The organism is Pseudomonas sp. ERMR1:02 (genome assembly GCF_002277815.1).
Lineage (GTDB): Bacteria > Pseudomonadota > Gammaproteobacteria > Pseudomonadales > Pseudomonadaceae > Aquipseudomonas.
The window spans coordinates 57,672-115,342 of sequence record NZ_NKJI01000022.1; the positions used below are offsets into that span (position 1 = coordinate 57,672).

Here is a 57,671-nt window from a genome sequence, read left to right on the forward strand (position 1 = left end):
CAATCGCGATCGACAGCACCAGCAGCCACAAGGTTATTGCCAGACCGGAAAAGTTACCGCCGTCGGACCACAAATACGCTTGCCAATATTCCTGGATAATAGCTATCACAATTCAGCCTCCCGAATTCCGACAGAGTAATGACGCTTAAGCCATATCAAGACGCCGTTTGAGACAGTGGTAATGACCAGATAAATCAGCGCACCGATCACGGTAAAATAGAACAGTTGCATAGAGCTCTTGCCGGCATCCTGGGTAACCCTGACGATATCGGACAGACCGATGATGGACACCAGTGCGGTCGCCTTGATCATGACCTGCCAGTTGTTGGCAATACCAGGCAAGGCAAAACGCATCATTTGCGGGAATAGAACACGATAGAACCCCTGCCATGGGCTGAGGCCGTAGGCCATGGCCGCCTCTATCTGACCGCGCGGGACTGCCTGGAAAGAACCGCGGAAGGTCTCGGTGAAATAAGCACCGTAGATAAACGCGAGCGTCGCTACACCCGCGACGAAGGGATCAATATCAATTTGATCCATTCCTAGCCTTCGGTGACGTGATTGAGCAGTATCTGAATGCTGTAGAACAGCAACAGCATGGTCACTAGATCAGGAACACTGCGGATCAGCGTGGTATAGAGGGTCGCAATATTGCGCAGCCCCCGGTTAGCTGACAACTTGGAACTGGCGCCTGCCAAACCAATCACTACTGAGGCCAGCAGCGATAATATGGCCAGCTTTAGTGTCATCCAGGTGCCACTCGCGATCAGCGGCCCATAGTCTACCAAGGACATTACATTCTCCTTGAATACGAAAGCTCAGCCGAAGCTGCCTATCTTATTCAGTCTTGTTTTTCTTGTTATTGAATGCCGCAAAAGCATGGATTCGCAAATGACTCGAATACATTCAGGCCGAATGACTGCCTAGAACTTGAGATCCCTTAGTTGTAAACATCAAAGGAGAAATATTTATCGGAGATCGCCTGGTAAGTTCCGTCCTTGATAATCTCGGCGAGCGCCCCATTGATCTGTTCGCGAAGAACATTGTCTTCCTTGCGCAAACCAATCCCCGCACCACACCGAGCGTTTTTGGGTCGCGCAACTCCGGGCCGGCAAAAGCAAAATCACGTCCGTTCTCGGTTTTTAAAAAACCTAGATCGGCCTGGACTGAAGATTGCAGCGATGCATCCAGGCGGCCTGCAATCAAGTCCTGGTAAACCAGGTCCTGGTTCTGGTAGGTCGTGATGGTGACGCCTTTCGACGCCCAATAAGTCTTGGCGTAGGTTTCCTGCGTGGAGCCCTGCTCGATCCCGACACGCTTCCCTTGAAGTGACTCGGCTGTTGGCAGAAGAACGGAGCCTTTTTTCGCAATGAGACGGGGCAGGACATTACTGATCTTGTCGGAGAAGGCTATTTGCGCCTGACGTTTCTCAGTCACACTCATGGAGGAAAGAATGCCGTCGAACTTCTTGGCTTTCAGCGCGGGGATGATTCCGTCGAAGGAGTTCTCGACCCATACACATTTGACCTTCAGCTCTTCGCAGATCGCGTTGCCAAGATCGATATCGAAGCCTACAAGCGTGCCATCGGGCGCCTTCGACTCGAAAGGGGCGTAAGTGGGGTCAACGCCGAAGCGAATGACTTGCAAGTCTTTCGCGTAGACGCCGCTGGCGGCCAAGGCCAGAACAACTGAAACTGCGAGCTTCTTCATATTATTCTCCGTAAGCACGTGGGTATTGTGGGTTTAAAAATGGCTGATCCTGTATGTAACACCGGTCCCTGTAGGAGCGAGCTCGCTCGCGATGTACTTGAGAGCACCGTGTTTAACCAGTAAACACGCGTAATCGTTAACGACCATCGTCGGAACGCCGCCCGGAGCAAGCTTGCTCCTACAAAAGACCTCGGTCCTGCACTGTCTGACATTCATCACACCCCTTGCATGCTGCGTCGGTAAGTCGCCGGGGCGAACTTGACCGTCAGCACCGCCATCGCCGCGAGCACCCCGACGTGCAACCACCAGCCAGTGATGAAGCTTGCGCCGGAGTCGCGCAGCCAGCCGATTAACCAGGGAGCACTCGATGCGAGCAAGAAACCAATACCCTGAACGAAGGCCGCCAAGGCGCCGGCCGCTTGCGCGCCGGACAAGTGATCGAGGCTGACAATCAGGCTGAGCGAGAAGAACCCGCCGAGGCCGAAACCGGCAAGTGCGACCCACAACCACGGCGCTGCGTTGGGGGCAAGCGCGAAGCCGGCGAAGCCCGCTGCCTGCAGTGCTATCGTCAGCCATAAGGCACCGCGCCTGTCAGCGCTACGGCGGGCCAGCATCGGCATCGCGAACGCCGCTGTCGCCTGGAACATTGCCAACCACGCGAGCAAATTGCCCGAGGCCTGCAGGCCCATGTTCTGCTGTTGGTAGAAAGAAGGCAGCCATGCCACCAGGCTTGAGTAGCCGCTATTGGTGAATCCAAAGTATGCGGCCAACTGCCACGCACGCCGATTCTTGAAGAAGCTGCCGGTCAGGACGGGTGCCGGTCCGCAAGTTGCTATCGGCGATGTGCGTGGCGCGCACACCAGCCAAAGCAAAAGCACAGCCAGCGCTGGCAACGCCCATATGGAAAGCCCTAACCTCCAGCCACCATATGAATGGAGCCACATGCTTGCCAGCGAACCAAGCGCCCCGCCGCCGACCAATGCTGCCGAGTAGAGCCCCATCACCATCGCTATCCGTTCAGGAAACCAACGTTTGGCGACACCCGGTATCAAGGCCTGGATCAGGGCCACGCCGGTGCCGGCGATACCGGCGCCGGCGATCAACTGCGCTCCATCCTTGACCATGGCGCGTGACGCGCACCCGAGCATCAAGAGCAACAATGCGCCGGCCAGTGCCTGCCTCTCGCCGAAGCGACGTGCGACACCGATACCAATGAAGGCAATCAGGCCCATCAGCACGAAGGGCAAGGTGGTCAGCATCGCGGCGGCACGAAAATTGAGGCCAATGTCGGCGCGAACCAGATCAAGCACTGGCCCTACCGAAGTCAGGAATGGCCGCAAATTCAAGCCGAGTAGCACCAGGAGCGCCAGTGCAGCCAGTGACACCTCGCCCGTGCGCGACATGCCCGTCGCGACGCAAACCGAACCGCGGTCAGTCATGGCGCGCACTTCTATCCCGCCGGTGCGGCTTCGGGATTGGCAGCATCTCCTGCGCCTGCGTCACGTCACTTGTCATCACATTTACCTTGGGGATTGTGGTCAATAGGCCGCATCAGCGGCTTTCTGCAAGATTAAGAGCCAGTGTTATTATTCGGAAATTAAATGTTCGAATGACAATTAGTGGAGAATGTAATGACTTCGACGCTTATCGATCCGTTGCTGCTCAAGAGTTTCGTCGCGGTAGTAGAGAGCGGTAGCTTCACGCGTGCCGGTGAACGCGTGCATCTGAGCCAGTCGACCATCAGCCAACAGTTGAAGCGACTTGAGGAGCAACTCGGCTGCGAGTTGCTCAACCGCAGCGGGCGCTACGTTGTCACCACCGAGGACGGCGAGCGCTTGCTCGGCTATGCGCGGCGCCTTCTGGGGCTGATGGAAGAGGTGGTGGAAGATTTACGCAAGGGCCACGCACAGGGCGAGGTGCATATCGGCGTGCCAGAAGACTTCGCGTCAGACTTGCTGACACCGACGCTTGCCGCCTTCGCGCGCGCGCACCCGACGATAAGGCTTGAGATCAGCAGTGGGCTGAGCAACACGCTCTGGCAGCAGTTTTGTGCAGGTGACTACGACCTGGTACTGATCAAACAGCGCCCGGGACAGGTTGTGGGGCACGCCGCCTGGCCCGAACCGCTCGCCTGGTTCGACAGCCTCAGCGAGCCGACCTATGAGCGCGACCCGTTGCCACTGGTGGTGTTTCCGGTCGGCGGTTTGTATCGCGATGAAATGATCCACGCGCTCGAGAGCGCCGGCCGACGCTGGCGCATCGGCTACAGCAGCGCGAGCCTGGCGAGTGTCCGCTCGGCAGTCGCCGATGGTCTTGGCGTCAGCGTGCTCCCCTCGCGACTTGCACTGCCCGGTCACCGACGGTTGAGCGTGGCCGAATCCTTCGCCGAATTGTCGGCACTGGAAATCGCGCTACACCTGCGCCCCGATGCACCACGCCGCGTAATCGATCTGGCCGAACAACTGACAAGGCTATGCGCCCAGGTAACCGGCCACGTCGGCTGACGTCCCCAAAAAACACATTGGGGTGCGAGGTGCGGGGGTGCGGTGTTCGTAACACAGGGCGCAAACAAAAGGCCGCTGATTGCTCAGCGGCCTCGTTCAATCCGAAAGGTTACAGACAAGTCCGGCTACAGCCTGGACACGCCATGAAAGCCGTCACTCACAAATCAGTAATTTCCTTGTGACGCGGCACCAACATCTTCATCACGCTCCACGCCAGCAGATACGCCACTGCGCAGATAGCGAACATGATCATGTAGCCGGTGCGGATTTCGCCGACCGCTTTGTAGTAGTCAAACACCCAGCCCCCGAGCTTGGTCAGCAGCACGCCGCCCAATCCGCCGGCCATACCGCCGATGCCGACCACGGAAGCGACGCTTTTTTGCGGGAACATGTCCGATACGGTGGTGAAGATGTTGCATGACCAGGCCTGATGCGCCGACGCGCCGATCCCGATCAGCAATACCGGTACCCAGTAGCTGATGTGGCCCAATGGCTGCGCCAACAGCACCAGTAGCGGGAATACCGCGATCACCAGCATGGCTTTCATGCGACCGTCATACGGTGCGTCGCCACGTGCCATGAAGTAGCTGGGGAACCAGCCGCCGCCGATGCTACCCACCATGGTCATGCTGTACAGAACGGTCAGTGGCAGGACGATGGCTGCGCCTTTCAGGCCGTACTGCTCCGACAGGTAAGTCGGCAGCCAGAACAGAAAGAACCACCACACACCATCGGTCATGAATTTACCGAAGGCGAACGCCCAGGTCTGACGGTATTTGAGCAGTTTGAACCACGATACCTTTTTGCCAACACCGGTCGACACGGCGGCGCTGGCGTCCAGATCACTGCGGATGTGCGCCAGTTCGCTTGCCGACAGGCGTTTCTGCCGTTCCGGCTTTTCGTACAACGCAAGCCATACACCCATCCAGATGAAGCCCAGCATGCCGATCACGATGAATGCAGCTTGCCAGCCCCACATGGCAGCGATCAGGGGCACGGAAATCGGCGCCAGGATCGCCCCGACGTTGGCGCCGGAGTTGAAGATACCGGTGGCGAAGGAGCGCTCCTTCTTCGGGAAATACTCAGCGGTGACCTTGATCGCGGTCGGGAAGTTAGCCGACTCACCCACCGCCAGCACGGCGCGCGCCAGCATGAAGCCGGCGATCGAGACCGGGATGACCGCGATGCCGAGCGCGCCGGATATGGCCGCAATGCCCTCGCCCATGGGTTCGGCAAAAGCGTGCATTACCGCGCCGGTCGACCAGATGCAGATCGCCGCCACAAATGCTGCCTTGGTGCCGATCTTGTCGACTACCCGGCCAGCGAACAGCATGGAAATCGCGTACGTGAACTGGAAGACCGCGGCGATGTTGGCGTAGTCGGTATTGCTCCAGCCAAATTGCCTCGACAGATCCGGCGCCAACAGGCTGAGTACCTGGCGGTCCAGGTAGTTGACGGTGGTCGCAAAAAACAACAACGCACAAATGGTCCATCGATATTTACCGACAGACTGGCCGACGCGTTGCGCGGTGATGGGCTCGTTCAGATTCATGGTGGGGTCGACGCTCTTTTTATTTTTAGAAGTTCAATCTCTTTCGTCATACGTCGTCATATGACTTGTTGAATTTATAGCTATCTCCGTACGGCACGTCAATAAAAAACCCTTTTTACCTGATCAGCTTTACCGCTCGAAAAATGCGGGATCTCGTTGAATAACGTAACCAACAGGCAAAAATTCAAGAAAATTTGCCTAATTACGCTTATTTGCCAGCGCTTGAAACTGAGTGATGAGCAAAAAATAGTCGTACGACAACTAGCAAAATCAGCAACAACATCGCTCCACTACGTCAATCAGGCACAGATGCAAAGGATTTTGGCAGCAATTCCAATGCAGCCATTCACCGGCTGTAGCAAAGTGCGGGTATGCCAGTCACCGGCTTTTCGAAGGAACCCAGAATGTCCACCTCCCCTGCATCAACAAACAGAAAGGCACGTTACAGAAAACCCCTTGCCCGGCTCGCGCTGGCCATCACCCTGGGCACACTCGGCCTGCCTTACTGGGCGGGCAATGCCCAGGCCCACGGCGGTCACGCCGAGATGGTGCCGCTGCAAGCGGGCCTTGAGGAGTTTGGCGCCACGGTGAAATGGGACGACTACGCCAACCTGTTTACCATCGCCAAGGACGGGGTCTACCTCAAGGTCAAGCCGAACAGCAAAGTGGCCATGCTCAACGGCAAGCGCATGGAGCTGACGGTGCCGGTGGTGTTCAAGGGCCAGACGGCATTCATGTCCAAGGACTTCATCAACCAGGTGTTCCAGTCCGGCCTGGACACGACCTTTGTCGTGGAAACCCGGCCTAACCCGCTCAACCCGTTGAGCGCGGACGAAATCACTGCCGCGGTGGACATCGTCAAGAAGTCCGAGCACTACAAACCCGATTTCCGTTTCACCGAAGTCTCGGTCAAGGAACCGCCGAAGGACCAGGTCTGGAACTTCGTCTACACCGGGCAAAACGTCGCTCAGCCTCGCCAGGCCAGTATCGTGGTGCTGGACGGCAAGCATGTGATCGAAGCGCTGGTGGATCTGGACAGCAAACAACTCACGTCGTGGGCGCCGATTGAAGGCGCCCACGGCATGGTCCTGCTGGACGACTTCGCCACCGTGCAAACTGCCGTCGAGACCAGCCCGGAGTACGCACAGGCCCTGGCCAAGCGCGGCATCAACGACGTGAAAAAAGTCGTGGCCACGCCGTTGACTGTCGGCTACTTCGACGGCAAGGACGGCCTGGCGCAGGACAAACGCCTGCTGAAAATTGTCAGCTATCTCAATGTCGATGACGGCAACTACTGGGCTCACCCGATCGAAGGCCTGGTGGCGATTGTCGATCTGGAACAGAAGAAGCTGATCAAGATCGAAGACGAAGCGCTGATTCCGGTGCCGATGAAGCCGACGCCGTATGACGGGCGCGGCCGCAAGGGCGTGGCGGTCAAGCCGCTGGAGATCACCGAGCCCGAGGGCAAGAACTACACCATCACCGGCAACAGCATTCACTGGCAGAACTGGGACTTCCACGTCCGTCTCGATTCGCGGGTCGGTCCGATCCTGTCCACCGTCACCTATGACGACAAGGGCAAGAAACGCAAAATCATGTACGAGGGCTCGCTGGGCGGCATGATTGTGCCTTACGGCGATCCCGATGTCGGCTGGTACTTCAAGGCTTACCTCGATTCCGGCGACTACGGCATGGGCACCTTGACCTCACCCATCGCCCGCGGCAAAGACGCCCCGCAAAACGCCGTCCTGCTGGACGCCACCATCGCCGACTACACCGGCGCACCGACTGCGATTCCACGCGCCATGGCAGTGTTCGAGCGCTATGCGGGACCTGAGTACAAACACCAGGAAATGGGCCAGCCCAACCTCAGCACCGAGCGACGTGAACTGGTGGTGCGCTGGATCAGCACCGTCGGCAACTACGACTACATCTTCGATTGGGTCTTCCAGCAGAACGGCACCATCGGCATCGACGCCGGCGCCACCGGTATCGAAGCGGTCAAAGGCGTGAAGTCGAAAACCATGCATGAAGAAACCGCCAAGGAAGACACACGCTACGGCACCCTGCTCGATCACAACATCGTCGGCACCACGCACCAGCACATCTACAACTTCCGTCTGGACATGGATGTGGACGGCGAAAGCAACTCACTGGTGGAAGTGAACCCGGTGATCGCCCCGAACGACCGTGGCGGGCCCCGCACCAGCACCATGCAGACCGAAACCAAAGTGGTCAGTACCGAACAACAGGCCGCGCAGAAATTTGACCCGTCGACCGTGCGCCTGCTGACCAACTTCAGCAAGGAAAACAAGGTCGGCAACCCGGTTTCCTATCAGTTGATTCCGTATGCCGGCGGCACGCACCCGGTGGCCAAGGGCGCCAACTTCGGCAAGGACGAATGGCTCTACCACCGCCTGAGTTTCATGGACAAGCAACTGTGGGTGACGCAATACAACCCCGAAGAGAAGTACCCGGAAGGCAAATACCCGAATCGCTCGGACAAAGACTCGGGCCTGGGGCAGTTCACTCAGGATAACCACTCCATCGAAAATACCGACGATGTGGTCTGGCTGACCACCGGTACCACCCACATCGCCCGGGCTGAAGAGTGGCCGATCATGCCGACCGAGTGGGTGCATGTGCTGTTGAAACCGTGGAACTTCTTCGATGAAACGCCGACGTTGAACCTCAATTCACCAAAATAATGTATTGGAACGCAACGCAACAATGTAGGAGCCAGGCTTGCCGGCGAAGGCGATCTCACGGACGCCTTCGCCGGCAAGCCTGGCTCCTACAGGGGTTAGCCGGTTTTCGGTTTATTGAGTGACCACAATCTTCCCGATCATCTGCGGATGCAGCGCACAAAAGTACTCAAACTCCCCCGGCGTGTTGAACACCCAGGAATAGCTGTCACCCGTATCCAGCGCCCCCGAGCGAAACACCTTGTGGGTTTCCGCCACCGTGTGCGGGATCTGGTCGTCGTTCACCCACGTCACCTTGGTGCCCACGGCCACGGTCATATCCTTGGGCCCGAACATGAATTCCTTGATATCGATTTTCACTTCCTGAGCCCACACCGGCATCGACAGCATCAGGCAAATCACGGCCAACAGTCGCGTTTTCATCAGGTCCCCTCCCCTAAACCAGTGTCGAATCAATCAACGCCAGCGGATGATCACCTTGCGTCGCCCGTACATCGGTGATCCCCAGATAATTGCGCAGTTGATCCGCCGCCACCGTCATCGGCCCCGGTGCCGGCGCCGTACCCGGTGCGGGTTGTGGATAAGCCGTGCCTCGGGCGGTGTGGAAGGTGATATTGCCTTCGACCTTTTGGATGACCTGATGGATATGCCCGTTCAACACCGTCACCGAACCGTAGTTGCGCAGCATGGCAATGGCCTGGTCGCCATCCTCGGTGCCCCACCCCCACGGCTGGTAAATCGTCCACAACGGAATATGGGTAAACACAACGATTGGCGTACTGCTCGTCACCGCACGCAAATCATCGGCCAGCCACGCCAGTTGATCGGCGCCCAGAGTCGCTTCATGGCCAGCCTGGAAGTTGAAGACATTCACCAGTGCAATGAAATGCACGCCGTGGTCGTCGAAGCTGTACCAGCCATTGCCTTTGGTGCCCTTGCCGTAACGTTCCAGGTAGAGCTTGCCGCCGCCCTCGTCGAGGGTGTCGTGCTCGCCCGGCACGTAGTGCACCGTGGACGGCAGGCCTTTGAGCATCTGTGCGGCTGTGTCGAACTCCGCAGGCTTGGACAGGTGGGTGATATCGCCGGTGTGCAGGATCAGCGACGGCCGTTTCGGCAGCGCAATGACCTTGTCGATGGCCACCTGCAAGGTCTTCAGCGGCTCCGGGTTGGCCTCTTTATTGAACCCGATGTGCGAGTCGCTGATCTGCACGAAGTGGAAGGTGCTGGCCAATGCCTTGGGGTCGGTCACATTACCCGCGTCATCCAGCGCGAAAGCGCGGGGAATGCCGCCAGACAAGGCCCAGATCACCCCCGCACCGGCCCACGCCGAACATTTCAGGAGTGTGCGGCGGTCCGGGTTCAAGGGGCCATCGACGCGTCGTTGGTGTTTTGCATGAATGTCCATCGGTTTGTCCTCGCAGGCGAACTACAGTGATGCAGCTGACATGAGATAAAACCGGGTGAGGCGGGTCTTTATTCCCTGTCGAAAAAATATTTTTTCCAGGGAATAAAAGGCAACTCGCAACGGTTATAGAGGTGGGACAGTGCGGGAACCACTATGAAGCGATTTGAGGAACTGTTTGCGCCCCACCTGGACGCCGCCTACAACCTCGCGCGCTGGCTCACTGGCAACGACAGTGCAGCGCACGATGTCGTGCAGGAAAGCGCCTTGCGCGCCTTCAGGTTTTCGCAGCGCTTCGCCGACGGCAATGCCAAAGCCTGGTTTCTCACGATCGTGCGCAACGAAAGCTTCACCTGGCTCAAGGCTTCGGCGGGCCGTCACTGGGTCGCTTTAGGCGATGAATATTTGGAAGACAACGGGGCGCCGAGCCACAGCCAGACCCCGGAACTGCTGGCCATTCACACGGAAAATGCGGCATTGATCCAGCAAGCCCTGCGCGCCCTGCCTCCGGTGTTTCGCGAGGTGATTGTTCTGAAGGAGCTCGAAGACATGCCCTACAAGGACATCGCCCTGGTGGTCGACATCCCCATCGGTACCGTCATGTCGAGACTGGCCAGGGCTCGCGCCATGCTCAAGCTCGAACTACTGAAGTTGCACGATCATGAATGAACTCGACTGCACGGTTTGCCAGACGCTGATGCATGGCTATCTGGACAAGGAACTCGATCCTGCGACGGCGGCGGATGTGGCCGGGCATTTGGACGGGTGCGCCGAGTGCGCGCGGCTGCATGATCAGGCGCGACTGCTTATGATCGGTGTGAAGCAGAGGGCGCCGTATTACGCGGCGCCGGCGTCGTTGACTGCCAGTGTGTTCCCCGCTGAAGCCCCAGCGCCCCGTGCCGTCGAACGTTGGCGAAAATGGTTCGCACCGGTGTTCTCAGCGACGGCGATGGCCTTGGCAGTGGTACTTTTTGTGGTAACGCCGGCCAGCGAACAGCCGTTGATGGATGAGGCGGTTTCCAGCCATGTCCGCTCGTTGATGGGCGAGCACTTGAACGATGTGGTTTCGTCCGACCGCCATACCGTGAAACCCTGGTTCACCGGCAAACTCGACTTCTCGCCACCGGTATTCGATTACACGGCGCAGGGCTTTCCCCTGTTGGGCGGGCGCCTGGATTATCTGCAACACCAGACCACGGCAGCCCTGAGTTACGGCCGGGCCAAGCACATTATCAATGTGTTTATCCTGCCCACGCCGGAGGCCGACAAACCGCGGCAGAGTCAATCGATCCGAGGCTTTAACGTGGTGTCCTGGCAAGAAAACCACATGCGCTTCGTGCTGGTTTCGGACCTGGAGAAAAGTGAGCTGGAGGCGTTCAGCCAATTGCTCAAAAACGGTGCCTGAAATTTATGGATGAACACACAACCCCTGTAGGAGCGAGCTTGCTCGCGATGGTCGTAAACGATAACGCGTAGAACCAGATACCCAGCGGTGCCATTGGTTTTTTCGCGAGCAGGCTCGCTCCCACAGGGTGATTTATTGTGTATGCAAAATCTCAGGCATGCTGCTTGCGGTACTCCCCCGGCGCAATGCCGAAGCGCGTTTTGAACGCTGTGGAAAAGTAGCTCGAATCGGAAAACCCCCACGAATATCCCAGCACCGACAGTTTCTGTTCCTTGCCCGATTGGCGCAGGGATTCGGCGCACAGGTCCAGGCGACGATTCTTGATGTAGCGCGCCACCACCAGGCCTTTCCTGGCAAACATCCGGTACAGGCCACGGGTGGACATGCCGACTTCCCGCGCCAGCCATTCCGGGCACAGCTCTTCGGAGCGAATATGCTGGTCGATGAAGCTCAGGGTCTTGCGGAAGGTGCGCTCGTGCAGATCCGTGCAATCGTCGGTCGGGCTGATCGCCGGACGCAGCAGGCTGACAATCGCCTCTAGAGTCGCTTCGCTTTCCTGCCGGCTCAGGTCTGGCTGACGTGTGGCATCGAGGACCAGGCGGTGCGAAAGCATGGCGATGGGCGATGTCGCGGCGATCCGGTGGCCGCACTTGACCTGGTTGAAGCGCAGAGTCTGCTCCACCAGTTGATACGGCAGGATCAGCGACAATTGCCGGGAGTTTTCGCTATAGGTGAAGTCACTGGGCCGCGAGGCATCGATCAGCGTGATGTCACCGGCCGACAGCAACACCCTGTCGTCACCCTGGGCCATGCCCGCCGTGCCATCGAGCTGGAACACCGCGAAGTACTTGCCGCCCTCGCCTGCCGCGACTTCCTGCGGCGTGCGGTACAGCCGCGCCTGGCAGACATCGACGAAGCTGAGCTTGAGCGCATCGCTGCGATATTCGCGGATCTGCCCGGCAAATCCCGCGCCCAGGGGTTGTGCGTTGAAGGCGCCACAGATCTGATTGATCTGATGGATCCACTGATCGAACCCATCCTGGCGCTGTGCGTTTGTAGAAATCATGGCAGGCCTCACGCAGGCTTATTTTTATTGTCTACGTCAATCCAACGGTTCTCCTGAACAGTAATTCTCCTGGTACGACTGCGGGTTATTTCAACCCGCCAAAGCGTCGATAAAAACTCTCGCCCACGTCCGGCAACGGTCCGTCTGCGGTTTCCAGTGCACTGTTCAGCCATTCCTCGGCCTTGGCGTAGATCAACCGGTAAATATTGCGGCATAACTGGCGGGCGGCTCGACCTTCCCAATCGCCGGGCAACAATTCGTCCGGCAGTTGCGGGTCGCGCAACAGCAGTTTGCGGTATTCGTGAATCAGCAAAATCCGCGCCAGGAAGCAATCGGCAGGCTGCAGGTTTTCCTGCTCGCGAAGCGCTTGCCAGAGCGGTCGGAACAATTGAATGAATTCGCTGTAATGGGTCGCCAGCTCCTCGATGTTCCAGCTTTCGCGCACTTGCAGACGCAGGGCCTTTGAGGCCAGTACGTCCTGGGCGGTGGTTTCGAAGACGATGGTTTCTTCCTGGGCGCCGAGATCGAGCAAGGTCGCGTTGACATCGGTACGGTCGCTGCGCGGGCAGGCCAGCACCATCGGCGAAATTGCACCAAAACCTTGCCACTCCAGTTCTTCGCGCACTTGCTTGCGCTTGTCCTGGTTCAACTGCGAGAGCATCACCAGGCACCAGGAACCATCCCAGGCCGGCATGCTGGTGCTGTAGACCCGCTTGAATGCCTTGTCGAAACGCCGGCGACCGGTGCCGGTCAGGCTGTAGTAACTGCGACGGCCGACTTTCTCGGCGGTCAGCCAGCCTTCCTTGGTGAGGCGGAAAATCGAGGTGCGGATCAGCCGCTCGTTGATGCCGATCGGTTCGAGCAATTGAATCAGGCTGCCGAGCCAGACCGTCCCGCCGTGGGGCTCGATGGCATCACCGTACAAGGTGATGATCAGGGAGCTGGCGCGGATCGGCGTCTGCTCCTGGAAACGTGTGATCAGATGGTTCAAGGGTGTCAGGGACGACATGGGCGTACCGGGCTAAAAAAAGAAAAGGAATATACCGAAACTCTGCCTGTTAATCGCATCCACCTGTAGGAGCGAGCCTGCTCGCGATGGACGATTGGGCACCGCTGGGTATCAGACAGCACGCGTCATCGTTGACGTCCATCGCGAGCAGGCTCGCTCCTACAGGGGATCGATGTTCACAGGGTATTGCCCTTGGGCCGCAAACCTCTGTCATTCATACGCGGCCGATCAATCTCCGGCTCGGTCAACGGCTCACAAACCTGCATCTGCGTGAGGCAACGCTTGGCCAGCTCCTGATACTCACGGGTGCCCGCCTGTTTCCACGCCACTTCCTGATCACTGAGGCTGCGTTTGACGCTGGCCGGCGCGCCCATGACCAGCGACTGCTCTGGGCATTCGAAACCTGCTTTTACGAAGGCTGCTGCAGAAACAAATGAACGCGGGCCGATGCGTGCGTTGTCCATCACCACGGCATTCATGCCCACCAGCGCATCGGCGCCGATGCGGCAACCGTGCAACACCGCGCCATGGCCGATGTGGCCGTTGCGTTCAACCACGGTGTCGCTGTCCGGAAAGCCGTGCATCACGCAGGTGTCCTGCAGGTTGGCGCCCTCCTCCAGCACGATCCGGCCGAAGTCACCGCGCAGGCTCGCCAATGGCCCCACATAGCAATGTGGACCGATGATCACGTCACCGATCAGGACGGCTGACGGATGCACATAAGCGGTGGGGTCGATCACCGGGGTCAGGCCATCGAGGCAGTAACAGGTCATGGGCAGGTTCCTTCACAAAGCGATGCCGATATTGACTCATTTTGTATCACATCGTTTTTATCATTACAAAGACAAAAAAGCGTATCACTTGATAGACGCGTTCCAAGGGGATCTTTTTCACGTACTTAAACTGTCATTCACGCCAGTAAAATCAGTACTCACAGCCTAAACACCCATCTCACGCAGCCTATCTCGAAAAATCCGAAACCGGACAATAGGACACATTAAATCGTTTTTTATGTTGATTTTACGTATCATGTTGTAGGTATACTCCGGCAAAACCGGCCCTGCGGCCGATCCAATAACAAGCCGGCATCACCGCCGAGCGTGCACCGTGAGGGCATCCGCCATGCCTCTAACCCTTGCCGTCGAGATGATCGAGTCTGGCGTGCGCCTGATTACCCTGCAGCGCCCGCAAGCGTTGAATGCCTTGAACACCCAATTGCTGGATGAACTGGCGGACGAATTGAGCGCCGCCCAAGCCGATCCCGACACCCGCGTCGTAGTCATCACCGGCAGCCGCAAGGCCTTCGCCGCCGGTGCCGACATCAAGGAAATGGCCGAACGCGACCTGGTCGGCATCCTCGATGACCCGCGTCAGGCTTCGTGGCAAGCGATCACCCGCTTCAGCAAACCGCTGATCGCCGCCGTCAACGGCTTCGCCCTGGGCGGTGGCTGCGAACTGGCGATGCACGCCGACATCATCATCGCCGGTGAAGACGCGCGCTTCGGCCAGCCGGAAATCAACCTCGGGATCATGCCCGGCGCCGGTGGCACCCAGCGCCTGTTGCGCGCCGTCGGCAAATCCATGGCCATGCAGATGGTCTTGACCGGCGAGCCGATCGATGCCCGCCAGGCGCAACGCGCCGGCCTGGTCAGCGAAGTCACACAACCGGAATTCACCGTCGAACGCGCCCTGCAGGTCGCCCGCAACATTGCCGCCAAGGCCCCGCTGGCGGTACGTCTGGCCAAGGAAGCGCTGCTCAAAGCCATGGACACCGACCTGGCCAGCGGCCTGCGTTTCGAGCGCCACGCCTTCACCGTGCTGGCCGGCACCCGCGACCGCAATGAAGGCATCGCGGCGTTTCAGGAAAAGCGTACGCCAACCTTCGTCGGCCAGTAATCCGGCTCCCGAACACCGAACTCGAACGACCTCTCAGAGAGCGCCAAGACCATGAACTTCGAACACATCCTGTTTTCCATCGAGGCCGGGGTCGCCCTGCTGAGCCTCAATCGCCCGGACCAGCTCAACAGCTTCAACACCCAAATGCATGGCGAAGTGAAGGAAGCGCTGAAACAGGTGCGCCAGAACCCGGACGTTCGCGTACTGCTGCTGACCGGTGAGGGCCGTGGCTTTTGCGCCGGGCAAGACCTCAGCGACCGCAATGTCGCGCCGGGCAGTGCCGTGCCGGATCTGGGTGAGTCCATCGAGAAGTTCTACAACCCGCTGATCCGCCAACTGCGCGACCTGCCGATGCCGGTGATTTGCGCGGTCAACGGCGTGGCGGCGGGTGCAGGCGCGAATATTCCGCTGGCTTGCGACCTGGTGCTGGCGGCGCGTTCGGCCAGCTTCATTCAGGCCTTCTGCAAGATCGGCCTGATCCCCGATTCCGGTGGCACCTGGACCCTGCCGCGTCTGGTCGGCATGGCCCGCGCCAAGGCTTTGGCCTTGCTCGGCAATCGCCTGACCGCTGAACAGGCCGAGCAATGGGGCCTGATCTATCGCTGCGTGGAAGATGCCGAACTGCGCGACGAAGCGCTGAAGCTCGCGCAACACCTGGCCACCCAACCGACCTACGGCCTGGCGCTGATCAAACGCAGCCTCAACGCCAGCATGAGCAACAGCTTCGACGAACAGCTGGAGCTGGAGCGCGACCTGCAACGCCTGGCCGGGCGCAGCGAGGATTACCGTGAAGGCGTCGGCGCCTTCATGGAAAAACGCACCCCAAGCTTCAAGGGACGCTGAGTCATGACCGCACTGAATATTTCTGCGCGCATTGCCGTGATTGGCGCCGGCGCCATGGGCGCTGGCATTGCCCAGGTCGCAGCACAGGCCGGGCATCCGGTGTTGCTGCTGGACAATCGCCCCGGCGCTGCTGCCCAGGCCATCGAGGGCATTGACCGGCAACTGGGCAAACGGGTCGAGAACGGCAAACTGTCCGCCGAGGCGCGCAGCGCAACGATTGCACGCCTGCAAGCCGTGGAAGCCATCGAAGCCCTGGCCGACTGCGAACTGATCATCGAAGCCATCGTCGAGAACCTCGAAGTCAAACGCGCGCTGTTCCGCCAGCTGGAAGGGATCTGCGGCGCGCAGTGCATTCTGGCGAGCAACACCTCGTCGCTGTCGATTACCAGCATCGCCGCGCAGCTGGATCGTCCACAACGCCTGCTCGGCCTGCACTTCTTCAACCCGGCGCCGGTCATGGCGCTGGTGGAAATCGTCTCGGGTCTGGCCAGCGATCCGGCATTGGCTGAATGCCTGTACGACACCGCCAAGGCCTGGGGCAAAAAACCGGTGCACACCCGCTCCACCCCCGGTTTTATCGTCAACCGCGTGGCCCGGCCGTTCTACGCCGAGAGCCTGCGCCTGTTGCAAGAAGGCGCCGCCGATTGCCCGACCCTGGATGCGCTGATGCGCGATGCCGGCGGTTTTGCCATGGGCGCCTTCGAGCTGACCGACCTGATCGGCCATGACGTCAACTATGCCGTGACCTGCTCGGTGTTCGACGCTTACTACCAGGACACTCGTTTCCAGCCGTCGCTGATTCAGAAAGAACTGGTGGACGGTGGGCGTCTGGGGCGCAAAAGCGGACAGGGTTTCTATTCTTACGCCCAAGGTGCCGAGCGTCCGCAAGCGGCTGAAACCAGCAGTACGGCGAATGTAGATGTTTGCGTTGCCGAAGGTGATTTGGGCATCGCCCAAGGCCTGCTTGGGCGCCTGCACGAGCAAGGCGTCGAAGTCCTTGAGCGTGATGGACGCGGTTTGCTGCGGGTCGGCGACGCGGTGCTGGCTTTGAGCGACGGACGCATGGCCTGTCAGCGGGCTCGGGAAGATGGACTGCGCAACCTGATTCTGCTGGATCTGGCGTTCGATTACGGCAAGGCCCAACGCATTGCCATCAGCTACGCGGCAGGCATTGATCCACTGGCCCTCGACCAAGGTATCGCCCTGCTGCAAAGGGTTGGACTCAAGGTCAGCCTGCTCAGCGACAGCCCGGCGCTCGCCGTACTGCGTACCGTGGCGATGCTTGCCAACGAAGCGGCGGACGCTCTGCTGCAAGGCGTGGCCTCGGCCGCCGACATCGATCTGGCGATGCGCGCCGGGGTCAATTACCCACAAGGCCCGCTGGCCTGGGCCGATGCCGTTGGCCTGCCACACATCCTCAATGTACTGGGCAACCTGCAAGCCGCTTACGGCGAAGAACGCTACCGGCCATCGCTGCTGTTGCGTCGCCGCGTGGCCGAAGGGAGAACTTTCCATGACTAATCACGAAGCGATGAACCTGGCCAGCGACTGCGCGCAAGCGTTGTTCCAGCGCGACACTGCCAGCCAGGCGATGGGCATGCGCCTGCTGTCTGCCGGCCCAGGCTGTGCCCGCGTCGGCATGACCGTGCGCGCCGACATGCTGCAGGGCCACGGCACCTGCCACGGCGGTTACCTGTTCGCCCTCGCCGACTCGGCGTTCGCCTTTGCCTGCAACAGTTACAACGAAGCCACCGTGGCCATCGGTTGCAGCATCGACTACATCGCCCCGGCGCGCCTGGGCGACACGCTGAATGCCGACTGCATCGAGCAAAGCCGCTCCGGCCGCACCGGCAACTACGACGTACGCATTGAAAACCAGCAGGGCCAGTTGATCGCCCTGTTCCACGGCAAATCCTACAAAGTGCGCGGCCCGGTGCTGACGCAGGAGACCCCGAATGAATGACGCCCTGATTATCGACGCGGTCCGCACCCCGATCGGCCGCTACGCCGGAGTATTGAGCGGCGTGCGCGCCGACGACCTCGGCGCGGTGCCGCTGCGTGAACTGCTGCGCCGTCACCCGAACGTGGACTGGAGCAGCGTTGACGATGTGATCTACGGCTGTGCCAACCAGGCCGGCGAAGACAACCGCAACGTTGCGCGCATGTCGGCGCTGTTGGCCGGATTACCGGTGAGCGTGCCGGGGACCACGCTCAATCGCCTGTGCGGTTCCGGGCTGGATGCGGTGGGCACGGCAGCGCGGGCGATTCGCAGCGGCGAGGCCGGGCTGATGCTGGTCGGCGGCGTGGAATCGATGTCCCGCGCGCCACTGGTGATGGGCAAGGCCGAGCAGGCGTTTTCCCGTCAGGCCGAGATTTTTGATACCACCATCGGCTGGCGCTTCGTCAATCCGCTGATGAAAAAAGCCTTCGGCATCGATTCCATGCCGGAAACTGCGGAGAACGTCGCTGAACAGTTCAACATTTCCCGCGCCGATCAGGACGCCTTCGCCCTGCGCAGTCAGCAACGCGCTGCGGCCGCCCAGGCCAACGGACGCCTGGCCAAGGAAATCGTCGCAGTGCAAATCCCGCAGCGCAAAGGCCCGGCCAAGGTCGTTGAGCACGATGAACACCCGCGCGGCGACACTACTCTTGAGCAGCTTGCCAAACTGGGCACGCCGTTCCGCGAAGGCGGCAGCATCACCGCCGGCAACGCTTCCGGCGTCAACGACGGTGCCTGCGCGCTGTTGCTCGCCAGCCCGGACGTCGCGAAACGTCATGGCCTGACCGCCCGTGGCCGCGTCGTGGCGATGGCCACTGCCGGCGTCGAGCCGCGAATCATGGGCATCGGCCCGGTGCCGGCCACCCGCAAGGTGCTGGAACTGGCCAACCTGAGCCTGGCGGACATGGACGTGATCGAACTCAACGAAGCCTTTGCCGCACAAGGCCTGGCGGTGTTGCGTGAACTGGGCTTGAGCGACACCGATCCACGGGTCAACCCCAACGGCGGCGCCATTGCCCTGGGCCATCCGCTGGGCATGAGCGGCGCACGACTGGTGACCACCGCCCTGCATGAGCTTGAGGAACGCAATGGCCGCTACGCCCTGTGCACCATGTGCATCGGCGTTGGCCAGGGGATCGCGCTGATCATCGAGCGTCTATCCCGTTAAAGAACCGCGATTCCCGAGGAGCCGAGAGGTATCCTTGGGTCATGCACTCAAAGCCCTTGCGCAAAAGGGCTGGAACACAAAAACAATTCGAGTGAAGTCATGAACATGCCAATTGCCCAATCCGTGCTTGATCCCGTGCTGGACCCGCTGGAGACCGCCAGCGTCGACGAGCTCCGTCAGCACCAGCTGGAACGCCTGCGCTGGAGCCTCAAACACGCTTACCAGAACGTGCCGTTGTACCGTCAGCGTTTCGATGCGCTGGGCGTGCACCCGGACGACATCAAGTCCCTCGACGACCTGGCGAAATTCCCGTTCACCACCAAGTCCGACCTGCGTGACAACTACCCCTACGGCATGTTTGCCGTACCGATGCACGACGTAGTGCGCCTGCATGCCTCCAGCGGCACCACCGGCAAACCGACCGTCGTCGGCTACACCCAGAACGACATCGATACCTGGGCCAACGTCGTGGCCCGTTCGATCCGCGCCGCTGGCGGCCGTCGTGGCGACAAGGTGCATATTTCCTATGGCTACGGCCTGTTCACCGGCGGTCTGGGCGCGCATTACGGCGCCGAACGCCTGGGTTGCACGGTGATCCCGATGTCCGGCGGCCAGACCGAAAAGCAAGTGCAACTGATCAAGGATTTCCAGCCGGACATCATCATGGTCACGCCGTCCTACATGCTCAACATCGCCGATGAAATCGAGCGCCAAGGCATCGACCCGCACAAACTGGCCCTGCGCCTGGGTATCTTCGGCGCCGAACCGTGGACCGCCGAACTGCGCAGCGCCATCGAGGCGCGCATGGGCATCACTGCCCTCGACATCTACGGCCTCTCGGAAATCATGGGCCCGGGCGTCGCCATGGAATGCGCCGAAACCAAGGACGGTCCGACCATCTGGGAAGACCACTTCTACCCGGAAATCATCGACCCGGTCACGGGCGAAGTGCTGCCGGACGGGCAGATGGGCGAACTGGTGTTCACCTCCCTGAGCAAAGAAGCCCTGCCGATGATCCGCTACCGCACCCGTGACCTGACGCGCCTGCTACCGGGCACCGCACGGCCGATGCGGCGCATCGACAAAATCACCGGACGCAGCGATGACATGCTGATCATTCGCGGGGTCAACGTGTTCCCGACGCAGATCGAGGAGCAAGTGCTGAAAGTCAAACAACTTGCCGAGTGCTATGAGATTCATCTGTATCGCAATGGCAACCTGGACAGCGTTGATGTGCATGTGGAGTTGAGGGCTGAGCATCAGCACCTGAGCGATGAACAGCAGAAGGCTGTTTGTGGCGAGTTGAGCAAACACATCAAGACGTATATCGGGATCAGTTCGCGGATCGTTTTGCAGCCTTTCCATTCGATCAAGCGGTCCGAGGGCAAGGCTTGCCACGTGGTGGATAAACGTCCGAAAGCATGACTGCTGCACCCCTTTGAGCCCCGCTGATGCGGGGTTTTTTTTGGGTTTTGCGCAGACCGTACCCTGTAGGAGCGAGCCTGCTCGCGATGGTCGTCAACGATGACGCTGGATGCCTGATACCCCGCAGCGATCTCAGGTTAATCGCGAGCAGGCTCGCTCCTACAGTGGATTGGGTGCACCTGCGAATATCAGGTCGGCTTTCAGGACGCCATCGCTGGCAAGCCAGCTCCCACAGGAAACGGTGTCTCCCCTGTAGGAGCGAGCCCTGCTCGCGATGGACGTCAATGATGACGCGGGGTGCCTGAATGAACGCATTGTCCGGGGATTTTTCGCGAGCAGGGCTCGCTCCTACAGGGGAACGTGCCCGCCGCAAACCCCGAAGCGATACAAAAAACAAATACGACACGTCATTTTATGTTTGATAATAATTTCTGTATCGCTTATAAAGTTCTCCATGCCCTCGAATAGCTTCAAGGCCGGAGACCCGAAATGTACGCACAGCTCGTAGAAACAGGCGTAAAGCGCATAAAAGACCTGTCGGAAATGTCCGAACAGGAACGCGCCTTCCAGGAAAAAATCGATTCAGAAATCAAGATCGAAGCCAAGAACTGGATGCCAGATGCCTACCGGCAAACCCTGATCCGGCAGATTTCCCAGCACGCCCACTCCGAAATCGTCGGCATGCTGCCCGAAGGCAACTGGGTCACCCGCGCGCCATCGCTCAAACGCAAACTGCAATTGATGGCCAAGATCCAGGACGAAGCCGGCCACGGCCTGTACCTGTACAGCGCCATGGAAACCCTGGGCGCCGACCGCGATGAAGAGATCGCCAAGCTGCACAGCGGCAAGGCCAAGTATTCGAGCATCTTCAATTACCCGACCCTGAACTGGGCCGACATGGGCGCGGTGGGCTGGCTGGTAGATGGTGCGGCAATCGTCAATCAGGTGGTGCTGCAGCGCACTTCCTACGGCCCGTACTCGCGGGCGATGGTGCGCATCTGCAAGGAAGAAAGCTTCCACCAGCGCCAGGGCTACGAAATCCTTTTGACCATGATGCGCCACGGTAATCAGGCGCAAAAAGACATGGTCCAGGACGCGATCAACCGCCTGTGGTGGCCGTCGCTGATGATGTTCGGCCCGAGCGACGAACACTCGCCGAACAGCGCGCAATCCATGGCCTGGAAGATCAAGCGCCAGAGCAACGACGAACTGCGCCAGCGCTTCATCGACCAGACCATCCCGCAGCTTGAGCTGCTGGGCTGCACCTGCCCCGATCCGGACCTGAAGTGGAACGCCGAAAGCGGCCATTACGACTTCGGCGAGATCCAGTGGAGCGAATTCTACGAAGTGCTCAAGGGCAACGGCCCGTGCAACCAGGAACGCGTTGCCACCCGCCGCAAGGCGATTGAAGACGGTGCCTGGGTCCGTGAAGCCGCCGTCGCCCACGCCCGCAAAAAACAAAACAAGAACGCCGCCTGATCCGGCCCAACAAACCCTGTGTAGGAGCTGTGGAGTGAATGTCATGTCCGAGTGGACCCTTTTTGAAGTCTTCGTGCGCAGCAAGCACGGCCTCAACCACAAGCACGTCGGCAGCGTGCATGCCGCCGACACCACCATGGCCATCGAGAACGCACGCGAGCTCTATACCCGTCGCAGCGAAGGCGTGAGCCTGTGGGTCGTGCCATCAAAGCTGATCACCGCCTCGTCGCCGGATGAAAAAGACCCGCTGTTCGATCCGTCGGACGACAAGGTTTACCGCCACGCCAGCTTCTACGAGCTGCCCGCCGAAGTCGGGCACATGTGAGGTCGACCATGGACAACAAGACTGATCTGATCGAATACCTGCTGCGCCTGGGCGACAGCGCCCTGATCCAGGGCCAGCGCCTGTGCCAATGGTGCGGCAAGGCCCCGGCACTGGAAGAAGAGCTGGCACTGATGAACGTCGGCCTCGACCTCGTCGGACAGGCGCGCAACTGGCTGGAATACGCCGCCGAACTGCTGGACGACGGCCGCGATGCCGATGCCCTGGCGTTCCGCCGCGATGAGCGCGCCTATCGCAATCTGCTGCTGGTGGAACAACCCAACGGCGACTACGCGGTGACCATCCTCAAGCAGTTCCTGTATGACGCCTGGCACCTGCAAGTTCTCAGCGGCCTGAGCCAGTCCAGCAATGAGCGCATCGCCGGAATCGCCGCCAAAGCGGTGAAAGAAGTCACCTATCACCTGCGCCGCTCCGGCGAGTGGGTCGAGCGTCTGGGCGACGGCACCGAGGAAAGCCACAAGCGCATGCTCGCGGCGATCCCCGAGGTCTGGCGCTTCACCGTCGAACTGACTAGCGCCGACGACAGCGAACAGCGCCTGTGCGCCGCTGGCATTACCCCGGACACCGCGCAAGTCGCCGCCGCCTGGCAAGCCAAGGTCAACCAAATTTTCGCCAGCGCCACCCTGCCCGTGCCCGCCGCGCCGAGCTATTTCTACCTGAATGCACGCAAAGGCCTGCACACCGAACACTTGGGAATTCTGCTGGCCGAAATGCAGTTCCTGCCACGAGCGTACCCCGATGCAACCTGGTGAGCTGATCGCCAGCGACGTCGGCGCCCGGCCGGCACAACCGTCGGACCTTGCCGCCGCGTGGGCGATCCTGGCCGAGGTCATGGACCCGGAAGTGCCGGTGGTCAGCGTCGTCGATCTGGGCATCGTCCGTGATCTCGACTGGCAGGCCGGCCACTTGCATGTGGTGGTGACGCCGACTTACTCCGGCTGCCCCGCCACCGAAGTGATCGAGGGCGATATCCGTGCCGCCCTGGAACACGCCGGCTTCAGCGCCCCACGCCTGGAGCGCAAGTTGACCCCGGCCTGGACCACCGACTGGATCACTGACAGCGGCCGCGAACGTCTGCGCGCCTACGGCATCGCGCCGCCCGAGGGCAGCACCAGCAAACGTAGCCTGCTCGGTGAAAGCCCAGTGATCGTCTGCCCGCAATGCGGCAGCGCCCACACCGAGGTGCTCAGCGAGTTCGGCTCCACCGCGTGCAAGGCGCTGTATCGCTGCGTCGATTGCCGGGAACCGTTCGACTATTTCAAGTGCATCTGAGCGGCGTCGGCCGTCCAGCTGGAGAACAAAAATGAGCAAATTTCACAGCCTGACCATCAAGGACGTGCGCACCGAGACCCGTGACGCGGTGTCCATCGCCTTCGAGATTCCGCAGGATCTGCAAGACAGTTTTCACTTCACCCAGGGCCAGCATCTGGTGATGCGCACGCAACTGGATGGCGAAGAAGTACGTCGCTCCTATTCGATCTGCACCGGGGTCAACGACGGTGAACTGCGCATCGCGGTCAAGCGCGTGGCGGGCGGGCGTTTTTCTGCGTTCGCCAACGAACAGCTCAAGGCTGGGCACCGCCTGGAAGTCATGCCGCCCGCCGGGCATTTCAGCGTTGAGCTCGACCCGACTCGCCATGGCAACTATCTGGCCGTCGCAGCCGGCAGCGGCATCACACCGATTCTGTCGATCATCAAGACCACCCTGGAAACCGAGCCGCACAGCCGCGTCACCCTGCTGTACGGCAACCGTTCCAGCTCCGGCGCGCTGTTTCGCGAGCAGCTGGAAGATCTGAAAAACCGCTACCTGCAACGCCTGAACCTGATCTTCGTGTTCAGCCGCGAGCAGCAGGATGTCGATCTGTACAACGGTCGGATCAACGCCGAGAAATGCGAACAGCTGTTCAGCCGCTGGCTCGATGTGAAAGCCCTCGACGCCGCCTTCATCTGCGGTCCGCAGGAAATGACCGAGACCGTGCGCGACAGCCTCAAGGCCAAGGGCATGGCGTCGGATCGCATTCACTTCGAACTGTTCGCCGCCGCTGGCAGCCAGCAAAAGCGCGAGGCCCGCGAGGCTGCCCGCCAGGTGGATGCCGCCGTCAGCCAGATCACCGTCATCAGCGACGGTCGTGCCCTGGCCTTCGACCTGCCGCGCAACAGCCAGAGCATCCTCGACGCCGGCAACGCCCAGGGCGCCGAACTGCCCTACTCGTGCAAGGCCGGCGTGTGCTCGACGTGCAAATGCAAAGTCATCGAAGGCGAAGTGGAAATGGACAGCAACCACGCCCTGGAAGACTACGAAGTGGCCGCCGGCTACGTGCTGTCGTGCCAGGCCTTCCCGATCAGCGACAAGGTTGTGCTGGATTTCGATCAGCTCTGAAACACCGCTTTCCCTGTAGGAGCGAGCACGCTCGCGATGGTCGTCAACGATAACGCTGGACACCTGACACCCCGCGGTGTTCCGGCCTTCATCGCGAGCAGGCTCGCTCCTACAGGTTGTCCTGCGACAACCTCATTATTTTGATTCCAGGAGCCAACATGTCCCACGCCCCTACCCTGCAAAGTTTCATCGCCGGCCGCTGGATCGGCCAGCAAGGCGCACAAATCCTGCGCAGCGCCATCGATGGCCATGAAATCGCGCGCACCCATGAGGAGCGCCCGGACTTCGCCGAAGCCATCGAACACGGTCGCCGCCAAGGCGTCAGCGGCCTGATGGCGCTGGACTTCCAGCAACGCGCCCAGCGCTTGAAAGCCCTGGCCATGTACCTGAGCGAGCGCAAGGAACAGCTCTACACAATTTCTCATCACAGCGGCGCGACCCGTGCCGACAGCTGGATCGACATCGAAGGCGGCAACAGCACGCTGTTCACCTACGCCAGCCTCGGCTCGCGGGAGCTGCCATCGGGCAACGTCGTCCACGAAGGCCCGGCGCTGCAACTGAGCAAAATGGGCACCTTCGCCGGCACCCACATCCTGGTGCCGCGCGGCGGCGTGGCGGTGCACATCAACGCCTTCAACTTCCCGATCTGGGGCATGCTGGAAAAATTCGCGCCGAGCTTTTTGGCGGGCATGCCATGCATCGTCAAACCGGCCAGCGCCACCAGCTACCTGACCGAAGCTGTGGTGCGCCTGATGGACGAATCCGGCCTGCTGCCAGCGGGCAGTCTGCAACTGATCATCGGCGGCACCGGTGACCTGCTCGATCGCCTGCAAGGCCAGGACGTAGTGACCTTCACCGGTTCCGCCAACACCGCGGCCAAGCTGCGGGTCAACCCGAACCTGATTCGCAACTCGGTGCCGTTCACCGCCGAAGCCGACTCGCTGAACTGCGCGATCCTCGCCCCGGACGTGACCCCGGACGATGAAGAGTTCGAGCTGTTCATCAAGGAAGTCGCCCGGGAAATGACCACCAAGGCCGGGCAGAAATGCACCGCCATCCGCCGCGCCATCGTCCCGGCCAAACACATCGATGCGGTAGCCACGCGCCTGCGTGATCGCCTGGCCAAAGTGGTGGTCGGCGACCCGTCGGTGGAAGGCGTGCGCATGGGTGCGCTGGCGTCCCACGATCAGCAAAAAGACGTGACCGAGCGTCTGGAAGCCCTGTTGCAGAGCAGCGACCTGCTGTTCGGCGCCCGTGACGGTTTCGAGCCGCGTGGCGAGAATGTCAGCCAGGGTGCGTTCTTCGCCCCGACCCTGTTGCAGGCCCGCGACCCGCACGCCGAAGGTGGCGCTCACGACATCGAAGCGTTCGGTCCGGTCAGCACCTTGATGGCGTACGACGATCTGGACGAAGCGCTGGCCCTGGCTGCACGCGGCAAGGGCAGCCTGGTTGCCAGTCTGGTGACCAAAGATCCGCAAATCGCCGCCAAAGCGATTCCGGTGGCCGCTGCATTGCACGGTCGTCTGCTGGTGCTGGATCGCAACTGCGCCGGCGAATCCACCGGCCACGGCTCGCCGCTGCCACAACTCAAGCACGGCGGCCCTGGTCGTGCCGGCGGCGGTGAAGAACTTGGCGGTCTGCGTGCGGTGAAGCACTACCTGCAACGTGCGGCGGTACAAGGTTCGCCGACCATGCTGGCAGCGGTCACCGGCGAATACGTGCGCGGCGCCAAGGTCATCGAAACCGAGGTGCATCCGTTCCGTCGCTTCTTCCAGGACCTGCAGATCGGCGAGTCGCTGCTGACCCACCGTCGCACCGTCACCGAAGCCGACCTGGTGAACTTCGGCTGCCTGTCCGGCGACCATTTCTACATGCACTTCGATGACATCGCGGCCAAGGAATCGCAATTCGGCAAGCGTATTGCCCACGGTTACTTCGTGCTGTCGGCTGCGGCGGGTCTGTTCGTATCGCCAGCCCCAGGCCCGGTGTTGGCCAACTACGGTCTGGACACTCTGCGCTTCATCAACCCGGTGGGCATCGGCGACACCATCCAGGCGCGCCTGACCTGCAAACGCAAGATCGACCAGGGCAAAAAGAGCCCCAAGGGATTCCGCAAGGTGTGGTGGCGTGGGATGTGGAAGTCACCAACCAGTTGGGTGAGCTGGTGGCCAGTTATGACATTTTGACCTTGGTAGTCAAACGCGAAGACTGATCAGGCCATCTAGTTGACCACAGTCCTGTGGTCAACCAACAACCACCTGTAGGAGCAAAGCTTGCTCGCGATCGCGGAGTGCCAGTCGACATCATCGTTGGCTGACACCCTGCTATCGCGAGCAAGCTTTGCTCCTACAGTTTTTTGGGTGGTCGCAATTGCTGTGTTCAACCGCCCATCCCTGTAGGAGTGAGCCTGCTCGCGATAGGGCCATTACATTCAGTGGAAGTGTTGGATGTGCTACCGCCATCGCGAGCAGGCTCACTCCTACCGTAGATCCTCGCCAAACCACCCAACCCACGCATTTCGCAGAAAAAACCATCGGCAATCAAAGAAATGTCTGACTGCTCACCCGTATCCATTTGGATACAGTCGCGCAATGAATTATCTTGTCCAGCAAACAGCGATCTTCTCCGCATGGCACACCTCAATCCGTGATTTGCGGGCAAGAGTTGCCATCGCTCGTCGCATTGAACGTGCTAGTGCGGGGAATTTGGGTGATATCAAGCCAGTAGGTGATGGAGTTTCCGAAATGCGCGTGGATGTGGGTGCCGGATACCGGATTTACTTCACCATGCGCAAGACTGTCGTCATTGTCTTGCTGGCCGGTGGCGACAAATCATCACAGAACGCCGATATCAAACGTGCAAAAAATTGGCAAAGGAGGTTTAACCATGATCCAGTCGTTGACGACTTTCGATATGGCAACGCTGCTCGACAGCGATGAGGCCATCAGCGAATACCTGTCCCAGGTGCTGGCGGATGGTGACAATGAGGAATTTCTTCGCGCCGTCGGGTACGTAGTAAAGGCTCGCGGCATGACACAGGTAGCCAAGGATTCCGGAATGGGTCGCGAAAGCCTGTACAAGGCCTTCGCTCCAGGCGCAAAACCACGTTTCAATACTGTTTTGAAAGTGATTCATGCGCTGGGTATTGATCTATATGCGCAGCCAGGCCATGTCATCAATCACTCGAACTCTTGAGTGAATCAACACCGCCATCGCGGGCAGGCTCACTCCGATAGGGGTTGTGGGTGATCCAAGCGTCAAATGGTGTAGGACATTTCTGTTTTTCCTAATCGTCGGCAATGCCCGATGTGCCTTACCTACCCTCCACCGCGATGTTTTGCGGATATCAATTGCACAGGTCCTAGGACATTTCTGGGCAAGGTCTTCGGACATTTCCTTCGAATTGCGGCGATCCGCGTGAACTGGTTTCAAAGGCGTTCCATCGATAGTCTTTGGCGGTCACTGAAGTTCAGTGATGGGGTGTAGGAACCTCCAGAATCTGAAAGCGCTATGGCGTCATTGCCTGGTTTGCGGCCGTTCAAATGCGTCCGTAAGATCAGCCGCGGTGGCCATGTACGGGCACGCTTCGGCGTGGTCGAGAGGTGCTCTCAGATCTCGATTTCCTACCCCGTACATGGCTGCCACCCTAGCCCGTAGGAAAGGCTTTTGGCAGCTCCAATTACTTTTGAGAGCTCAAAACCATGAATACCATTCACCCCGATCCACCCTACGAAAAACCAACCGCGTCCCCCGACAACCGCTTCATGGCATTGACCAGCAACTGCACCGAAATGCCCACCCTCTTCGTCGACACCCACGCACCGCTCGACATCCTGATGGACGCCGCCAACTACCAAATCCGCGCCGTCACCCAGGTACTGGAAAACCTGTCCATGCGCGGTTCGATCGAGTGCGAATCCTTCATCCTCAGCGACTTTGCCCTGCTCTGCGCCATCCCGTTGCGCGATGGCTGTGATGTGCTGGATGTGGTCGGGCGACGGTTGCGGGCGCAACTTCGCAAATAAGCCCCACACAAATTCCGTGATCGCAACCAATCCCGTAGGAGCGAGGCTTGCCCGCGAAGGCGGAGTGTCAGTCGCCATCAGTGCTAAATTTGCTGGACTCTTCGCGGGCAAGCCTCGCTCCTACGGGGGATGCGTACACGCTCAGATTTTTCAGTGCCCGCGCAACCACTCGATAAACAGCGCAAACAATTCCGACTGCGAACCCACCTCCAGTTTCAGATACAGATTCTTGCGGTGCATGCGCACGGTCTCCGGCGAGATGTTCATCTGGCTGGCCGTGGATTTCACCGAGTGCCCCCGGAGCACCATGTGCGCCACTTCCCGTTCGCGTTCGGTGAGCAGGTCGCTGCCGAAATGTTCGAAGGCGAACTGCACCCGCTGCTTGAGATCATCGCGCAGGCCTTGATCGCTACTGCACTGGATCTCGCTATTGCGCAGCATGCCCCGCCGGCTGAATTCGCTGACGAATTCGCGCACCAGCGGCTCGACGGCGCGCAGCAGATTCAGTTGGTCGACCCGCAGGCATTCACCGCCGAAGCCTTGATAGAGGCTGACGGAAATCTTCGTGTCATTGCCCGTATCGACGATGTAGTAGCTGTCTTCCGAACAACCCGCATTCAGGTAATAAGCCTTGTAATAGTCGCTGTCGAAGAAGTTGTCCGGCGCAATTTCTTCCAGGTGATAGAACCCTTGCGCCAAGCCCTGCTCCACCGCCAGGCAGAACGGGTCGAGCAGATAGCCACCGGAAAAATAGCGTTCCAGAATCGAGACCTGATACTCCTCCGCAATACCGCGCTGATGCAGCAACTGTGGCGCCCGGTCCTTGCGCTCAAGGCTGATCATCACCGACTCGATGGACACCAGCTGCCCCAAGGCTGACGCCAAATATTGCAGGGCGTCAGGCTCGTCGATATGGGCGAATGCCTCGCGCATTCCCCCATGCCATTTATGCAATGCCCCGAAGGGCATCGCGATCAGCGTTTCGTCGTTTGGTGTGCTCATGCCCCGCAGTCTAGCGGTTGAGCATCCCCTTGGTAAAAGCCTGACGGATGAAGTCATTGGCCGAAGTACTGGCCGCTCGCTTCAAGCTCGGCCGCCACTTCCAGGATGCATTCGCGCAGGATGTCGACGATCTCGTCGACCTGTGCATAAGTAAGAATCAGCGGTGGCGACATCACGTTGAGGTGCATGATCGGCCGCACCAGTAATCCCCTGGCCTGTGCGCGCACGTGGATTTTCTCGCCGATGTTGATCTCGTCGGCGAACAACGCTTTGGTGCGTTTGTCGGCGACGAATTCCACGCAGGCCATCAGTTTCAGACAGCGCACATCGCCCACCAGCGGCAATTCCCGCAGCGTGCCCAGACGCTGTTCCAGATAGCCGCCCACATCATCAACATGGGCCAGCAGATTTTCCCGCTCGATGATTTCAATGTTCTTCAGCGCCGCCGTGCAGCACACCGGATGGCCGCTGTAGGTGAAGCCGTGAGTAAAACAGCGGCCCTGGCCCGGTTCGGCGATGACTTTCCAGATGCGGTCCGAAAAGATGCACGCGCCCAGCGGCAGATAAGCCGAAGTCAGGCCTTTAGCGGTGGTGATGATGTCGGGCTGCACGTCGAACACATCTTTTGAAGCGAAGAACTTGCCCAGGCGCCCGAAGGATGTGACCACTTCGTCGGCGACGAACAGAATGTCGTAGCGCTGGCAGACTTCCCACATGCGCTTGAGGTAACCCTTGGGAGGAATGATCACCCCGCCAGAACCCATCACCGGCTCGGCGAAAAAGCCTGCGACCTTATCCACGCCAATCGACAGGATCTTGTCTTCGAACTCCTTGACCAGGAATTCGAGGAACTGCGCCTCATCCATACCGTCCGGTGCGCGGTACGGGTTGGGATTGGACACGTGGTGGATCAGCGGGTTGGCGTAATCGAACTCCGGCACCCGGTCGGCCGCCTTGTTGCCGATCGACATGGTCAGCGTGGTGGAGCCGTGATACGCGTTGAAACGGGCGATGACGTGCTTCTTTTCAGGCAGGCCGCGGCAGTTCTGATAGAACTGGATCAGGCGGTATGCGGTGTCCACGGCGGTGGAACCGCCGGTGGTCAGGAACACGTGGTCGAGGTCGCCAGGTGCCAGGCTGGCGAGCTTTTCACACAACTGGATGGCCACGTTGTTCGACATGTCGCAAAACGGGTTTGAATAGGCCAGTTGCCGCACCTGATCGGCGATTGCCAAGGCCATTTCCTCGCGGCCCAGGCCGATATTGGTGCACCACATACCGCCCACGGCATCGAGGAAACGATTGCCCCGGGTATCATAGATGTAGGTGCCTTCGCCTGCGACGATGTTCAGAGAGCCCTGTTCGGCGTGCTCGTCGAACATGTGGTAACCGTGCATGTGGTGAGCCTTGTCGGCCTTGACCAGTGCAGCCTCTTCAGCCGCCGTAAACGTTTTTTGAATTGGGGTAGCCATACAAAAACCTCAAACTGAATAATTGAACGATCAAATCCCGCTCTTCACCGTGCTCCAGACCCGCGTCATGGCGCGCATGTCTTTGGCGTCCTGGGTTTTCTGCGGGAACAGCCGTTGACGAATGTCTTCATCGGGATAAATCGCCGGGTTATTTCGCACGCTGGCATTGAGCAAAGGCGTGGCTGCCGCGTTGCTGTTGGCGTAATTGATGTAATCGCTCACATCGGCCATCACCTGCGGCTGCATCAGGTATTCAAGAAACTTGTGCGCGTTAGCCACATGCGGCGCGTCGGCCGGGATGTACATGTTGTCGAACCAGATCAACGACCCCTCCTTAGGAATGAAGTAGGCAAGGTTGATCTTCAGCTTGGCTTCTTCGGCGCGGGCCATGGCGGTCGCGTAGTCGCCGGACCAGGTCATGGCCATGCACACATCGCCATTGGGCAGGCTGGTCAGGTAATTGACCGAATCGAATTTGCGGATGTAAGGCCGAACCGACAACAGCAATTCCTGGGCGGCCTTGAGGTCCGCCGGCGCTGCACTTCTCGGGTCGCGACCGAGGTACTTCAGGGCCATGGGAATGACTTCGGTGGGCGCATCGAGCAGGGTCACGCCGCAGTCGGCAAACCTGGAGACGATCTTCGGATCGAAAATCATCGCCAGCGAACCGATCGGCGCGTCCGGCATGCGTGCCTTGATCTTGTCGACGTTATAGGTGACCCCGTTGCTGCCCCAGGTATAGGGCGCGGAGTACGTCGTACCCGGGTCAAACCCCTGCAAGTCGTGCAGGACTTTCGGGTCAAGATTGCTCCAGCCCGGTAGCAACTTTTTGTCCAACGGCTGGAACACCTTGGCCTGGATCAGGGGTGGTGCGAGGGAGGCGTTCAATACAATCAGGTCATAACCGGAGTGACCGGTCAGCAACTTCGCCTGCACCGTTTCATAGGCATCGAAGGTGTCGTAGATCACCTTGATGCCGGTGTCTTTCTCGAAATTCGCGAGGGTTTTTTCCCCGATGTAATCCGCCCAGTTGTAGAGCCGCAGCGTGTTGCTGTCGTCTACGTCGGCGGCGTGAGCGTTCATGGTCAGCGGGACAACAAACAGACTGGAAATCACCTTAAGCAGTGTCTTGCCCATAGCAAATGCACCTTATCAAGCGAGTTCGGCTCTGGATGAGCGGATGCACCTACTATTGGGCGATTCACCAGACGGCACCATACCCCGAATGGGTGTGTACGCCGGTTTGAGCCGCCACATGGCAAAAAGCATCAGGCTGGTTGACCCGTTTTGTCATAGATCCGGGGTTTACCTGCCGCTTAAAGTGGCCGCCAAACCGACTCGCAGGCGCCTTGCATGACCGACCTGATCAAACAAGAACAACGCGATGGCGTGCTGACGCTGACCATTGATCGTCCCGACAAGCTCAATGCGCTGACCAACGCCATGTACACGCGGCTGGCCGACCTGCTGTTCGCGGTCGACGAGGACGATGCGATCAGCGTAGTGATCCTGACCGGTGGCCCGAATTGCTTCACCAGCGGCAACGACCTGGTGGACTTTCTGGAGCAGCCGCCCACTCATCTGGACAGCCCTGCTTTTCGCCTGATGCGCGCCGTGACCCATCTTCAAAAACCGCTGATTGCCGCGGTGTGCGGTGCGGCCATCGGCATCGGCACCACCTTGCTGTTGCATTGCGATCAGGTGCTGGTCACCCGCAACGCCAAGTTGCGCATGCCTTTCGTTAACCTGGGCCTGTGCCCCGAGTTCGGCGCCAGCCTGCTATTGCCGCGCCTGCTCGGTCAGGCCCGCGCTGCGCGTCTGCTGTTGCTGGGCGAAGGCTTGAATGGCGGCGAGGCGGTGGCGTGGGGACTGGCCAACGAAGCATTCGACGACGGGGAGCAATGCCTGGATGCAGCGCACAAGATTGCCCAGCGCTTGCTGGCGTTGCCCCAGGAATCCTTGCGCCAATCCCGGCAGCTGATGAAGCAGGCCGGCATGGCCGAACTGCAAGCCACCCTGCGCGAAGAAAACTCGCTGTTTATCGAACGCCTGAACAGCACCGAGGCGAAAACAGCCTTGAACGCCCTGCTCAATCGCAGTACAGAAAAGAATCCACCGAAAGGAAACCAGCCATGAACACCCCGGAAATCTACGTAGTCAGCGCCGCCCGTACCGCAATCGGTTCCTTCGGCGGTTCGCTCAAGGACGTGCCCTTGGCCGACCTGGCGACCACAGCCGTCAAAGCCGCTCTGGATCGTGCCGCCGTGGACCCGGCGCTCGTCGGCCATTTGGTGATGGGCAGCGTGATCCCGACCGAATGCCGCGATGCCTACATCTCCCGTGTTGCCGCGATGAACGCCGGCATCCCGAAAGAAACCCCGGCCTACAACGTCAACCGCCTGTGCGGTTCTGGCCTGCAAGCGATCATCAGCGCGGCGCAGACGCTGCTGCTGGGCGATGCCGAAATCGCGATCGGCGCCGGTGCCGAATCCATGAGTCGTGGCCCGTACCTGCTGCCATCGGCTCGCTGGGGCGCGCGCATGGGCAATGTCCAGGCCGTCGACTACATGCTTGGCATCCTGCATGACCCGTTCCAGAACTTTCACATGGGCATCACCGCCGAGAACGTCGCCGAGCGCAACGGCATCACCCGCGAAATGCAGGACGCCCTGGCGTTCGAAGACCAGAAACGCGCGGCCCATGCGATTGCCAATGGCTATTTCAGCGAGCAAATCGCCACGGTCGAAATCCAGGATCGCAAAGGCACCAAACTGTTCAGCGTCGATGAACACCCTCGCGCCACTTCGCTGGAACAGCTGGCGCAAATGAAAGCGGCGTTCAAGAAAGACGGCACGGTCACCGCCGGCAACGCCTCTGGTCTTAACGACGGTGCGGCTGCCTTGGTCATGGCGACTGGTGCTGCGGTTCAGGGCAACAACTTGCGCCCGCTCGCTCGCCTGGTCAGCTACGCCCACGCCGGCCTCGAACCGGAGCTGATGGGCCTGGGTCCTGTCCCTGCCACGCGCATCGCTCTCAAGCGTGCCGGCCTGACCGTCGCTGACATGGACGTGATCGAAGCCAACGTCGCGTTCGCGGCGCAGGCTTGTGCGGTGAGCCAGGAGCTGGACCTTGATCCGGCCAAGGTGAACCCGAACGGTTCGGGTATTGCACTGGGTCACCCGGTGGGCGCGACCGGCGCGATCATTGCTACCAAGGCCATTCACGAACTGCATCGCACTAACGGCCGTTATGCGCTGGTGACCATGTGCATTGGTGGTGGTCAGGGGATCGCTGCGATTTTTGAGCGGACTTGATAGGTCCTGCCCTGTTGCATAGGGTGTATATCCGTTATTTAGGTGACGGCTGCTGATTGGAAACGCCTGTAGGAGCGATGCTTGCTCGCGAAAAACTCTGGACAACGCGTTCATTCAGACAGCACGCGTTATCGTTGACGTCCATCGCGAGCAAGCTTTGCTCCTACAGGCTTGTCCAAGTGCCCCCTTGTCATGTGAGCCCTGCCCCCGACATCAAACCTTCGGTCAGCAACGCCACCAGAGGTTGCACCAGATGCTGGGTACGCGGCTCATCGCCAATCACCGCAACTTCTGTGGACGGCAGTGTCGGCAGCTTTTCCGACGGTTCGATAATCCGCATGCCTTCCTGCAGGAACGAGGTGCCAAGGGCCGTCACCCCAAGCCCCGCAGCAACCGCGGCCTGAACCCCGCCAAGATTGCTGGCCAGGCACGCCGACGTCCATTCGCGCTGAACCGAAGCCAGCGCCTCGACCAAGATCGCGCGGTAAGCGCAGGGCGGTCGCATCAACACTAGGCGTAGCGGTCGCGCCGCTTCGATTTCAAAGTCCTTCGCCGCCATCCACACCAACGGCTCACGCCAGATAACCCGCCCCCGCTGCGCGGCGCCACTGATCTTGCGCTTGGCAATCACCACATCCAGAAGCCCGGCTTCATGATCGGCCAACAGGTCATGACTCAGGCCGGTGGTCAGCTCCAGTTCCAGGTCGGGATACAACTTGCTGAAACGCGACAGGAGCATGGGCAATTGCGTGGGACTAACAAGGCCGTAGAAATCGTCGAAAGCTTCTGGCGCGAGGGCTGGCAGGCACGCGACCCGCTAGCCGCAGCAAGGTTCGTCGCCGAAGACTTCGTCATCACCACAGGCGGCGTCGAAATCAAAGGCCGCGAGCAATTCATCGAATGGATCGGTGCCTTCCCACTTCCAGTTAGCCGCCATCGAAACCTTTCAAAACACCGAAGGCACCCGCGTGGCTTCGCGCTGGAAGCTTTGCGGCAAGAACAAGGGATTCGTGGGCGGACGCGCCTGCCTTACGCCCTTCGAAATGCTCGGCACAGCGGTCTGGGAAGTACGTCCCGATGGGCTGTTACAGCACAACTGGGTTAAGCGGTTTGTGAGTGCTGCACCCATCCAGTGACCATGACCTACCGGGATTCACACGGCGACGCCACACAAAAAGTTTACAACTTTATTCGGCGCATAAATGACTTTGATAATAACCCGACCTTTCAAAGCATCAACAACCTTGTTTCGGGCTTTTGCGATATCGGACAGTTTCTCTCCGGTACTGTCTAGCAAATCATTTACATACTTACCATTAATGTATATTTTTGTGGCGCTCACCGCTCCTACACGCGCTTTCGGCCACGCTGAAAAGTCAATATCCGAGTGCCCGAGACGCTCCCACATTTCCGAGCACACATGAGGCGCAAAGGGAAACAGTGCTTTTATGAAATCTTTGGCTACTCGCTCAAAAAAATACACTTTATTTTTTTCGGCTTCGTTGATGAACTCCATGAACGCAGCAATGGCAGTATTGAAATTCAACGAAACAAAAGATGAATCAATCTTGGAGAGCGTCTTACCCCAGAGCATTTCTATTCTTTCATTTGATACAACATCAGGCTTTTCTTGAAGTCCAGACCTGCCAGCGGCATCACCTATAAGACTTGAGACTCTATTTAAAAACCTCGCGCAACCTTTGATGCCCTTGATATCCCACTTTTTGTTTTGACCAAGGGGCCCCATGAACATCATGTAAATCCTGAACGTATCGACGCCATACTCCTTGATGAGTGTATCTGGCACAACGACATTCAAAAGTGATTTCGACATCTTGGTATTGAACACCTGCAACTTGTCATTCGTATTCTTTAACCAGTACCCCCCATCTCGAAGCTCTGCTTCGTCGACAGCGACTATCCTGCCGGATGCATCCTTGAACGCATCTGCGGTTACCAGCCCTTGGTTGTAGAGTTTTTTGAAAGGTTCGTCGCAACTCACCAAGCCGACATCAAACAACACCTTGTGCCAGAATCTTGCGTAAAGAAGGTGCATCGTTGCATGCGCAGCGCCACCTACGTAAAGATCAACCTGGTTCCAGTACTCGTTACTTTGCCTTGAAAAGGGTTCCGCCTGATTATGGGGATCCATAAATCGGAGGTAGTACCAGCATGATCCTGCCCATCCAGGCATGGTATCGGTGATGCGAAAAAGAGGATTGCCCGATGCATCTTCGCAATTCACCCACTCCTGAGCGCGCTGCAGAGGACTTGTCCCATCCAGGCCCGGAGAGAAGTTTTTCACGTGCGGCAATTCTATAGGGAGTTCGCTATACGCGGCTTTGACCACTTGGCCATCTGTATCGCGATACAGAGGGAAGGGCTCCCCCCAATACCTTTGTCTGGAAAACAGCCAGTCGCGCATTTTGTAACGCACGTTTTTGACAGCGGCACGGTTTAGTACAAGTTCATCAGTAACCTGCACACGCGCTTCTGCTCTGGACATACCGTTAATTGAACCGGAATTTTTAAGGTTCTGGTGCTGATCGAAAATGGAGACGTGCTTGATATCCAGGCGCTGGCAAAGTTCCAAGGCTTTCTGATCGTCGGCGGGAACTGACATGATGGCGTCTTCTTTTCCATCAATCGCCAGGTAATTCACAACATAGATTGGAACTTCCTCTCCAGTTAACGGATGGAGGGCAAACTGTTCAAGAAAAAACCATCTACACCGTTTTTTGGATCCAGCATCAACGAAATGCTGGATTGAACATAGCTGCCGGAGTTCCGTAACAGATTTTTTACATACAGATTGTCGTCAGAAAGAAAAATCGCATTAACGCCGTAAAGTGCTTCCGGTTCGCCAGTAAATACGGTCAATATCGTGTTGGATTTATCTAGCACCTTGAAATCGATGTCAACGCCTTCAGTGCGGCCAATCCATTCGCGTTGCATTTTTTTGACCGAGTCCGGCCAGTCCAATTTATCAAGGCCATCCAGCAATTTATCTGCGTATTGAGTAATTTTGACGACCCATTGCCTCAGTGGTTTTTTTATACAGATATGATCACCACGTTCAGACCGGCCATTGATGACCTCTTCATTCGCTAGTACTGTTTTAAGCTCCTCACACCACCAGACATTTTCTTCTTTTTCGAAGACGAGTCCCTGCTCATACAATTTCAGGAATAGAAACTGAGTCCACTTGAAGTATTTTTTATCAGAGGTGTCTATTTCTCGATCCCAATCGTAACTTAACCCCATCAGCATGAGTTGGCGTTTGAAATTCTCGCAATTTACCTTTGTTATCTCTGCCGGATGAACACCGGTTTTTATTGCATATTGTTCCGCAGGCAGACCAAAGGCGTCCCACCCCATAGGATGCAGGACATTGAAACCATCCATTCTTTTTTTCTGGCGATAATATCGGTTCCGATGTAACCGACCGCATGCCCTACATGCAGGCCGTTACCCGACGGATACGGAAACATATCGAGCACATAATACGAGGGCTTGGCATTAAAATTATCCGCCGCATAAACATTACTTTCAGCCCATTTATTCTGCCACTTCGTTCTGAATTGATCCTTATCCATAGCCGTCATTACGCACTCTTCCAATAGATCTTATTTGCCTATGACCCTAAAAAATAGCAGGAAGTGGATTCCTGACCTATTTGCGGGGATGGACGTTTTCTTGTGTGCAACACATACTTACTTCCACAAAAAACGTTGTCAACTATTTCCAAAATGACCAGGCAATCTTTTACAGCACCTCCTTTCTAGCACCGGAACCCCCTGATTCCGCTCAACTTTTAGGCTCGAAGCAAATCGCAGATCCTGCAATTCGCGTGCATTCCAGCCTAGAAAAACAGTTAAACAATGTTACAGAATCAACAATCCAGGAATTTTCTTACAGATAACAGGAAGTCAGAGGCAGAAATAACATAGACAGGACGTTTAGCAATGAGTACCGATAAGCGAAATGTCGCACAGAAAATTCAACCAAATACAAAATTAATCATTTGATTGCTCAATAGTTAGGTTCTTTAATTAACAAAATCAAATTTCAACTTATAACTTTACGAACTTTACAAACCTTCCAACTCGCGCTGAATGGTCAGTTTTTTTGTCAGGAAAACGGGACACTTGCTGCGTGGGAACGATCAAGTCCTCAGTTTAAGATCAAAAGATCGCAGCCTTCGGCAGCTTCTACTGGGTATGTGTACGCCGCAAATTCGCGGTGTATGCAGAAGGTGTAGGAGCTGGCGCAGGCTGCGAAGGGGACCGCCCCAGTGATGCGCCAGGCAGATTGCTTCGCAGCCGAACGCAGGCTTCGCCAGCAGTTACAAAGTTGCGTAACGACTACAATTGAAAGAGACTCCGTTCGAAACCAGCAAACAGATGATACAAACGGAAATCGGAGACACGCTTTTCCGAAACGTCCCACAGCCAGAATCTACCTTTCCCGATAGTGTCAACGCTCTCCCCAAGCGCAACGCTGGGATCTCCCAAGGAAGAACAAGGCATGACCAAAAAGGCAGTTATCGTATTCAGTGGCGGACAGGACTCAACCACGTGCTTGATCCATGCGTTACCGCTCTACGATGAGGTTCACTGTATTACGTTCGACTATGGCCAGCGTCATCGCGCGGAAATTGAGGTTGCGCAGCAACTTTCAAAAAAGCTTGGTGTGGCTGTGCATAAAGTGTTGGACGCTTCTTTATTGAATGAGCTGGCGATCAGCAGCTTGACCCGCGACAACATTCCTGTGCCATGCATGAATAGTTCCGGAGAAAAACTGCCGAGTACCTTTGTACCCGGCAGGAACATTCTGTTTTTGACTCTGGCATCTATTTACGCCTATCAAGTGCAAGCCCAGGCAATCATCACCGGTGTTTGTGAAACAGATTTTTCGGGTTATCCCGATTGCCGGGATGAATTCGTCAAGGCGATGAACAATGCCATTGAGTTAGGAATGGATTACAAGCTGCGCATTGAGACGCCGTTAATGTGGTTGACCAAAGCGGAGACGTGGGCCTTAGCCGATCACTATAAAAAACTGGATTTCATTCGCGATCATACTTTGACTTGTTACAACGGAGTTAAGGGGGGGCCCGGTGCAGCAATTGTGATGCTTGTAATCTTCGCGCAAAAGGACTGAATGAGTACTCCGAAAATAAAATTGAAATCATGAAGATTGTGATAGACAAACTAAAACTGGAATAGCAAATACAGGACCTGGGGCATGAACCATTGCCATTTAGTTCATGCCCCTATTTTTATGCCACCTGATATCCAGTCACATATTTTTTAAACAATGATCTTGCCCCATAAGCTGGCAATACATTGAACACAGCAAAACACATCTTAATGACTATCTGCACATAAACTATTTTCAGAATATTCTCATTCTCCATAGTTCCATAAAATGCAATAAAGCAAAAAATGAAGCTATCTATTATTACCGCAAAGAAAGTACTAAAGAACACCCGTAAAAATAAAAATTTTGAACTGGTAAGCTCTTTAATTTTGCAAAGAAGGTACGAATTAACATACTCAGAAAATAGAAAAGACACTGATGATGCTACCAGCACGGATGAAACGTGACCAACAACCTCATCATACGGCGTATCAAGCTTCCAACCAGATAAGCCAGGGAGATGAATAGTCGCTGCAAGTAGAAGGAGAATAAAAGCGTTACTTACGAAGGCAAAGTATATTGCTCTCCTTGCCAGCCTGAGCCCATAAGACTCATTCAGAAGATCAACTATCAGAAACGTCAGCGGGTAAAGAAAACACCTGGAGTTACAACCACGTCAAAATATTCCACATACACAAGCTTTGCCGCAGCAATATTAGTGAACACGTAAAGAGCTAGGAGCGCTAGATTGAGCGCAACATAAGTCAACCACGACCTCTCATGACGATCGCTTATTTCATATGCAGTTAACGCAGCACCACCAGAATAGTACTTTCTATACACATCCTTGATTTCAGTCTTGCTTAGATTGTCAAAAATCTCGCTTTTCAGCAAATCACTTAGCTTAACTTTTATAACTTTTCCCGTAGAAACAACCATTATCGAAGCAAGACCTTTGGTGTTTTCAAACCCTAAAAGCTTGTATCTCCTGTTCTCAAGATCAAAAGCCATTAAATCTTTCCTCAATTACTTCTCCAACAACCAAAACAGCATCGGACTCAACAACCGGCTCGTGAGTTATAAACAACCGATCGGTAGCCTTGTCATACACTAGCTTTTCTTTATCGCCCGCTGACACTCCTTTCTTGATTATCAACAAATCGCCCGCCTGATTCACTCCTCCGATTTCATTCTCCAGAAGCACACCAATCAAGTTGCAACCATTCCCAAAATAGTAAGTAAGAGGTTGGGTTACGGCCAACTCACCGATTCTCTTATCAAGGCTCTGCAAAAGAATGCTTTGCTTTATTATAGGAACCGCCGCCGGATTCATATTCCCCTGTAGAGAGACACTACTCTCTATAATCTCCTTCTCTTCAAAATCAACGGTCTCGATTTCTTTGTAAGACACACCAAAAAAATCAGAAATCTTTCGAATTGTGGACTGCTGAACATTAACGACTCTTCCTTCCAAAATGTTGTAGATAGTCGTTCTGGTCAAACCACTGGAATTGCACAAGGATAGCTGTGTCTCCCCACGACTTTTTATGAGGTACTTGATATTGCTCTTCAATCGTTCCGACTTTTCTTTTTTATACATTAATTAGTTACCACTTCATCAATCTTACGAATTGTGTACACAGGCATTTTGCGTGAGGCCAGCGCCCTACACGCTAGCTTCTGTGCAAAAGGCCATATTGCAATCACTTCAAACAACCGTCAAATAATGTTTCGGAGACTAGTTTAGGTGCATTTTCTTACAGAAGTGCCGCACTCAGATTAAAGATCTTTCTTACAGAAATTAGAAAGCCATCTAGCGAATTGCCCTACAGAACAATAGAAGCAACTACCGCGACAACTAAACATGAATCATTTAATTACATAGATGTTAAATTTTTTGATTAATTAATTAGAATTTTCTGGTAATAAATTGCCAGCCAGCAAACTTACGTACTGCCGACAACCAATCTTGGGTGACGGAATGGAACTGGCACTTTTAAAAACCTTGCAAGGAGCTCCAACAATGAAAAAAACCACCCCCAACTCCCCGCAATCGCCTGACCCTTCAGCCTTCGAGTCAATCGACATCCCCAAGCTCTCCGACATCACCGAACCCCTTGTCAGCGCACGCCTGCGCAATCCAAAACGCCCCGACCCTCTCACCGATGTCTTCACCATCGTTCCAAACATCGACACGGAATCTTTGCTCTGTCACGCCTGCGAAACCCTGGCCTCGCTCAACGTCATGAGTACTGACCTTGCCTGCGAACTCGAAAGCTCTCGCCGCAACGTTGCGCTGGCAATTCAGCAGTTGGCCGTGCTGGCCGGGCTGTTGGTAAACCGTGCGCTGGACAATCTCGACCCGCCCGGTGGTTTGCCTGAGGTCCGGCCGTAATTCAATAGCGCTGTACGGCCCAAGGCCGCCTTCGCTGGCAAGCCAGCTCCTACAAAAAATTCGGATACACCGCATTTTGTATACGACACCAAACCTGTAGGAGCCGGCTTGCTGGCGAAGGCGTTTTCGATGGCGGTGCACGACGCACGGCAGCCTTCGCTGGCAAGCCATCTCCTACAGGGATGTGTACGCCGCAAAAGTGAAACTCGCCTTGTTGTTTTCTCCCGGCAACCGGTCGCTTTCCATCAATCCACCCTCCTCCTTGCCCCCTGGATTAGAACCCACAACAGAGCCGTAACGTGCGGCGAGCCTGCTCGCGTGATGGCGTGCGTCCAGTCAATGAAGATGCTGACTGATAAGCCGCTATCGCGAGCAGGCTTACTCCCACAGTGGATCTTCAACGAACACCACATCTCATTCCCCCAAGAGCACCTGACGACCGGCAGCAAAAATCAATTGCCACCAATATGACATGCGTCATATTACGTATGTAATTAAATGCCGTTTCCTACAGGTAACCCTCCATGACCAGCATGCCCTCCGTTGAGCCCGACCTGGCTGTTCCGGTGACCGCCCCCAAGCCTCCCCTGCTCAAACGCCTGCTCCTGCCAACATTGGGCATTGCTGCACTGGTGCTGGCCGGTGTTTACGGCGCGCACTGGTGGACGAGTGGCCGTTTCATCGAGGAAACCGATGACGCCTACATTGGCGGCGACGTAACGGTGATCGGGTCGAAGGTTGCCGGGTACATCGACGAAGTGCTGGTGACCGACAACCAGAAGGTCAAGGCTGGTGATGTGCTGATCCGCCTCGATTCCCGGGATTACCGCGCTATCCTGGCCAAGGCCGAAGGCGCGGTGGCGGCTGAAGAAGCTCTGCTTGCCAATCTCGACGCCACCGAACAACTGCAACAGGCCGTCATCGGCCAGGCCCGTGCCGGGATCGATGCCGCTGGTGCCGAAACCGCCCGTTCGCGTGATGACGATGCGCGCTACAAAAAACTGGTCACCACCAACGCCGTCTCGGTGGAGAGTGCCCAACGGGCCAACGCCACTTATAAAGCTGCTTCAGCTATAAGCGCCCGCGCCCAGGCTGAGCTGCTGGCGACGCAACGGCAGCTGAACGTGATAGCCACCCAGAAACAACAAGCCCGCGCCGCTTTGATTCAAGCGAAAGCCGAGCGTGATCTGGCGCAACTGAACGTCGGTTATACCGAACTGCGGGCGCCGGTGGATGGGGTGATCGGTAATCGTCGGGCGCGGGTCGGCGCGTATGCCCAAGCCGGATCGCAGTTGCTGTCGGTGGTGCCGTCCAGTGGTTTGTGGGTCGATGCCAACTTCAAGGAAGACCAGTTGGCGCGCATGACACCGGGGCAACGGGTGGTGATTCATGCCGACGTGCTTTCGGGGCAGGTATTTCACGGTCATCTCGACAGCCTCGCGCCAGCCAGCGGCTCGCAATTCAGCGTGCTGCCACCGGAAAACGCCACCGGCAACTTCACCAAAATCGTGCAACGGGTGCCGGTGCGGATTCACCTCGATCCGGCGGACAGTGTGCTCGGCCATCTGCGCCCAGGCCTGTCTGTGACCGCAGAAGTCGACACCCGCAAGGAGCCTGAAGCGCCAACCGTGGTCAGCGCGCCATGAGCCGCGCCCTCGCCGTCCCGGCGCAACCGTTCAATGCCGCGAACATGGCCACGGCGACCAAGGTTTTCGCCTTCGCCAGCATGTGCATCGGCATGTTCATTGCCCTGCTGGACATCCAGATCGTCTCGGCATCGCTGCGTGACATTGGCGGCGGGCTGTCGGCCGGCACCGACGAAACCGCATGGGTGCAAACCAGCTACCTGATCGCCGAAATCATTGTGATCCCGCTGTCCGGCTGGTTGTCGCGCGTGTTTTCCACGCGCTGGCTGTTTTGCGCCTCGGCGGTAGGTTTCACCCTGGCCAGCCTGCTCTGTGGGGCGGCGTGGAACATCCAGAGCATGATCGCTTTCCGCGCCCTGCAGGGTTTTGTTGGCGGTTCGATGATTCCGCTGGTGTTCACCACCGCGTTCATTTTCTTCAATGGCAAACAGCGGGTGATCGCTGCCGCGACCATCGGCGCGGTGGCGTCGCTGGCACCGACCCTGGGCCCGGTGATCGGTGGCTGGATCACCGATATATCGTCCTGGCACTGGCTGTTCTACATCAATCTGGTGCCGGGGATTTTCGTTGCCGTGGCGGTGCCGATGCTGGTGAAGATCGACCAGCCGGAACTGTCGCTGCTCAAGGGCGCCGACTATATAAGCATGGTATTTATGGCGCTGTTTCTTGGCTGTCTTGAATACACCCTCGAAGAAGGCCCGCGCTGGAACTGGTTTAGCGACAGCACGATTTTGACCACCGCGTGGATCAGCGGCCTGGCCGGTCTGGCCTTCATCGGCCGGACCCTGCACGTGGCCAATCCGATCGTCGATTTGCGCGCCTTGAAAGACCGCAACTTCGCCCTCGGCTGTTTCTTTTCGTTCGTCACCGGGATCGGCCTGTTCGCCACCATCTACCTGACGCCGCTGTTTCTCGGCCGGGTACGCGGCTACGGCGCGCTGGACATTGGTCTGGCAATTTTCTCTACCGGGGTGTTCCAGCTCATGGCGATTCCGCTGTACGCCTTTCTGGCCAACCGCATCGATCTACGCTGGATCATGATGACCGGTCTGGGGTTGTTCGCCTTGTCGATGTGGGATTTCAGCCCGATCACCCATGACTGGGGAGCCAGGGAATTGATGTTGCCGCAAGCCTTTCGCGGGATCGCCCAGCAACTGGCGGTGCCGCCTGCGGTAACGTTGACGCTGGGCGGGCTGGCGCCAGCGCGGCTCAAACATGCGTCGGGGTTGTTCAACCTGATGCGCAACCTGGGCGGCGCCATCGGCATCGCCGCGTGCGCGACCATTCTCAATGACCGCACCAACCTGCACTTCACCCGGTTGGCGGAACACCTCAACAGCACCAACGAAGCCCTCAACCAGTGGCTGTCCCAGGTCGGCAACAACTTCGCCGCCCTCGGCCAGAGTGGCGATGTCGGCGTGACTGCCAGCCTGCATCAGCTCTGGCTACTGACCTACCGCGAAGCGCAGACACAAACCTACGGCGACGCGTTTCTGATGATAATGGTCTGCTTCATCATCGCGACGGCGATGGTGCCCTTGATGCGCAAGGTGCAACCACCGGCCGCGCCGAGTGCGGATGCGCATTGAGACCAGATCTGAAACCTTTCCCCCTTTGTAGGAGCCGGCTTGCTGGCGATGGTGGGTCAGCAGCATTGATATCGACTGACACACCTTCGCCAGCAAGCCGGCTCCTACAGTTGCTGGGGAGCAAATTAGACTTGTGGGGTCTTGCGGAAGCCAACGGCCAGACGGTTCCAGCTGTTGATGGTGCTGATGGCCACGGTCAGGTCGACCATTTCTTTGGGCGAGAACTGCGCGCTGACCACTTCGTAGTCTTCATCCGGGGCGTGGGTCAGGCTCAGTTGGGTCAGGGATTCGGTCCACAGCAGCGCAGCGCGTTCACGGTCGGTGAAGAACGGCGCCTCGCGCCAGGCCGTTACGGCGAACAGACGGCGGGGAGTTTCGCCACCCTTGATCGCGTCGCTGGTGTGCATGTCGATGCAGAAGGCGCAGCCGTTGATTTGCGAAGCACGCAACTTGACCAGTTCGATCAGGGTCTTTTCCAGCGGCAGCTTGGAAACGGCGGTTTCCAGGGCAATCATGGCTTTGAGGGCATCAGGGCTAGCGGTGTAGAAATCGATACGGGGTTGCATTACAAGCTCCAGGGCAAGTGGGTGTGTGGATACGTTAGTCCCCCGACGGATTGTACAAATAGCCAATATTCGAGAAGTCGAGGAGGCCACTGGCGGATATTTGACCCAGGGGAGGCCCTCGTACGTTGAAGGCTTTTGCGATGGTGGATTTTTGATTTTGTGGTGCGCTTAGAATCGCCTTCGCGGGCAAGCCTCGCTCCTACAGTAGAACTGCGCAGCGGCCATACGCTACAAAACTCAGCCTGTCCGCTTGAGCAACCACTGCAAAAACCCTTTCTTCTGCACCACCACCGGCACTTCCCTCGTCAGCTCCTGCACCTTGTGCAGGCGGTAATCGAGCAAGGTTTTCATCGCATCGTTGATATCATGGCGGGCTTCCAGGCACGGTCTGAGGTAGCCCTTTTCAATGCGGTAAAGCGCACAGGAGGTTTTCGCCGTGAATTGCGCGGGCACCGAGCTGTCGGTCAGGATGCCGGCCTCGCCGATCACTTCCCCCGGCCCCATGCGCCCGGACTCGACTGGCACGCCGTGGCGGATCAACGTGACCGTGACCACCCGGACTCAATGATGAATAAATTATTACTGACCTCCCCTGCCCCCAGGATCTTCTCCCCGGCGCGAAAGTTTTGCAGGGTCATGTTCTGGCTGAAGGTTTCTTTCTCCTCCTGACGCAAGGTTGAGAAAATCGGCGAACTGTCGATCAACGCCCGTGGCCGCGAAAGGTCGCTCGTCGGGATGGATTCGCCACTCGACTGCAAATTCACCCCGGATGCCCGCAAGTGCCGGTACGCCAGATCGTACAGTTGATTGCTCACCGTGCGCTTTTCGCTCATCGCGGCCACGAAACCGCTGATTTCGTACTCCACGCCGTCGGGGCTGGAGCCTTTGATCGCCACTTTGGGACCCGGGTGGTTCAACAGCGTACGGCAACCTTGCATCGCCCGTTCAAGGGCATCGATCACGACTTGCGGACGCACATGGGGGCTGACCTGCAAACTGATCGAAACGCCGAACATATCGCTGGGCCGACTGAAGTTGGTGATCTTGGCCTTGGCGGCCAGCGAGTTGGGAATCACGATCATGCTGCCCTGGGAAGTCTGCAACCGCGTGGCACGCCAATCGATGTCAATGACCCGGCCTTCAGTGCCGTCGATGGCGATCCAGTCATCCAGTTGATAGGGTTTGGTGGTGTTCAGGACGATCCCGGAAAACACGTCGCTGAGGGTGCTCTGCAACGCCAGACCGACGATGATCGCCAATGCGCCGGACGTGGCCAGCACGCCTTTGACCGGCAGATCGAGCACGTAGGCCAGGGCGGCGATGATCGCGATGAGGAAAATCAACGCACCGAGCAGGTCCTGCAGCAATCGCCCGGTATGCCCGACCCGTTGCATCATCGCCGCGCCGATCAGCACCGTCAGAGTACGCGCGCCGAACAGCCACCAGCCGATCTGCAACCCCGTTGCCGCCAGGTGCAATGGCACGTTGTCCACAAACGGCGCCGGCACCATCGGGTTCAAGCCTTCGTTGAACAGCAGAAGACTGAACAGCGAGAAAATCACCAGCCGTACGAACAGTTTCCAGTTGTGGTGGTTCATACCGATCAAGCGCCACAACACCAGATCGATCACGATCAGGACTAGCGCGCAGATCAGTGGGTGTTCGGCGAGAAACGACAGCATCGGGCAACTCCAGCACAGGACAATGAGCAAAAGATCGCACACATTGGGCACAGTGTAGGAGCAATTGATTTGGCTGAACTCTCCAGACAACACAAAAACAAATGTGGGAGCGGGCTTGCTCGCGAAAGCGGTGTGTCAGTCAACATTGCAGTGACTGATCGATTGCTTTCGCGAGCAAGCCCGCTCCCACAGGGGTTATGTGTTGTTGTCCAGGTCAGCCATGCATCTGGCCGAAGCGACCGGACTGGAAGTCGGCGAAGGCCTGGTGGATTTCCTGCTCGGTGTTCATCACAAACGGACCGTGACCGATGATCGGCTCGTCGATCGGCTCGCCGCTGAGCAACAGAACCACCGCGTCCGCGCTGGCTTCAAGGGTCAACTGATCGCCCTTGCGGTCGAACAGCGCCAACTGCCCTTGGCGCACCGACTCCAGACCATTGACCTGAATCGTGCCGCGCAAGACCACCAGCGCGGTGTTGCGTCCTTCATGCAGATCAAGCGTGAGCAACTTGCCGGCATTCAGACGGATGTCCCAGACATCGACCGGGGTGAAAGTGCGCGCCGGTCCCTTGCGACCATCGAATTCACCGGTGATCAGGCGCAGGCTGCCGGCGTTGTCCTTGAGCGCAAGGCTGGGAATGTCGCCATCGAGAATGGTCTGGTAGCCGGCATTGGCCATTTTGTCTTTGGCCGGCAAGTTGACCCACAGCTGAACCATTTCCAGAGTGCCGCCACTTTTGGCGAAGCCTTCGGAGTGGAACTCTTCATGGAGAATGCCCGAGGCTGCGGTCATCCATTGCACGTCGCCGGGGCCGATCTTGCCGCCACTGCCGGTGGAGTCGCGATGTTCCAGTTCGCCGTTGTAAACGATAGTCACGGTTTCGAAACCACGGTGCGGATGCTGACCAACGCCACGTCGCTCGGTGGTCGGCGTGAATTCGGCGGGACCTGCGTGATCGAGCAGCAGAAACGGGCTGATGTGTTGGCCCAGGTTGTCGTAGGAAAACAGCGTGCGAACCGGGAAACCGTCGCCGACCCAATGGGTCCGTGGGCTGGTGTAGATACCGATGATGTTTTTCATGGGGTCTCCTGATGAAGTGGGTAAAGCCATGAACGAAGCTTAAAACCGGGGGCTTTTACGCACTAGACCGCAAAAATCAGTTTTAGCGTTCTATGTAAAGAACGATGGTGGAGTCCCGAAACCGAGTCACGGCCTTCGCCTGACCAGCCCCAAAGGCATTGCACCGCACTGGGATTAATAGCCGGGTGACGAGCGCGACAAACCTGGTTGAGGTGAATTCGCGTTTCCCCTGTACGTGTGTTTTCCCCCGCAGAAACGGATTTTCACCCGGCCCGTGTGCGCCTGAAGCCCCCGGAACGAACGGTGACTCCAGCCTCAACCCTGCTCAAGACTGTGCTCCAAACGCGTCATGGCCTGATGCAACTGATCGACCGCCGCGTCGATCAGTGAAGCATCGCCCCCGGCGCATGCCCGCTCCAGTTCATCGCAACAATCGACCAGACTCTGCGCCCGGACCATCTGCGCCCCGCCCTTGACGCGGTGCGCCAGGTCCTGCAAGCCGTGGTAATTGCCACTGGCATGTTCTTGCAGCAGACGTTCGCGATCCTCGCGATTGGTCACGGCCAGATCGCGTAACAGCTCGAGGATCAGTTCATTATCGGCCCCTGTGTATTTCTGCAACCCGCTTAAATCGATTTCGGCGAAGGCAGTCGCTTCGGTCCCGCTTATCGATTCGCTGGAAAATCTTGTGGCCAACCATGCGCTCAGGTCGACCAGTCGAATCGGTTTGAACAGGCAATCGTCCATGCCGGCTTCCATACAACGAACTTTCTCCTCGGGCTGCGCGTTGGCGGTGAAGCCCAGAATCACTGTCGGTTCGCTCACTTGAAAGCGTTCCTCATCGCGGATCGCACCCGCCAGTTCATAGCCGCTGACCACCGGCATATTGCAATCGGTGATGATCAGATCGAGGACGTGTTCGCGCCATTGCTCGAAGCCTTGCTGGCCATCCTCCGCGACCAGAACGTGGTGCCCCAGATAGCTCAGTTGCCGCGAAAGCAGCAACTGGTTGGCCGGGTAATCGTCGACCACCAGAATCCTCAGGGGGCGGGTCTTTACCTGCGATCCACCCTGCAACACTTCATCCACCGGCAACGCGTGCAACGCCACCAGTCCAAGACTGATGTCCACCCGGGTGCCGCGTCCGGGGACGCTGGCGAGCTGCAAGCGCCCCCCCATCATTTCGCACAACGTACGGCTGATCACCAAGCCCAAACCGGAACCCAGCCGGCCTGATTGCTGGCTGTTCCCGGCCTGCACGAACGGGCTGAACAGTCGTTGCTGGTCAAAGGTACTGATACCGATGCCGCTGTCCTCGATGCGCACACTGACCGCGAGACGGTCCGGCGGCGCAGGCACAACCAGCAGTTTCAGGCTGACCTCACCTGCGTGGGTGAACTTAATTGCATTACTCAGCAGATTGGACAGCACCTGCTTGAAACGCGTGGGATCGATCAGCACATCACGATCACTGTGCTCGTCCAGTTCCACCCGCCACTGCAAGTTCTTCTGCCGTGCCAGGCCTTCGAACACTCGGCACACCGACACCACCAACGCTTGCAGATTGGCCCGCTCCGGTGCCAGCGACAGATGGCCGGACTCGATACGGGCGATGTCCAGAATGTCACCGATCAATGCGAGCAACTGCTGCGCGGCATTTGACGCCACCTCGATGGCCGGGCGATCAGTAATGCCCTCATCGGCCCGTTTCAGCGCCAGTTCCAGCATGCCAATCAGGGCATTCATCGGCGTACGGATCTCATGGCTCATGGTGGCCAGGAACGTGGTCTTGGCGCGGTTGGCATCGTCGGCGGCGTCCTTGGCTTCCTGCAGTTGTTTGAGCCACTGCTGGCGCTGACGAATCTGTCGGCGTTGCCAGGCGATCCCGCTCAGGGCCAGCAAAAGCAGGATCGCGGCGATGGCGAACGCCTGGAATATGGCCTGTCGATGACGCAGCCAAGCGCTTTGCTCCACCATCAAGTCATTGCGCCAGGGCAGTGTCAGCTCCTCGATTTCTTCAGGGGGGATACTCAGCAACGCCTTGTCCAGGATCGAATGCAGCTCGGTAGCCTCGCGACTGGTCGCCAAGGTACTGCGGGCGGGATCAGTGCCAACCGTGCTGGTCACTTGCAGGCGATCGCGGTATTGCCGGGAAATCAGGTAACGGGCGCTGATCAATGAATTGATACTGCCATCGGCCTTGCCCTGGGCGACCATTTCCATGGCATCTGCCGACAATGGCGCATCCACGCAGCGGATCAGCGGGAAGTGTTGCCGAACGAACTCGCCGGCAATATTGCCCAGGGTCAGCGCCAGGGTTTTTCCGGACATCTCATCGAGGATCCTGGGGCTGTCCGGCGCCACGCGGGTCACCAGCACCGAAGGACTGGTCAGGAATGCCCGGGTAAACAGCAAGTCCTCTTCACGCCTTGAACTGAGGCCGATTCCGGCCAGCACATCGACCTCGCCGCTCTTGATGCCCTGCACCATTTCGCCCACCGACTGCATGGCCCGGATGTCGAATTGCAGCCCGGTGCGCAGACTGATTTTCGCCAACACATCGACACCGATGCCGCGAAACCGGCCTTCGCTGTCGATGAAGGTTATCGGCGGGATATTCTCGTTGATCGCCACACTTACTCGGGGGTGTAGATCGAGCCAGCGTTGCTCGGCCACGCTCAATTGCAATGATTGCGTGCCCGGCATCGACACCCCGCTCGCGCCCCACCGCCGCAGAATGTTCATCTGTTCATTGGTCGTGATCGCCGCCAACGCCTGGTTGACGATACGCAATAATCGGCGGTTGTCGCGGCTCATGGCAAAGGCGAAGCGCCCCGGCTCCATGCGCGAAAAATCGGCCAGCTGCACGTTGTTGAGATAGTTTTTGCGGATCAGGTAGTGGGCGCTGATCGCGTCACCCAGATAAACATCCGCCTGACCGAAAGCCACCGCGCCCACCGCCGCCAGCGTCGATGGGAAAAGCTGAACATTGGCCTCGGGATAGAACTGCTGCACGCTCTGTTCGGGCAAATAGTGGTAGAGCATCGCCAGGCGCTTGTCGGCCAGCGCCGGGTCCGGCAGCCATGATGAATCGGTGCGGGTCACCAATACCGGCTGATCGACGGCATAGGCGCTGGACATTTGTAGCTGCGGATCCTGAGCTTCATAACTGTTGGCCGTTCCCAACAGGTCCGCCGTCCCTTGCTTGATCGCCTGGACCGCCTCTTCTCGCGAGCCGTAGCGCTGGACGTCGATCTCGACTTCTAACAATTGCTTGAGCAAGCCGGCGTAGTCTGCGGTCACCCCCTCCAACGCGTGGCCCGTGGCGGTGATGTCGAAGGGGGGATAGTCCGGGGCAGAGACGGCAAGCACCAACCGACCCTTGTGCTGCAACCAGCGCGAATCGGTCGCGGATAACCTGGCGGTGTATCCGTCGACGTCCGAACGCCCCAGCAACGTCAAAGTCTGCGGCTGCGCACCGACGCTCAATGCCCACAGACAAAGTGCCGGCAAAAGCAGGATCGGCAGGCAGCGCAAGCGTCGCAAGGCGTTCATTCAGATCAGATGATTGCGCAAGGCAAGATCGCGCAGATGCACCAACGACTCCACCTTGAGTTTTTCGATCAAACGGGTTTTGTAGGTACTGACGGTCTTGTGACTTAAATGCAGGAGGTTGGCGATTTCCTTGTTTCCTATGCCTTGGGCAAGAAACAGGAAGATCGTCATTTCACGGTCCGAGAGCTGATCAATCATCTGTTTTTCGCTGCGCTGCAATGCGCTCATCGACACCGAACTCGTGGGGAGCTGGGCGAAATAGGTGTACCCGCCCCTCACGGCGCTCACAGCTTTTTGCAAATGCTCCAGATCGTTGGTCTTCTCCACGTAGGCCTCGGCACCGGCGCGCATGCAGCGATCCTGAAAAAACTTCGCTTCCCGTGAGGTGAAGATCACGACTCGACAGCCCGAATCGCTGGCCTTGATCCGTGCCAACACTTCCAGTCCGTCGAGGGAAGGTATGTTCAAATCCAGCACCACCACTTCCGGCTTGTGTTCGCGAATCATAGGCAAGACTTCGTTGCCGCTGCTGGCTTCATGAATGCGCTTGAATCCTAGCGCCTTGAGCAGGATCTTGAGTGCGCCGCGAATTACAGGATGATCGTCCACAACGAGCACTGAAATCATGGCAACTCCTGAGCAATACACGACGATGGGGCCAAGCCCGAATTAGACGCAGTAGCTGCGCATAGACTCTGGCACGTATAACCGCGTCGGACTACCTGACAGAAATGACAGTGCCGACGAACGGTAGCCGGGGATCGACGATCGCCATCAACCGTTGGATCAACGCCAGATCCGGTAGCAAGGCGTGACTCACTTGAACCTTTTGCTGCTCACATGCCGGGATCGGGGGCAGCTGAGCCTGCTGGCCGTCGTAGATCAACACGCGATCCAACTGGCGGTTATCGAGGCACAAGTCCAGCAGATCCAGCTTGCCCCCCGCCAGCGCGGCGTTGATAACCAGCAAGTCGAAGGGCTCGCTGGCGTACTCCACCAGTGTCAGCAGCTCTTCGAGACTTTGCACCGGCGCCACCCGGTAACAACCGAGTTGATTGAACCAACGCTCGACTCGCAGACGGTTAAAGTGCTGTTCGTCAGCGATCAGGATGCGTAATGACTTGTTCGACAACATGGTCCCCGCAAGTGAGTCCGATTAATGAGGGCACAAGGCTACGGAAGACCCTCAAGGCTTTCTGTAGGACTTTTCCGAAATACCAAGCCCCATTGGGTACGCACTCCCCTTCCCCTGTAGGAGCGAGCCTGCTCGCGAAGGACGTCTGGACAACGCGATCAATCAGACAGTACGCGTTATCGTTGACGTCCATCGCGAGCAGGCTCGCTCCTACAATTGGCAGCATTACTGCCACCCAAACCGCCGGATGTAGAACCCCTTCACCGCCTGGGTCAGGCCCATGTACGCCAGCAGAATCACCGGCAGGAACACGAAGTAAAGCGATGGCAGCGCCTGCAGTTTGAAGTAGTGCGCCAGCGGTCCCATCGGCAGGAAAATCCCCACGGCCATGATGATCCCGGTCATCACCATCAGCGGCATCGCCGCGCGGCTTTGCAGGAACGGCACCTTCGGTGTGCGGATCATGTGCACGATCAGTGTCTGGGTCAGCAGCCCGACCACGAACCAGCCGGACTGGAACAGGGTTTGGTGGTCCGGGGTATTGGCGTCGAACACGTACCACATCAAGGCAAAAGTCGTGATATCGAAGATCGAGCTGATCGGCCCGAAAAACAGCATGAACCGACCGACATCCGCCGGCTGCCAGCGTTGTGGTTTTTTCAGCATCTCGGCATCGACGTTGTCGAACGGAATGGCGATCTGCGAAATGTCGTAGAGCAGGTTCTGCACCAGCAGATGCATCGGCAACATCGGCAGGAACGGAATGAACGCGCTGGCCACCAGCACCGAGAACACGTTGCCGAAGTTGGAACTGGCGGTCATCTTGATGTACTTGAGCATGTTGGCGAAGGTCCGCCGACCTTCCAGCACGCCCTCCTCCAGCACCATCAGACTCTTTTCCAGGAGGATGATGTCGGCCGCTTCCTTGGCGATATCCACCGCGCTGTCCACCGAAATCCCGATGTCGGCGGTGCGCAGGGCCGGCGCGTCGTTGATGCCGTCGCCCATGAAGCCGACCACATGGCCGTTGCCCTTGAGCAGGCGCACGATGCGTTCCTTGTGCGATGGCGTCAGTTTGGCGAAGACGTTGGTGCGCTCCACGGCTACCGCCAGTTCGGCGTCGGTCATGCGTTCGACGTCGTTACCCATCAACAGGCCTTGTTGTTCCAGCCCGACTTCGCGGCAGATCTTCGCGGTCACCAGTTCGTTGTCGCCAGTGAGCACTTTCACCGCCACACCGTGGGCAGCCAAAGCCTTGAGGGCCGGTGCGGTGCTTTCTTTTGGCGGATCAAGGAACGCCACATAACCGATCAGCGTCAGTTCCTGTTCATCGGCCAGGCTGTAGGTATCGCGCCCTTCGATCATTGGTCGCGCCGCCACGGCAACCACCCGCAGACCTTCGGCGTTGAATGTCGCAGTGACCTGACGAATCCGCGCCAGCAGTTCAGCACTCAGTGCCTCATCGACCTCGCCATGACGCACCCGCGAGCAGACCGCCAACACCTCCTCCACCGCGCCCTTGCAGATCAGCAGATGCGGTTGATCACGTTCGGCGACCACCACCGACATGCGGCGGCGGGTGAAGTCGAACGGAATCTCGTCGACCTTGCGAAACGCCGTACCGACTTTCAATTCACGATGGATTTCCACGTGTTCGAGCACCGCCACATCCAGCAGGTTTTTCAGGCCGGTCTGGTAGTAGCTGTTGAGGTAAGCCATTTCCAGTACGTCATCGGAATCGTTGCCCCAGACATCGACGTTGCGCGCCAGGAAGATCTTGTCTTGCGTCAAGGTGCCGGTCTTGTCGGTGCACAGCACATCCATGGCACCGAAGTTCTGAATGGCGTCCAGGCGTTTGACGATGACTTTTTTGCGCGACAGAAACACCGCGCCCTTGGCCAGGGTCGAGGTGACGATCATCGGCAGCATTTCCGGGGTCAGGCCCACGGCAATCGACAGCGCGAACAGCAGTGCCTGGGTCCAGTCGCCCTTGGTGAAGCCGTTGATGAACAGCACCAGCGGCGCCATGACGAACATGAAGCGAATCAACAACCAGCTGACTTTGTTGACCCCGGTCTGGAACGAGGTCGGCGCGCGGTCGGTGGCGCCAACCCGTTGCGCCAATGCACCGAAATAGGTGCTATTGCCTGTAGTGAGAATCACCGCCATCGCCGTGCGGACACCACGTTGGTGCCCATGAACAGAATGTTGTCCAGGTCCAATGGATTGAGGGTGCCGCTGTCCTGCTGACGGGGGAATTTTTCCACCGGCATCGATTCACCGGTCATCGCAGCCTGGCTGACGAACAGGTCCTTGGCACTGAGCACCCGGCAATCGGCAGGAATCATGTCCCCGGCCGACACACGATCAGGTCGCCTGGCACCAGTTGTTTGATCGGCAATTCAAGACGCTGTGTACCGCCGTTTTCCAGATCCCGACGCAGCACCGTCGCGGTGTTGCTCACCATGGCCTTGAGCGCATCGGCGGCCTGGTTGGATTTGGTTTCCTGCCAGAAGCGCAGCAAGGTCGAGAGCACCACCATGGAAAAAATCACGATGGCGGCTTTCATGTCCTCGGTCAGCAAGAGATGACCGCCAGCAACGTCAGCAGCAGGTTGAACGGGTTCTTGTAGCAGTGCCACAGGTGCGTCCACCACGGCAGTGGCTGTTCATGCTCGACTTCATTGAGGCCGAATTGTTCGCGCAATGCGTCGGCTTCGTGTTCGCTCAAGCCGTCGGTGTGGCTGCCAGGGTGTCCAGCAACGGGCCGGTGTCGCTCCTGGCGGCGCTGACCAGGGTCTGCGCCAGGGTTGGCGGGACTTCACGGCTGACCGTGGTGTCGGTGAAGTTTTCCAGCAGCGCCAACGACGGAAGTGCCGGGCAATGTGGCGGGTGCGCAGGAATCCGGCAAAGATTCCTTGAGCAGGATCAGGTTCATGGCAGTTCCCCCAGGGTCAGCCGGGAGACCGTCGAGCAGGCGTGTCGGTGCGCCGCGATGACGACAAAAAGTCGAGCATCACGCACGGTTCAGCGTCGATGAGAGGACGTCGGGAATCTGGCCTACACCTGCCAGGAATCGGGATGCCGCTGCTCGCTTTTACGGCGAGACAACGGCATGAAAAACTGCGCGTTATCTGGCCGAGGATGTGCCGGTTACTGAAACCGGCCGACTACTGTCACTCGAACAAGTACCCACTGTGGGTCTCCGCTATTGATGAAAACGCGCGAAGCTTACGCCCCGATATTTGGAGAGTAAACCTGTTACAAAATCTTGCAGGGGGAATCACGGGGTTCTTCAGGAAGGGTTCAGCTTTGCCACGCTGATCGTTCCCACGCTCCGCGTGGGAATGCAGCCGGGACGCTCCGCGTCCCTTCCAGAGTTGGAACGCGGAGCGTCCCTTGAGGCATTCCCACGCAGAGCGTGGGAACGATCAGGCGGAGGGAGTCAGCTGGCTGTCGCCAACAACAATCCACCACCGAACGACTGTGCCCGCGCTTCTTGCCATGCTCATACAACGACCCGGCAATCTCGTCGGCACGAATCGGCAGGATCGACAGCAAGGTGTCGCTCAGGCCATGGCTAGCCTGGCAGAAGCCCTGCATGTAGATGCCGGCCTTGCAGCGCTCGTCGGTGATCAGTTTGTAATTGCGGTCGACTTCGAAGTCACCCAGGTACTGTTCCAGCGGTGCCAGCAGTTTGCGGTGCATCTGGCGCTCGTAACCGGTGGCCAATACCACTGCGTCATAATGACGAACCGTGACTTCACCGGTGGCGTTATTGCGTACCGTCAGTTCGATGCCGCGCTCGGTGGCAGTAGCTTTTGAGAGGGTGGTCAGGGTACGGAACGCATGGCGGGCAATGCCCGAGACTTTCTGCCGGTAGAAAATGCCGTAGATGCGCTCGATCAGATCGATGTCCACCACCGAATAGTTGGTGTTGTGGTACTCGTTGACCAGACGCTCGCGTTCGCTGCTTTCCTGCTGGAACACCAGGTCGGTGAATTCCGGCGAGAACACTTCGTTGACGAAGGGGCTGTCGTCCGCCGGTTTCAGTGCCGAGCCGCGCAGGATCATGTCGACTTGTACCGACGGGAAGCTGTCGTTCAAATCGATGAAGGCTTCCGCCGCACTTTGCCCGCCGCCTATGATCGCGATGCTCATCGGTTGATTGTTAACGCACGG

Annotated in this window: 44 protein-coding genes and 9 pseudogenes (2 of these 53 cut by a window edge); 26 read left to right on the top strand and 27 right to left on the bottom strand. The window is 58.1% G+C overall.

All coding sequences use genetic code 11. The annotated features are described in order from the left end of the window. The 4 genes and pseudogenes from CES87_RS27200 to CES87_RS27215 form a co-directional block, all read right to left on the bottom strand. Window positions 1-109 carry the start of an ABC transporter permease gene (locus tag CES87_RS27200; protein ID WP_128608530.1) on the bottom strand. 605 nt of this gene lie to the left of the window's left edge, so 109 of the gene's 714 nt are visible here — the first part of the coding sequence; its start codon is at window positions 107-109; its stop codon lies beyond the left edge, outside the window. Further along, a pseudogene (locus CES87_RS27205) lies at window positions 106-794 on the bottom strand (ABC transporter permease). The gene CES87_RS27200 and the pseudogene CES87_RS27205 overlap by 4 nt, the downstream one beginning before the upstream one ends. Before the next feature lie 146 nt (window positions 795-940). Then, window positions 941-1,710, bottom strand: a pseudogene (locus CES87_RS27210) (ABC transporter substrate-binding protein). A 215-nt stretch (window positions 1,711-1,925) separates the two neighbouring features. Next, window positions 1,926-3,149 carry a cyanate transporter gene (locus CES87_RS27215; protein ID WP_128608531.1) on the bottom strand — a complete coding sequence of 408 codons (1,224 nt, stop codon included), beginning with the start codon at window positions 3,147-3,149 and terminating at the stop codon, window positions 1,926-1,928. A 192-nt stretch (window positions 3,150-3,341) separates the two neighbouring features. Between CES87_RS27215 and CES87_RS27220 the strand changes: the two genes are divergently transcribed. Next, complete coding sequence (locus tag CES87_RS27220) at window positions 3,342-4,214, top strand: LysR family transcriptional regulator (RefSeq protein ID WP_128608532.1); 873 nt, start codon at window positions 3,342-3,344, stop codon at window positions 4,212-4,214. A gap of 157 nt (window positions 4,215-4,371) precedes the next feature. Here CES87_RS27220 and CES87_RS27225 read toward each other — a convergent pair whose 3' ends face one another. Beyond that, complete coding sequence (locus CES87_RS27225) at window positions 4,372-5,766, bottom strand: MFS transporter (protein ID WP_128608533.1); 1,395 nt, start codon at window positions 5,764-5,766, stop codon at window positions 4,372-4,374. Between the two features lie 404 nt (window positions 5,767-6,170). On the opposite strand from CES87_RS27225, the gene tynA reads away from it, so the two are divergent. After that, window positions 6,171-8,474 (top strand): primary-amine oxidase, encoded by a 2,304-nt coding sequence (gene tynA, locus CES87_RS27230; protein WP_128608534.1) that lies wholly within the window; start codon window positions 6,171-6,173, stop codon window positions 8,472-8,474. A gap of 111 nt (window positions 8,475-8,585) precedes the next feature. Here tynA and CES87_RS27235 read toward each other — a convergent pair whose 3' ends face one another. Together CES87_RS27235 and CES87_RS27240 are read right to left on the bottom strand one after the other, a co-directional pair. Then, window positions 8,586-8,894: a cupredoxin family copper-binding protein gene (locus tag CES87_RS27235; protein ID WP_128608535.1), complete on the bottom strand. Its 309-nt coding sequence runs from the start codon at window positions 8,892-8,894 to the stop codon at window positions 8,586-8,588. 13 nt (window positions 8,895-8,907) lie between these two features. Continuing rightward, window positions 8,908-9,876 carry a metallophosphoesterase gene (locus CES87_RS27240; RefSeq protein WP_128608536.1) on the bottom strand — a complete coding sequence of 323 codons (969 nt, stop codon included), beginning with the start codon at window positions 9,874-9,876 and terminating at the stop codon, window positions 8,908-8,910. 153 nt (window positions 9,877-10,029) lie between these two features. Between CES87_RS27240 and CES87_RS27245 the strand changes: the two genes are divergently transcribed. Both CES87_RS27245 and CES87_RS27250 read left to right on the top strand, forming a co-directional pair. Further along, window positions 10,030-10,542, top strand: coding sequence for a sigma-70 family RNA polymerase sigma factor (locus CES87_RS27245; RefSeq protein ID WP_128608537.1), 513 nt, complete (start codon window positions 10,030-10,032; stop codon window positions 10,540-10,542). Next, on the top strand, window positions 10,535-11,278 hold the full coding sequence (locus CES87_RS27250) for an anti-sigma factor (protein WP_128608538.1): 744 nt from the start codon (window positions 10,535-10,537) through the stop codon (window positions 11,276-11,278). The genes CES87_RS27245 and CES87_RS27250 overlap by 8 nt, the downstream gene beginning before the upstream one ends. 151 nt (window positions 11,279-11,429) lie before the next feature. Here CES87_RS27250 and feaR read toward each other — a convergent pair whose 3' ends face one another. The 3 genes from feaR to paaY all read right to left on the bottom strand — a co-directional run bounded on the left by feaR (window position 11,430) and on the right by paaY (window position 14,126). Next, window positions 11,430-12,344: a transcriptional regulator FeaR gene (feaR, locus tag CES87_RS27255; protein ID WP_128608539.1), complete on the bottom strand. Its 915-nt coding sequence runs from the start codon at window positions 12,342-12,344 to the stop codon at window positions 11,430-11,432. Between the two features lie 85 nt (window positions 12,345-12,429). Further along, window positions 12,430-13,353 carry a phenylacetic acid degradation operon negative regulatory protein PaaX gene (gene paaX / locus CES87_RS27260; protein WP_128608540.1) on the bottom strand — a complete coding sequence of 308 codons (924 nt, stop codon included), beginning with the start codon at window positions 13,351-13,353 and terminating at the stop codon, window positions 12,430-12,432. Window positions 13,354-13,529: 176 nt separating this feature from the next. Next, window positions 13,530-14,126, bottom strand: a complete 597-nt coding sequence (paaY, locus tag CES87_RS27265) for a phenylacetic acid degradation protein PaaY (protein ID WP_128608541.1) — start codon at window positions 14,124-14,126, stop codon at window positions 13,530-13,532. A gap of 349 nt (window positions 14,127-14,475) precedes the next feature. Here paaY and paaF point away from each other — a divergent pair, with 349 nt between their 5' ends. The 15 genes and pseudogenes from paaF to CES87_RS27350 all read left to right on the top strand — a co-directional run bounded on the left by paaF (window position 14,476) and on the right by CES87_RS27350 (window position 28,911). After that, entirely contained in the window at window positions 14,476-15,249 is a 774-nt protein-coding gene (paaF, locus tag CES87_RS27270) for a 2,3-dehydroadipyl-CoA hydratase PaaF (protein WP_128608542.1), read from the top strand. Between the two features lie 51 nt (window positions 15,250-15,300). Further along, window positions 15,301-16,092, top strand: a complete 792-nt coding sequence (gene paaG / locus CES87_RS27275) for a 2-(1,2-epoxy-1,2-dihydrophenyl)acetyl-CoA isomerase PaaG (RefSeq protein WP_128608543.1) — start codon at window positions 15,301-15,303, stop codon at window positions 16,090-16,092. Between the two features lie 3 nt (window positions 16,093-16,095). Beyond that, window positions 16,096-17,613, top strand: a complete 1,518-nt coding sequence (gene paaH, locus CES87_RS27280) for a 3-hydroxyacyl-CoA dehydrogenase PaaH (protein WP_128608544.1) — start codon at window positions 16,096-16,098, stop codon at window positions 17,611-17,613. After that, complete coding sequence (paaI, locus tag CES87_RS27285; RefSeq protein ID WP_128608545.1) at window positions 17,606-18,055, top strand: hydroxyphenylacetyl-CoA thioesterase PaaI; 450 nt, start codon at window positions 17,606-17,608, stop codon at window positions 18,053-18,055. Before paaH ends, paaI begins: the two co-directional genes overlap by 8 nt. Continuing rightward, on the top strand, window positions 18,048-19,259 hold the full coding sequence (pcaF, locus tag CES87_RS27290) for a 3-oxoadipyl-CoA thiolase (protein ID WP_128608546.1): 1,212 nt from the start codon (window positions 18,048-18,050) through the stop codon (window positions 19,257-19,259). The genes paaI and pcaF overlap by 8 nt, the downstream gene beginning before the upstream one ends. A 99-nt stretch (window positions 19,260-19,358) precedes the next feature. Then, window positions 19,359-20,684 (top strand): phenylacetate--CoA ligase PaaK, encoded by a 1,326-nt coding sequence (gene paaK, locus CES87_RS27295; RefSeq protein WP_128608547.1) that lies wholly within the window; start codon window positions 19,359-19,361, stop codon window positions 20,682-20,684. 489 nt (window positions 20,685-21,173) lie between these two features. After that, a complete protein-coding gene (gene paaA / locus CES87_RS27305) occupies window positions 21,174-22,163 on the top strand; it encodes a 1,2-phenylacetyl-CoA epoxidase subunit PaaA (RefSeq protein ID WP_128608549.1) in 990 nt (329 codons plus the stop codon). A gap of 43 nt (window positions 22,164-22,206) precedes the next feature. After that, window positions 22,207-22,488, top strand: coding sequence for a 1,2-phenylacetyl-CoA epoxidase subunit PaaB (gene paaB, locus CES87_RS27310; RefSeq protein ID WP_020795551.1), 282 nt, complete (start codon window positions 22,207-22,209; stop codon window positions 22,486-22,488). An 8-nt stretch (window positions 22,489-22,496) separates the two neighbouring features. Further along, window positions 22,497-23,258 (top strand): 1,2-phenylacetyl-CoA epoxidase subunit PaaC, encoded by a 762-nt coding sequence (gene paaC / locus CES87_RS27315; RefSeq protein ID WP_128608550.1) that lies wholly within the window; start codon window positions 22,497-22,499, stop codon window positions 23,256-23,258. Beyond that, a complete protein-coding gene (gene paaD / locus CES87_RS27320) occupies window positions 23,245-23,778 on the top strand; it encodes a 1,2-phenylacetyl-CoA epoxidase subunit PaaD (protein ID WP_128608551.1) in 534 nt (177 codons plus the stop codon). Before paaC ends, paaD begins: the two co-directional genes overlap by 14 nt. Window positions 23,779-23,809: 31 nt before the next feature. After that, a complete protein-coding gene (gene paaE, locus CES87_RS27325; protein WP_128608552.1) occupies window positions 23,810-24,886 on the top strand; it encodes a 1,2-phenylacetyl-CoA epoxidase subunit PaaE in 1,077 nt (358 codons plus the stop codon). Window positions 24,887-25,044: 158 nt separating this feature from the next. Continuing rightward, window positions 25,045-27,098, top strand: a pseudogene (gene paaZ, locus CES87_RS27330) (phenylacetic acid degradation bifunctional protein PaaZ). Between the two features lie 379 nt (window positions 27,099-27,477). Then, window positions 27,478-27,825 carry a type II toxin-antitoxin system RelE/ParE family toxin gene (locus tag CES87_RS27340; protein ID WP_128608554.1) on the top strand — a complete coding sequence of 116 codons (348 nt, stop codon included), beginning with the start codon at window positions 27,478-27,480 and terminating at the stop codon, window positions 27,823-27,825. Beyond that, the gene (locus CES87_RS27345) at window positions 27,773-28,081 is read left to right on the top strand and encodes an addiction module antidote protein (protein WP_128608555.1); all 309 of its coding nucleotides are present in this window, start codon (window positions 27,773-27,775) and stop codon (window positions 28,079-28,081) included. Before CES87_RS27340 ends, CES87_RS27345 begins: the two co-directional genes overlap by 53 nt. A gap of 506 nt (window positions 28,082-28,587) precedes the next feature. After that, a complete protein-coding gene (locus CES87_RS27350; protein ID WP_128608556.1) occupies window positions 28,588-28,911 on the top strand; it encodes a hypothetical protein in 324 nt (107 codons plus the stop codon). Window positions 28,912-29,061: 150 nt separating this feature from the next. Here CES87_RS27350 and CES87_RS27355 read toward each other — a convergent pair whose 3' ends face one another. Genes CES87_RS27355 through CES87_RS27365 form a run of 3 tightly spaced genes read right to left on the bottom strand, consistent with a single transcriptional unit; the run spans window position 29,062 to window position 32,522 of the window. Continuing rightward, window positions 29,062-29,970 (bottom strand): LuxR C-terminal-related transcriptional regulator, encoded by a 909-nt coding sequence (locus CES87_RS27355; protein WP_128608557.1) that lies wholly within the window; start codon window positions 29,968-29,970, stop codon window positions 29,062-29,064. Next, the gene (locus tag CES87_RS27360) at window positions 29,967-31,385 is read right to left on the bottom strand and encodes an aminotransferase (RefSeq protein WP_128608558.1); all 1,419 of its coding nucleotides are present in this window, start codon (window positions 31,383-31,385) and stop codon (window positions 29,967-29,969) included. The genes CES87_RS27355 and CES87_RS27360 overlap by 4 nt, the downstream gene beginning before the upstream one ends. Window positions 31,386-31,415: 30 nt before the next feature. Continuing rightward, window positions 31,416-32,522, bottom strand: coding sequence for a polyamine ABC transporter substrate-binding protein (locus CES87_RS27365; RefSeq protein WP_128608559.1), 1,107 nt, complete (start codon window positions 32,520-32,522; stop codon window positions 31,416-31,418). Between the two features lie 216 nt (window positions 32,523-32,738). On the opposite strand from CES87_RS27365, the gene CES87_RS27370 reads away from it, so the two are divergent. Both CES87_RS27370 and CES87_RS27375 read left to right on the top strand, forming a co-directional pair. Beyond that, the gene (locus CES87_RS27370) at window positions 32,739-33,521 is read left to right on the top strand and encodes an enoyl-CoA hydratase-related protein (protein ID WP_128608560.1); all 783 of its coding nucleotides are present in this window, start codon (window positions 32,739-32,741) and stop codon (window positions 33,519-33,521) included. Next, window positions 33,518-34,699, top strand: coding sequence for an acetyl-CoA C-acyltransferase family protein (locus CES87_RS27375; protein ID WP_128608561.1), 1,182 nt, complete (start codon window positions 33,518-33,520; stop codon window positions 34,697-34,699). Before CES87_RS27370 ends, CES87_RS27375 begins: the two co-directional genes overlap by 4 nt. 190 nt (window positions 34,700-34,889) lie before the next feature. Here the strand turns inward: CES87_RS27375 and CES87_RS27380 are convergent, their stop codons facing one another. Next, window positions 34,890-35,438, bottom strand: a complete 549-nt coding sequence (locus tag CES87_RS27380; RefSeq protein ID WP_256591112.1) for a LysR substrate-binding domain-containing protein — start codon at window positions 35,436-35,438, stop codon at window positions 34,890-34,892. 169 nt (window positions 35,439-35,607) lie between these two features. Between CES87_RS27380 and CES87_RS33740 the strand changes: the two genes are divergently transcribed. Next, window positions 35,608-35,835, top strand: coding sequence for a hypothetical protein (locus CES87_RS33740; RefSeq protein ID WP_256591113.1), 228 nt, complete (start codon window positions 35,608-35,610; stop codon window positions 35,833-35,835). Window positions 35,836-35,852: 17 nt separating this feature from the next. On the opposite strand, the gene CES87_RS27390 is transcribed toward CES87_RS33740, so the two are convergent. From CES87_RS27390 to CES87_RS34640, 3 genes and pseudogenes are all read right to left on the bottom strand, one after another. Continuing rightward, window positions 35,853-37,466 (bottom strand): class I tRNA ligase family protein, encoded by a 1,614-nt coding sequence (locus CES87_RS27390; protein ID WP_322784203.1) that lies wholly within the window; start codon window positions 37,464-37,466, stop codon window positions 35,853-35,855. After that, entirely contained in the window at window positions 37,388-37,654 is a 267-nt protein-coding gene (locus CES87_RS34635; protein ID WP_371858272.1) for a hypothetical protein, read from the bottom strand. Before CES87_RS34635 ends, CES87_RS27390 begins: the two co-directional genes overlap by 79 nt. After that, window positions 37,646-38,107, bottom strand: a pseudogene (locus CES87_RS34640) (class I tRNA ligase family protein); the annotation flags it as partial. The gene CES87_RS34635 and the pseudogene CES87_RS34640, both read right to left, overlap by 9 nt. A gap of 1,119 nt (window positions 38,108-39,226) precedes the next feature. Here CES87_RS34640 and queC point away from each other — a divergent pair. Then, window positions 39,227-39,927 (top strand): annotated as a pseudogene (queC, locus tag CES87_RS27400) (7-cyano-7-deazaguanine synthase QueC). A gap of 53 nt (window positions 39,928-39,980) precedes the next feature. Here the strand turns inward: queC and CES87_RS27405 are convergent. Together CES87_RS27405 and CES87_RS27410 are read right to left on the bottom strand one after the other, a co-directional pair. Then, window positions 39,981-40,852 (bottom strand): annotated as a pseudogene (locus tag CES87_RS27405) (queuosine precursor transporter). Further along, the gene (locus CES87_RS27410; protein ID WP_128608564.1) at window positions 40,842-41,441 is read right to left on the bottom strand and encodes a helix-turn-helix transcriptional regulator; all 600 of its coding nucleotides are present in this window, start codon (window positions 41,439-41,441) and stop codon (window positions 40,842-40,844) included. Before CES87_RS27410 ends, CES87_RS27405 begins: the two are co-directional and overlap by 11 nt. Window positions 41,442-41,864: 423 nt before the next feature. On the opposite strand from CES87_RS27410, the gene CES87_RS27415 reads away from it, so the two are divergent. The 3 genes from CES87_RS27415 (at window position 41,865) to CES87_RS27430 (ending at window position 45,471) form a co-directional block, all read left to right on the top strand. Then, window positions 41,865-42,236 (top strand): DUF6124 family protein, encoded by a 372-nt coding sequence (locus CES87_RS27415; protein ID WP_128608565.1) that lies wholly within the window; start codon window positions 41,865-41,867, stop codon window positions 42,234-42,236. 524 nt (window positions 42,237-42,760) lie between these two features. Beyond that, window positions 42,761-43,882 (top strand): HlyD family secretion protein, encoded by a 1,122-nt coding sequence (locus CES87_RS27425; protein WP_128608566.1) that lies wholly within the window; start codon window positions 42,761-42,763, stop codon window positions 43,880-43,882. Beyond that, on the top strand, window positions 43,879-45,471 hold the full coding sequence (locus CES87_RS27430; RefSeq protein WP_128608567.1) for a DHA2 family efflux MFS transporter permease subunit: 1,593 nt from the start codon (window positions 43,879-43,881) through the stop codon (window positions 45,469-45,471). Before CES87_RS27425 ends, CES87_RS27430 begins: the two co-directional genes overlap by 4 nt. 125 nt (window positions 45,472-45,596) lie before the next feature. Here CES87_RS27430 and CES87_RS27435 read toward each other — a convergent pair whose 3' ends face one another. The 8 genes and pseudogenes from CES87_RS27435 to CES87_RS27480 form a co-directional block, all read right to left on the bottom strand. Continuing rightward, a complete protein-coding gene (locus CES87_RS27435; protein WP_128608568.1) occupies window positions 45,597-46,037 on the bottom strand; it encodes a carboxymuconolactone decarboxylase family protein in 441 nt (146 codons plus the stop codon). Window positions 46,038-46,274: 237 nt separating this feature from the next. Beyond that, a pseudogene (locus tag CES87_RS27440) lies at window positions 46,275-47,719 on the bottom strand (mechanosensitive ion channel domain-containing protein). Between the two features lie 214 nt (window positions 47,720-47,933). Continuing rightward, complete coding sequence (locus CES87_RS27450; RefSeq protein ID WP_128608570.1) at window positions 47,934-48,800, bottom strand: pirin family protein; 867 nt, start codon at window positions 48,798-48,800, stop codon at window positions 47,934-47,936. Between the two features lie 315 nt (window positions 48,801-49,115). Continuing rightward, a complete protein-coding gene (locus CES87_RS27455; RefSeq protein WP_128608571.1) occupies window positions 49,116-52,355 on the bottom strand; it encodes a transporter substrate-binding domain-containing protein in 3,240 nt (1,079 codons plus the stop codon). Beyond that, entirely contained in the window at window positions 52,356-52,982 is a 627-nt protein-coding gene (locus CES87_RS27460; protein ID WP_128608572.1) for a response regulator transcription factor, read from the bottom strand. Window positions 52,983-53,073: 91 nt separating this feature from the next. After that, a complete protein-coding gene (locus CES87_RS27465; protein ID WP_128608575.1) occupies window positions 53,074-53,487 on the bottom strand; it encodes a response regulator in 414 nt (137 codons plus the stop codon). Window positions 53,488-53,715: 228 nt separating this feature from the next. Continuing rightward, window positions 53,716-56,427 (bottom strand): annotated as a pseudogene (mgtA, locus tag CES87_RS27475) (magnesium-translocating P-type ATPase). Between the two features lie 507 nt (window positions 56,428-56,934). Further along, window positions 56,935-57,671: pseudogene (locus CES87_RS27480) on the bottom strand (lysine N(6)-hydroxylase/L-ornithine N(5)-oxygenase family protein); it runs 598 nt beyond the window's last position.

Excerpts from the sequence above, each read along its gene's own strand:
- CES87_RS27215 (WP_128608531.1), bottom strand. The coding sequence starts at position 3,149 with ATGACTGACCGCGGTTCGGTTTGCGTCGCGACGGGCATGTCGCGCACG.
- CES87_RS27220 (WP_128608532.1), top strand. The coding sequence starts at position 3,342 with ATGACTTCGACGCTTATCGATCCGTTGCTGCTCAAGAGTTTCGTCGCG.
- CES87_RS27225 (WP_128608533.1), bottom strand. The coding sequence starts at position 5,766 with ATGAATCTGAACGAGCCCATCACCGCGCAACGCGTCGGCCAGTCTGTC.
- tynA (WP_128608534.1), top strand. The coding sequence starts at position 6,171 with ATGTCCACCTCCCCTGCATCAACAAACAGAAAGGCACGTTACAGAAAA.
- CES87_RS27235 (WP_128608535.1), bottom strand. The coding sequence starts at position 8,894 with ATGAAAACGCGACTGTTGGCCGTGATTTGCCTGATGCTGTCGATGCCG.
- CES87_RS27240 (WP_128608536.1), bottom strand. The coding sequence starts at position 9,876 with ATGGACATTCATGCAAAACACCAACGACGCGTCGATGGCCCCTTGAAC.
- CES87_RS27245 (WP_128608537.1), top strand. The coding sequence starts at position 10,030 with ATGAAGCGATTTGAGGAACTGTTTGCGCCCCACCTGGACGCCGCCTAC.
- CES87_RS27250 (WP_128608538.1), top strand. The coding sequence starts at position 10,535 with ATGAATGAACTCGACTGCACGGTTTGCCAGACGCTGATGCATGGCTAT.
- feaR (WP_128608539.1), bottom strand. The coding sequence starts at position 12,344 with ATGATTTCTACAAACGCACAGCGCCAGGATGGGTTCGATCAGTGGATC.
- paaX (WP_128608540.1), bottom strand. The coding sequence starts at position 13,353 with ATGTCGTCCCTGACACCCTTGAACCATCTGATCACACGTTTCCAGGAG.
- paaY (WP_128608541.1), bottom strand. The coding sequence starts at position 14,126 with ATGACCTGTTACTGCCTCGATGGCCTGACCCCGGTGATCGACCCCACC.
- paaF (WP_128608542.1), top strand. The coding sequence starts at position 14,476 with ATGCCTCTAACCCTTGCCGTCGAGATGATCGAGTCTGGCGTGCGCCTG.
- paaG (WP_128608543.1), top strand. The coding sequence starts at position 15,301 with ATGAACTTCGAACACATCCTGTTTTCCATCGAGGCCGGGGTCGCCCTG.
- paaH (WP_128608544.1), top strand. The coding sequence starts at position 16,096 with ATGACCGCACTGAATATTTCTGCGCGCATTGCCGTGATTGGCGCCGGC.
- paaI (WP_128608545.1), top strand. The coding sequence starts at position 17,606 with ATGACTAATCACGAAGCGATGAACCTGGCCAGCGACTGCGCGCAAGCG.
- pcaF (WP_128608546.1), top strand. The coding sequence starts at position 18,048 with ATGAATGACGCCCTGATTATCGACGCGGTCCGCACCCCGATCGGCCGC.
- paaK (WP_128608547.1), top strand. The coding sequence starts at position 19,359 with ATGAACATGCCAATTGCCCAATCCGTGCTTGATCCCGTGCTGGACCCG.
- paaA (WP_128608549.1), top strand. The coding sequence starts at position 21,174 with ATGTACGCACAGCTCGTAGAAACAGGCGTAAAGCGCATAAAAGACCTG.
- paaB (WP_020795551.1), top strand. The coding sequence starts at position 22,207 with ATGTCCGAGTGGACCCTTTTTGAAGTCTTCGTGCGCAGCAAGCACGGC.
- paaC (WP_128608550.1), top strand. The coding sequence starts at position 22,497 with ATGGACAACAAGACTGATCTGATCGAATACCTGCTGCGCCTGGGCGAC.
- paaD (WP_128608551.1), top strand. The coding sequence starts at position 23,245 with ATGCAACCTGGTGAGCTGATCGCCAGCGACGTCGGCGCCCGGCCGGCA.
- paaE (WP_128608552.1), top strand. The coding sequence starts at position 23,810 with ATGAGCAAATTTCACAGCCTGACCATCAAGGACGTGCGCACCGAGACC.
- CES87_RS27340 (WP_128608554.1), top strand. The coding sequence starts at position 27,478 with ATGAATTATCTTGTCCAGCAAACAGCGATCTTCTCCGCATGGCACACC.
- CES87_RS27345 (WP_128608555.1), top strand. The coding sequence starts at position 27,773 with ATGATCCAGTCGTTGACGACTTTCGATATGGCAACGCTGCTCGACAGC.
- CES87_RS27350 (WP_128608556.1), top strand. The coding sequence starts at position 28,588 with ATGAATACCATTCACCCCGATCCACCCTACGAAAAACCAACCGCGTCC.
- CES87_RS27355 (WP_128608557.1), bottom strand. The coding sequence starts at position 29,970 with ATGACTTCATCCGTCAGGCTTTTACCAAGGGGATGCTCAACCGCTAGA.
- CES87_RS27360 (WP_128608558.1), bottom strand. The coding sequence starts at position 31,385 with ATGGCTACCCCAATTCAAAAAACGTTTACGGCGGCTGAAGAGGCTGCA.
- CES87_RS27365 (WP_128608559.1), bottom strand. The coding sequence starts at position 32,522 with ATGGGCAAGACACTGCTTAAGGTGATTTCCAGTCTGTTTGTTGTCCCG.
- CES87_RS27370 (WP_128608560.1), top strand. The coding sequence starts at position 32,739 with ATGACCGACCTGATCAAACAAGAACAACGCGATGGCGTGCTGACGCTG.
- CES87_RS27375 (WP_128608561.1), top strand. The coding sequence starts at position 33,518 with ATGAACACCCCGGAAATCTACGTAGTCAGCGCCGCCCGTACCGCAATC.
- CES87_RS27380 (WP_256591112.1), bottom strand. The coding sequence starts at position 35,438 with ATGCTCCTGTCGCGTTTCAGCAAGTTGTATCCCGACCTGGAACTGGAG.
- CES87_RS34635 (WP_371858272.1), bottom strand. The coding sequence starts at position 37,654 with ATGCAACGCGAATGGATTGGCCGCACTGAAGGCGTTGACATCGATTTC.
- CES87_RS27410 (WP_128608564.1), bottom strand. The coding sequence starts at position 41,441 with ATGTATAAAAAAGAAAAGTCGGAACGATTGAAGAGCAATATCAAGTAC.
- CES87_RS27415 (WP_128608565.1), top strand. The coding sequence starts at position 41,865 with ATGAAAAAAACCACCCCCAACTCCCCGCAATCGCCTGACCCTTCAGCC.
- CES87_RS27425 (WP_128608566.1), top strand. The coding sequence starts at position 42,761 with ATGACCAGCATGCCCTCCGTTGAGCCCGACCTGGCTGTTCCGGTGACC.
- CES87_RS27430 (WP_128608567.1), top strand. The coding sequence starts at position 43,879 with ATGAGCCGCGCCCTCGCCGTCCCGGCGCAACCGTTCAATGCCGCGAAC.
- CES87_RS27435 (WP_128608568.1), bottom strand. The coding sequence starts at position 46,037 with ATGCAACCCCGTATCGATTTCTACACCGCTAGCCCTGATGCCCTCAAA.
- CES87_RS27450 (WP_128608570.1), bottom strand. The coding sequence starts at position 48,800 with ATGAAAAACATCATCGGTATCTACACCAGCCCACGGACCCATTGGGTC.
- CES87_RS27455 (WP_128608571.1), bottom strand. The coding sequence starts at position 52,355 with ATGAACGCCTTGCGACGCTTGCGCTGCCTGCCGATCCTGCTTTTGCCG.
- CES87_RS27460 (WP_128608572.1), bottom strand. The coding sequence starts at position 52,982 with ATGATTTCAGTGCTCGTTGTGGACGATCATCCTGTAATTCGCGGCGCA.